Origin of the sequence: Streptomyces tritici, from assembly GCF_048500665.1 — a bacterium.
In the GTDB taxonomy this organism is placed as follows: domain Bacteria; phylum Actinomycetota; class Actinomycetes; order Streptomycetales; family Streptomycetaceae; genus Streptomyces; species Streptomyces tritici.
This window is the reverse complement of sequence record NZ_CP183183.1, coordinates 3128052-3181203: the sequence shown is the minus strand read 5'-3', so window position 1 is coordinate 3181203 and position 53152 is coordinate 3128052. Positions and strand designations below refer to the sequence as shown.

At 72.1% G+C, this 53152-nt stretch carries 61 protein-coding genes and 1 tRNA gene (2 of these 62 only partly in view); 35 read left to right on the top strand and 27 right to left on the bottom strand.

The features are described from left to right. The 5 genes from ACNJ93_RS14595 to ACNJ93_RS14575 form a co-directional block, all read right to left on the bottom strand. Positions 1-722 carry the 5' portion of a sensor histidine kinase gene (locus ACNJ93_RS14595; RefSeq protein WP_418957850.1) on the bottom strand. It extends 721 nt beyond the left edge of the window, so only the first 722 of its 1443 coding nucleotides appear in the window; it begins with the start codon at positions 720-722; the stop codon falls past the left edge of the window. After that, positions 719-1444, bottom strand: a complete 726-nt coding sequence (locus tag ACNJ93_RS14590; RefSeq protein WP_418957849.1) for a response regulator transcription factor — start codon at positions 1442-1444, stop codon at positions 719-721. Before ACNJ93_RS14590 ends, ACNJ93_RS14595 begins: the two co-directional genes overlap by 4 nt. A 56-nt stretch (positions 1445-1500) precedes the next feature. Continuing rightward, the gene (locus tag ACNJ93_RS14585; protein ID WP_418957848.1) at positions 1501-2457 is read right to left on the bottom strand and encodes a S1C family serine protease; all 957 of its coding nucleotides are present in this window, start codon (positions 2455-2457) and stop codon (positions 1501-1503) included. Positions 2458-2563: 106 nt separating this feature from the next. Then, positions 2564-3586, bottom strand: a complete 1023-nt coding sequence (locus ACNJ93_RS14580; RefSeq protein ID WP_418957847.1) for a LacI family DNA-binding transcriptional regulator — start codon at positions 3584-3586, stop codon at positions 2564-2566. A 23-nt stretch (positions 3587-3609) separates the two neighbouring features. Beyond that, entirely contained in the window at positions 3610-4428 is an 819-nt protein-coding gene (locus ACNJ93_RS14575; RefSeq protein ID WP_418957846.1) for a response regulator transcription factor, read from the bottom strand. A gap of 256 nt (positions 4429-4684) precedes the next feature. On the opposite strand from ACNJ93_RS14575, the gene ACNJ93_RS14570 reads away from it, so the two are divergent. From ACNJ93_RS14570 to ACNJ93_RS14535, 8 genes are all read left to right on the top strand, one after another. After that, positions 4685-5533 (top strand): alpha/beta hydrolase family protein, encoded by an 849-nt coding sequence (locus ACNJ93_RS14570; RefSeq protein WP_418957845.1) that lies wholly within the window; start codon positions 4685-4687, stop codon positions 5531-5533. 45 nt (positions 5534-5578) lie between these two features. Continuing rightward, complete coding sequence (locus ACNJ93_RS14565) at positions 5579-5833, top strand: MoaD/ThiS family protein (RefSeq protein ID WP_418957844.1); 255 nt, start codon at positions 5579-5581, stop codon at positions 5831-5833. 9 nt (positions 5834-5842) lie between these two features. Continuing rightward, a complete protein-coding gene (locus ACNJ93_RS14560) occupies positions 5843-6976 on the top strand; it encodes a hypothetical protein (protein ID WP_418957843.1) in 1134 nt (377 codons plus the stop codon). Positions 6977-7091: 115 nt separating this feature from the next. Next, entirely contained in the window at positions 7092-7787 is a 696-nt protein-coding gene (locus ACNJ93_RS14555) for a DUF2993 domain-containing protein (protein WP_418957842.1), read from the top strand. A 185-nt stretch (positions 7788-7972) separates the two neighbouring features. Next, positions 7973-8053: an Ms5788A family Cys-rich leader peptide gene (locus ACNJ93_RS14550; RefSeq protein ID WP_352021666.1), complete on the top strand. Its 81-nt coding sequence runs from the start codon at positions 7973-7975 to the stop codon at positions 8051-8053. A gap of 141 nt (positions 8054-8194) precedes the next feature. Continuing rightward, positions 8195-9034: a sulfurtransferase gene (locus tag ACNJ93_RS14545; protein WP_418957841.1), complete on the top strand. Its 840-nt coding sequence runs from the start codon at positions 8195-8197 to the stop codon at positions 9032-9034. 45 nt (positions 9035-9079) lie between these two features. After that, positions 9080-9370, top strand: coding sequence for a DUF1416 domain-containing protein (locus ACNJ93_RS14540; protein ID WP_418957840.1), 291 nt, complete (start codon positions 9080-9082; stop codon positions 9368-9370). A gap of 1092 nt (positions 9371-10462) precedes the next feature. After that, the gene (locus ACNJ93_RS14535; RefSeq protein ID WP_418957839.1) at positions 10463-10723 is read left to right on the top strand and encodes a DUF3099 domain-containing protein; all 261 of its coding nucleotides are present in this window, start codon (positions 10463-10465) and stop codon (positions 10721-10723) included. A gap of 17 nt (positions 10724-10740) precedes the next feature. Here ACNJ93_RS14535 and ACNJ93_RS14530 read toward each other — a convergent pair whose 3' ends face one another. Continuing rightward, positions 10741-11103: a DsrE family protein gene (locus ACNJ93_RS14530; RefSeq protein WP_418957838.1), complete on the bottom strand. Its 363-nt coding sequence runs from the start codon at positions 11101-11103 to the stop codon at positions 10741-10743. Positions 11104-11208: 105 nt separating this feature from the next. Between ACNJ93_RS14530 and ACNJ93_RS14525 the strand changes: the two genes are divergently transcribed. The 6 genes from ACNJ93_RS14525 to ACNJ93_RS14500 all read left to right on the top strand — a co-directional run bounded on the left by ACNJ93_RS14525 (position 11209) and on the right by ACNJ93_RS14500 (position 16279). Next, entirely contained in the window at positions 11209-11940 is a 732-nt protein-coding gene (locus ACNJ93_RS14525; protein ID WP_418957837.1) for a hypothetical protein, read from the top strand. A gap of 17 nt (positions 11941-11957) precedes the next feature. Beyond that, on the top strand, positions 11958-12884 hold the full coding sequence (locus ACNJ93_RS14520; protein WP_418957836.1) for a hypothetical protein: 927 nt from the start codon (positions 11958-11960) through the stop codon (positions 12882-12884). Beyond that, positions 12881-13951 (top strand): hypothetical protein, encoded by a 1071-nt coding sequence (locus ACNJ93_RS14515; protein WP_418957835.1) that lies wholly within the window; start codon positions 12881-12883, stop codon positions 13949-13951. The genes ACNJ93_RS14520 and ACNJ93_RS14515 overlap by 4 nt, the downstream gene beginning before the upstream one ends. A gap of 265 nt (positions 13952-14216) precedes the next feature. Then, positions 14217-14789: an FABP family protein gene (locus tag ACNJ93_RS14510; RefSeq protein WP_418957834.1), complete on the top strand. Its 573-nt coding sequence runs from the start codon at positions 14217-14219 to the stop codon at positions 14787-14789. Between the two features lie 43 nt (positions 14790-14832). Continuing rightward, entirely contained in the window at positions 14833-15300 is a 468-nt protein-coding gene (locus tag ACNJ93_RS14505; RefSeq protein WP_418957833.1) for a Fur family transcriptional regulator, read from the top strand. A 10-nt stretch (positions 15301-15310) separates the two neighbouring features. Further along, a complete protein-coding gene (locus tag ACNJ93_RS14500; RefSeq protein WP_418957832.1) occupies positions 15311-16279 on the top strand; it encodes a YgfZ/GcvT domain-containing protein in 969 nt (322 codons plus the stop codon). A 107-nt stretch (positions 16280-16386) separates the two neighbouring features. Here ACNJ93_RS14500 and dtd read toward each other — a convergent pair whose 3' ends face one another. Further along, positions 16387-16812 carry a D-aminoacyl-tRNA deacylase gene (gene dtd / locus ACNJ93_RS14495; protein WP_418957831.1) on the bottom strand — a complete coding sequence of 142 codons (426 nt, stop codon included), beginning with the start codon at positions 16810-16812 and terminating at the stop codon, positions 16387-16389. A gap of 117 nt (positions 16813-16929) precedes the next feature. Here dtd and ACNJ93_RS14490 point away from each other — a divergent pair, with 117 nt between their 5' ends. Beyond that, entirely contained in the window at positions 16930-17526 is a 597-nt protein-coding gene (locus ACNJ93_RS14490; protein ID WP_418957830.1) for an ABC transporter substrate-binding protein, read from the top strand. A gap of 61 nt (positions 17527-17587) precedes the next feature. Here ACNJ93_RS14490 and ACNJ93_RS14485 read toward each other — a convergent pair whose 3' ends face one another. Both ACNJ93_RS14485 and ACNJ93_RS14480 read right to left on the bottom strand, forming a co-directional pair. Then, on the bottom strand, positions 17588-18331 hold the full coding sequence (locus ACNJ93_RS14485; RefSeq protein WP_418957829.1) for an ABC transporter permease: 744 nt from the start codon (positions 18329-18331) through the stop codon (positions 17588-17590). Then, positions 18324-19262 (bottom strand): ATP-binding cassette domain-containing protein, encoded by a 939-nt coding sequence (locus tag ACNJ93_RS14480; RefSeq protein ID WP_418957828.1) that lies wholly within the window; start codon positions 19260-19262, stop codon positions 18324-18326. The genes ACNJ93_RS14485 and ACNJ93_RS14480 overlap by 8 nt, the downstream gene beginning before the upstream one ends. Positions 19263-19379: 117 nt before the next feature. Here ACNJ93_RS14480 and ACNJ93_RS14475 point away from each other — a divergent pair, with 117 nt between their 5' ends. Then, positions 19380-20276: a TetR/AcrR family transcriptional regulator gene (locus ACNJ93_RS14475; protein ID WP_418957827.1), complete on the top strand. Its 897-nt coding sequence runs from the start codon at positions 19380-19382 to the stop codon at positions 20274-20276. Between the two features lie 60 nt (positions 20277-20336). Here the strand turns inward: ACNJ93_RS14475 and ACNJ93_RS14470 are convergent, their stop codons facing one another. From ACNJ93_RS14470 to ACNJ93_RS14460, 3 genes are all read right to left on the bottom strand, one after another. Continuing rightward, on the bottom strand, positions 20337-21833 hold the full coding sequence (locus tag ACNJ93_RS14470) for an MFS transporter (protein ID WP_418957826.1): 1497 nt from the start codon (positions 21831-21833) through the stop codon (positions 20337-20339). An 80-nt stretch (positions 21834-21913) separates the two neighbouring features. Beyond that, complete coding sequence (locus tag ACNJ93_RS14465; protein ID WP_418957825.1) at positions 21914-22399, bottom strand: MarR family winged helix-turn-helix transcriptional regulator; 486 nt, start codon at positions 22397-22399, stop codon at positions 21914-21916. A 36-nt stretch (positions 22400-22435) separates the two neighbouring features. Further along, positions 22436-22921 carry a DUF6228 family protein gene (locus ACNJ93_RS14460; RefSeq protein ID WP_418957824.1) on the bottom strand — a complete coding sequence of 162 codons (486 nt, stop codon included), beginning with the start codon at positions 22919-22921 and terminating at the stop codon, positions 22436-22438. Positions 22922-23038: 117 nt separating this feature from the next. Here ACNJ93_RS14460 and ACNJ93_RS14455 point away from each other — a divergent pair, with 117 nt between their 5' ends. The 3 genes from ACNJ93_RS14455 to ACNJ93_RS14445 all read left to right on the top strand — a co-directional run bounded on the left by ACNJ93_RS14455 (position 23039) and on the right by ACNJ93_RS14445 (position 24527). Next, positions 23039-23446, top strand: a complete 408-nt coding sequence (locus ACNJ93_RS14455; protein WP_418957823.1) for a helix-turn-helix domain-containing protein — start codon at positions 23039-23041, stop codon at positions 23444-23446. 32 nt (positions 23447-23478) lie between these two features. Then, positions 23479-24054 (top strand): hypothetical protein, encoded by a 576-nt coding sequence (locus ACNJ93_RS14450; protein WP_418957822.1) that lies wholly within the window; start codon positions 23479-23481, stop codon positions 24052-24054. Between the two features lie 119 nt (positions 24055-24173). Beyond that, the gene (locus tag ACNJ93_RS14445; RefSeq protein ID WP_418957821.1) at positions 24174-24527 is read left to right on the top strand and encodes a DUF2516 family protein; all 354 of its coding nucleotides are present in this window, start codon (positions 24174-24176) and stop codon (positions 24525-24527) included. Between the two features lie 69 nt (positions 24528-24596). Here the strand turns inward: ACNJ93_RS14445 and ACNJ93_RS14440 are convergent, their stop codons facing one another. From ACNJ93_RS14440 to ACNJ93_RS14430, 3 genes are all read right to left on the bottom strand, one after another. Then, complete coding sequence (locus ACNJ93_RS14440; protein ID WP_418957820.1) at positions 24597-25829, bottom strand: PP2C family protein-serine/threonine phosphatase; 1233 nt, start codon at positions 25827-25829, stop codon at positions 24597-24599. A 293-nt stretch (positions 25830-26122) separates the two neighbouring features. Next, a complete protein-coding gene (locus tag ACNJ93_RS14435) occupies positions 26123-27181 on the bottom strand; it encodes an NlpC/P60 family protein (protein WP_418957819.1) in 1059 nt (352 codons plus the stop codon). Positions 27182-27387: 206 nt separating this feature from the next. Beyond that, positions 27388-28188: a class I SAM-dependent methyltransferase gene (locus ACNJ93_RS14430; protein ID WP_418957818.1), complete on the bottom strand. Its 801-nt coding sequence runs from the start codon at positions 28186-28188 to the stop codon at positions 27388-27390. Positions 28189-28464: 276 nt separating this feature from the next. Here ACNJ93_RS14430 and mshA point away from each other — a divergent pair, with 276 nt between their 5' ends. Together mshA and ACNJ93_RS14420 are read left to right on the top strand one after the other, a co-directional pair. After that, positions 28465-29823: a D-inositol-3-phosphate glycosyltransferase gene (gene mshA, locus ACNJ93_RS14425; protein ID WP_418957817.1), complete on the top strand. Its 1359-nt coding sequence runs from the start codon at positions 28465-28467 to the stop codon at positions 29821-29823. Next, positions 29816-30313, top strand: coding sequence for a YbjN domain-containing protein (locus ACNJ93_RS14420; protein WP_418957816.1), 498 nt, complete (start codon positions 29816-29818; stop codon positions 30311-30313). The genes mshA and ACNJ93_RS14420 overlap by 8 nt, the downstream gene beginning before the upstream one ends. 3 nt (positions 30314-30316) lie before the next feature. Here the strand turns inward: ACNJ93_RS14420 and ACNJ93_RS14415 are convergent, their stop codons facing one another. Continuing rightward, positions 30317-31690, bottom strand: a complete 1374-nt coding sequence (locus ACNJ93_RS14415; protein WP_418957815.1) for an MDR family MFS transporter — start codon at positions 31688-31690, stop codon at positions 30317-30319. Positions 31691-31845: 155 nt separating this feature from the next. On the opposite strand from ACNJ93_RS14415, the gene ACNJ93_RS14410 reads away from it, so the two are divergent. Then, positions 31846-32607, top strand: a complete 762-nt coding sequence (locus ACNJ93_RS14410) for a phosphoglyceromutase (protein ID WP_418957814.1) — start codon at positions 31846-31848, stop codon at positions 32605-32607. Between the two features lie 256 nt (positions 32608-32863). Then, the gene (locus ACNJ93_RS14405) at positions 32864-32998 is read left to right on the top strand and encodes a hypothetical protein (protein ID WP_418957813.1); all 135 of its coding nucleotides are present in this window, start codon (positions 32864-32866) and stop codon (positions 32996-32998) included. A gap of 101 nt (positions 32999-33099) precedes the next feature. Here ACNJ93_RS14405 and ACNJ93_RS14400 read toward each other — a convergent pair whose 3' ends face one another. After that, a complete protein-coding gene (locus ACNJ93_RS14400) occupies positions 33100-33282 on the bottom strand; it encodes a hypothetical protein (RefSeq protein ID WP_418957812.1) in 183 nt (60 codons plus the stop codon). Between the two features lie 54 nt (positions 33283-33336). On the opposite strand from ACNJ93_RS14400, the gene ACNJ93_RS14395 reads away from it, so the two are divergent. Further along, positions 33337-33792 (top strand): GNAT family N-acetyltransferase, encoded by a 456-nt coding sequence (locus tag ACNJ93_RS14395; RefSeq protein WP_418957811.1) that lies wholly within the window; start codon positions 33337-33339, stop codon positions 33790-33792. Between the two features lie 109 nt (positions 33793-33901). Here ACNJ93_RS14395 and ACNJ93_RS14390 read toward each other — a convergent pair whose 3' ends face one another. From ACNJ93_RS14390 to phoU, 3 genes are all read right to left on the bottom strand, one after another. Then, positions 33902-34132, bottom strand: a complete 231-nt coding sequence (locus tag ACNJ93_RS14390) for a hypothetical protein (protein ID WP_418957810.1) — start codon at positions 34130-34132, stop codon at positions 33902-33904. A gap of 199 nt (positions 34133-34331) precedes the next feature. Then, the gene (locus ACNJ93_RS14385; RefSeq protein WP_418957809.1) at positions 34332-34487 is read right to left on the bottom strand and encodes a hypothetical protein; all 156 of its coding nucleotides are present in this window, start codon (positions 34485-34487) and stop codon (positions 34332-34334) included. Positions 34488-34609: 122 nt separating this feature from the next. Next, on the bottom strand, positions 34610-35290 hold the full coding sequence (gene phoU, locus ACNJ93_RS14380; protein WP_418957808.1) for a phosphate signaling complex protein PhoU: 681 nt from the start codon (positions 35288-35290) through the stop codon (positions 34610-34612). 264 nt (positions 35291-35554) lie between these two features. Between phoU and ACNJ93_RS14375 the strand changes: the two genes are divergently transcribed. Beyond that, the gene (locus ACNJ93_RS14375) at positions 35555-36802 is read left to right on the top strand and encodes a sensor histidine kinase (RefSeq protein ID WP_418957807.1); all 1248 of its coding nucleotides are present in this window, start codon (positions 35555-35557) and stop codon (positions 36800-36802) included. Continuing rightward, positions 36799-37479, top strand: a complete 681-nt coding sequence (locus tag ACNJ93_RS14370; RefSeq protein WP_344960977.1) for a response regulator transcription factor — start codon at positions 36799-36801, stop codon at positions 37477-37479. Before ACNJ93_RS14375 ends, ACNJ93_RS14370 begins: the two co-directional genes overlap by 4 nt. A 281-nt stretch (positions 37480-37760) precedes the next feature. On the opposite strand, the gene ACNJ93_RS14365 is transcribed toward ACNJ93_RS14370, so the two are convergent. Beyond that, positions 37761-38396, bottom strand: a complete 636-nt coding sequence (locus tag ACNJ93_RS14365; RefSeq protein WP_418957806.1) for a DUF461 domain-containing protein — start codon at positions 38394-38396, stop codon at positions 37761-37763. A 573-nt stretch (positions 38397-38969) separates the two neighbouring features. Here ACNJ93_RS14365 and ACNJ93_RS14360 point away from each other — a divergent pair. The 6 genes from ACNJ93_RS14360 to ACNJ93_RS14335 all read left to right on the top strand — a co-directional run bounded on the left by ACNJ93_RS14360 (position 38970) and on the right by ACNJ93_RS14335 (position 45155). Beyond that, entirely contained in the window at positions 38970-39452 is a 483-nt protein-coding gene (locus tag ACNJ93_RS14360; protein WP_003953493.1) for a CarD family transcriptional regulator, read from the top strand. Positions 39453-39742: 290 nt separating this feature from the next. Further along, positions 39743-40492: a 2-C-methyl-D-erythritol 4-phosphate cytidylyltransferase gene (gene ispD / locus ACNJ93_RS14355; RefSeq protein ID WP_418957805.1), complete on the top strand. Its 750-nt coding sequence runs from the start codon at positions 39743-39745 to the stop codon at positions 40490-40492. After that, positions 40482-40991 carry a 2-C-methyl-D-erythritol 2,4-cyclodiphosphate synthase gene (gene ispF, locus ACNJ93_RS14350; RefSeq protein ID WP_418957804.1) on the top strand — a complete coding sequence of 170 codons (510 nt, stop codon included), beginning with the start codon at positions 40482-40484 and terminating at the stop codon, positions 40989-40991. Before ispD ends, ispF begins: the two co-directional genes overlap by 11 nt. A gap of 80 nt (positions 40992-41071) precedes the next feature. Then, the gene (gene cysS, locus ACNJ93_RS14345; protein ID WP_418957803.1) at positions 41072-42469 is read left to right on the top strand and encodes a cysteine--tRNA ligase; all 1398 of its coding nucleotides are present in this window, start codon (positions 41072-41074) and stop codon (positions 42467-42469) included. A gap of 99 nt (positions 42470-42568) precedes the next feature. Further along, positions 42569-43528 (top strand): 23S rRNA (guanosine(2251)-2'-O)-methyltransferase RlmB, encoded by a 960-nt coding sequence (rlmB, locus tag ACNJ93_RS14340; RefSeq protein ID WP_418957802.1) that lies wholly within the window; start codon positions 42569-42571, stop codon positions 43526-43528. Between the two features lie 127 nt (positions 43529-43655). Next, entirely contained in the window at positions 43656-45155 is a 1500-nt protein-coding gene (locus ACNJ93_RS14335; RefSeq protein ID WP_418957801.1) for a DoxX family protein, read from the top strand. Between the two features lie 71 nt (positions 45156-45226). Here ACNJ93_RS14335 and ACNJ93_RS14330 read toward each other — a convergent pair whose 3' ends face one another. From ACNJ93_RS14330 to ACNJ93_RS14315, 4 genes are all read right to left on the bottom strand, one after another. Beyond that, positions 45227-45946: a nucleotidyltransferase family protein gene (locus tag ACNJ93_RS14330; protein WP_418957800.1), complete on the bottom strand. Its 720-nt coding sequence runs from the start codon at positions 45944-45946 to the stop codon at positions 45227-45229. 69 nt (positions 45947-46015) lie between these two features. Further along, positions 46016-46429 (bottom strand): hypothetical protein, encoded by a 414-nt coding sequence (locus ACNJ93_RS14325; RefSeq protein WP_418957799.1) that lies wholly within the window; start codon positions 46427-46429, stop codon positions 46016-46018. A 212-nt stretch (positions 46430-46641) separates the two neighbouring features. Next, a complete protein-coding gene (locus ACNJ93_RS14320; RefSeq protein ID WP_418957798.1) occupies positions 46642-47739 on the bottom strand; it encodes an ABC transporter ATP-binding protein in 1098 nt (365 codons plus the stop codon). Positions 47740-48097: 358 nt separating this feature from the next. Further along, entirely contained in the window at positions 48098-49501 is a 1404-nt protein-coding gene (locus ACNJ93_RS14315) for an RNA-guided endonuclease InsQ/TnpB family protein (protein WP_418957797.1), read from the bottom strand. Positions 49502-49661: 160 nt separating this feature from the next. Between ACNJ93_RS14315 and ACNJ93_RS14310 the strand changes: the two genes are divergently transcribed. Both ACNJ93_RS14310 and ACNJ93_RS14305 read left to right on the top strand, forming a co-directional pair. Continuing rightward, positions 49662-49736: transfer RNA gene (locus ACNJ93_RS14310), tRNA-Thr, on the top strand. A gap of 87 nt (positions 49737-49823) precedes the next feature. Continuing rightward, on the top strand, positions 49824-51923 hold the full coding sequence (locus ACNJ93_RS14305) for a restriction endonuclease (RefSeq protein ID WP_418957796.1): 2100 nt from the start codon (positions 49824-49826) through the stop codon (positions 51921-51923). A gap of 49 nt (positions 51924-51972) precedes the next feature. Here ACNJ93_RS14305 and ACNJ93_RS14300 read toward each other — a convergent pair whose 3' ends face one another. Beyond that, on the bottom strand, positions 51973-52110 hold the full coding sequence (locus ACNJ93_RS14300) for a hypothetical protein (protein WP_418957795.1): 138 nt from the start codon (positions 52108-52110) through the stop codon (positions 51973-51975). Between ACNJ93_RS14300 and ACNJ93_RS14295 the strand changes: the two genes are divergently transcribed. Next, positions 52109-52429, top strand: a complete 321-nt coding sequence (locus ACNJ93_RS14295; protein WP_418957794.1) for a hypothetical protein — start codon at positions 52109-52111, stop codon at positions 52427-52429. The genes ACNJ93_RS14300 and ACNJ93_RS14295 overlap by 2 nt on opposite strands. Positions 52430-52433: 4 nt before the next feature. Here ACNJ93_RS14295 and ACNJ93_RS14290 read toward each other — a convergent pair whose 3' ends face one another. Then, positions 52434-53152, bottom strand: the 3' portion of a protein-coding gene (locus tag ACNJ93_RS14290; protein WP_418957793.1) for an NAD(P)/FAD-dependent oxidoreductase. It continues 679 nt past the right edge of the window; only the last 719 of its 1398 coding nucleotides appear in the window; the start codon falls outside the window, past its right edge — the gene reads right to left on this strand; its stop codon occupies positions 52434-52436.

The window sequence follows — 53152 nt, the reverse complement described above, 5'->3', positions numbered from 1 at the left end:
GCCAGCGCGGCCGTCATCGCGTTGAACGAACGCGACAGCCGGGCCACCTCGTCCTCGCCCTCGGCCGGGATCCGCACCGTCAGGTCCTCCGTCGCGGCCACGTGCTCCACCGCCTCGGTCAGCCGGTCCACCGGCGTCAGACCCGCCCGCGCCACCCACAGCCCGACGGCCCCGGCGCCGATCACGCCCAGGCCGGAGACGAGGAGCAGCACCCACGCGAGACCCGCCATGGCGTTGTCGATCTCGGAGGCCGGACGCGCGATCATCACGCCGACCTGGCCCTGCCCGACCGGCGCCTGGTACGTGAAGACCCGCATCTCCCGGCCGTCCTCGGCGTGCTCCGTGTGCAGCACGTCCACCAGCGTGCCGCGCGCCACCGCCAGGTCCACCGCCCGCACCGGGACCGGCGAAGCCCCGTACGAGCACGTCCTGCCGGAGGTCAGCACGATCTGCACCGTGTCCCTGCCGGTCGCCGGCAGCGGGATGTCGGCCCTGCCGTTCACGCAGCTCAGCACGTACACGTCGATCTGGCTGGAGTCCAGCCGGGAGTTCCGCAGCGACTGGTCCCGCTCCGACTCCAGCTGCGCCCGCGTCACGAACCAGCAGGCCGCCGAGGCCGCCGCGACCGCCAGCGCCACCGCCGTCGCCGTCAGCAGCGCCAGCCGGGAGCGCAGCGGCAGCGCCCGCAGCCGGCGGCGGACCCCGCCGCCGCGCGTGCTCACGCCTCGCCGCCGGACCGCAGCACGTACCCGACGCCGCGGACCGTGTGCACCAGGCGCGGCTCCCCGCCGGCCTCGGTCTTGCGCCGCAGGTACATCACGTACACGTCCAGGGAGTTCGAGCTCGGCTCGAAGTCGAAGCCCCAGACGGCCTTCAGGATCTGCTCGCGCGTCAGCACCTGCCTCGGATGCGCCAGGAACATCTCCAGGAGGGTGAACTCGGTCCGGGTCAGTTCGACCGCCCGCTCGCCCCGGGTGACCTCGCGGGTCGCCAGGTTCATCCGCAGGTCGGCGAAGGAGAGCACGTCGCCCTCGGGCTGCGGTCCGGCGGCCCGGACGTACGAGCTGCGCCGCAGCAGCGCCCGGATCCGGGCGAACAGCTCGTCCAGCTCGAACGGCTTGACCAGGTAGTCGTCCGCGCCCGCGTCGAGGCCGGTGACCCGGTCGCCGACGGTGTCGCGGGCGGTCAGCATCAGGATCGGCAGGGTCGCGCCCGAGGCGCGGATGCGCCGGGCCGCCGTCAGGCCGTCCATCCGGGGCATCTGCACGTCGAGGACGACGAGTTCGGGGTCGTACGAGGCGATCTTCGCGAGCGCGTCGACGCCGTCGACGGCCTCCTCGGTGGTGTAGCCCTCGAAGGCGAGCGAGCGGCGCAGCGCCTCGCGGACCGCGGGCTCGTCGTCGACGATCAGGATGCGTTCGCCTTCAGTCACCGGACCAGTCATGGGCCAAGACTCGCACGCCGGTTCCTCGGGCGGCCCGGCCTCGGGCCCGGGCGCGCTCAGTTGTCGCCGCCGGAGCGCAGGGCGTCCAGATCGGCCTTGACCGTGTCGACCGGGATCGCGAAGCCGAGGCCGACGCTGCCGGCCGCCGTGGAGCCGGCGGTGGAACTCGGCGCGTACATCGCCGAATTGATGCCGATGATCTCGCCGTTCATATTGATCAGCGCGCCGCCGGAATTCCCCGGATTGAGGGAGGCGTCGGTCTGGATCGCCTTGTAGGTGGTGGTGGAATCGCCGGTGTCGCCGTTGAATTCCTGCCCGCCGAACTCGAACGGCCAGCCCTGCCGCTGCTGTCCCCGGTCCGGGTCCTGCTCCTTCGCGACGGTCACGTCGCGGTCGAGGGCGGAGACGATGCCGGAGGTGACCGTGCCGGTCAGGCCCTCGGGGGAGCCGATCGCGACGACCTCCTCGCCGACCTTCACCTTCGACGAGTCGCCGAGCGTGGCGGCCTTCAGTCCCGAGGCGCCCTTGAGCTTGACGAGCGCCAGGTCCTTGCCGGGGTCGGTGCCGACGACCTCGGCGGCGAACTTCCGGCCGTCGCTCAGCCGGACGCTCAGCTCCGAGGCGCCGGAGATCACGTGGTTGTTGGTGACGATCTCGCCGTCGGCGGTGAGGATCACGCCCGAGCCGGTGGACCGGCCGGACGTGCCGCTCGCCGAGATCTCCACGATGGACGGGGAGACCGCCTCGGCCACGCCCGCCACGGTGCCCTTGCTGCCCGCGGAGACGTTGGTGCCGCTGACGGCGCCGGATCCGGCCGCGGCCGGGCCGGCGGCGTACTGCTGGACGAGGGTGGCCGTGCCGCCGCCGACGGCCGCCGCGGCGAGGGCGACGGCGGTGAGCAGGCCCACGCCGCGCTTCGCCCGGCGGCGCGGAACCGGGGCGGCGTGCGAGACCGGCGCGTACGGGGGCCGCGGCGGGTAGTACGGGTACGGGGGCTGCTGGTGATCCGTCATGGTCACGACTCTCGGAGCCGCGTATGAGAAATGGATGAGGACGGACTGAGAAGCCCGGCAGAAGCGTGTATGCCCCATATAAAGACGGGGCGCTCCCGGGGGTCCGTCAGTGGCAGCCGCAGGACCGGCGGACGACCAGCGCGGACGGGAACTGCCGCACCCGCTCGCGCCGCGAGCCGGACACCCGCAGCGAGTCGTCCAGGACCAGGTCCACCGCCGCCCGGGCCATCGCCGGCCGGTCGGAGGAGATCGTGGTCAGCGGCGGATCGGTGAGCGCCGCCTCCTTGACGTCGTCGAAGCCCGCCACGGCCAGCTGGGTCGGCACGTCGATGCGCAGCTCGCGGGCCGCCCGCAGCACGCCGATGGCCTGGTCGTCCGTGGAGCAGAAGATCGCCGACGGCCGGTAGGGGCCGGAGAGGATCTTCAGGCCCACCTGGTACGCGTCGTAGCGGTTGTACGGCGCCTCGAAGAGCAGCCCGTCCGTCGGCCGGCCGGCCTCCTGCATCGCGCGCCGCCAGCCCTCGACGTGGTCGGCGACCGGGTCGCCCACCGACGGGGTGTCCGGCACGCCGCCCAGACAGGCCACGGCCGCGTGCCCGTGCTCCAGGAGGTGGCGGGTGGCGAGCTGAGCGCCGCCGATGTCGTCGGTGACCACGGCCACGTCGTCGATGGCCTCGGGCCGCTCGTGCAGGAGCACCACCCGGGCGTCCCAGGCCTCGATCTCCTGCGCGGCGCGCTCGCTCGGGCCCTGGCTGACCAGGATCAGCCCGGCGACCCGCATGCCGAGGAAGGCCCGCAGGTAGTGCACCTCGCGGTCGTCGCGGTAGTCGGAGTTCCCGACCAGGACCATCTTGCCGCGGTCGGCGGCGGCCCTCTCGACCGCGTGCGCCATCTCCGCGAAGAACGGCTGCCGGGCGTCCGGCACGATCATGCCTATGAGGTCGGTGCGCCGGGACGCCATCGCCTGGGCCACCCGGTCGGGCCGGTAGCCGAGCTCCTTGATGGCGGCGAGGACACGCTCGCGCGTGGCCGGGGCGACCGGCCGGGGTCCGTTGTTGATGACGTAGCTCACGACCGCGGTCGAAGTACCCGCCAGTCGCGCCACATCGTCCCGCGTCACCTTGGCCACGCGCGAAGTCTACGCGGGGGGACTCACCCCTTGGCAGGTCGGGCTGTGGCGTCCACCACGTCCCTGTCCCCCGCAGGGGTGGCGTCGTGCGTGGCGTCCTTGACGCCGGTGTCCCGCTTCGCCCGGGTTCCGTCCGCCTTCGCCCGGGCCTCCTCGGCGGCCCGCTCCACCTTCTCGGGCGTGACGAAGCGGTAGCCGACGTTGCGCACGGTGCCGATCAGGGACTCGTGCTCGGGCCCGAGCTTGGCGCGCAGCCGCCGTACGTGGACGTCGACCGTGCGGGTGCCGCCGAAGTAGTCGTAGCCCCAGACCTCCTGGAGCAGCTGGGCCCGGGTGAAGACCCGGCCGGGGTGCTGCGCGAGGTACTTGAGCAGCTCGAACTCCTTGAAGGTGAGGTCCAGGACCCGGCCCTTCAGTTTCGCGCTGTACGTGGCCTCGTCCACCGACAGGTCGCCGTTGCGGATCTCCATGGGGGAGTCGTCGGCGGTGATCTGCTGCCGGCCCATGGCGAGCCGCAGCCGCGCCTCGACCTCCGCCGGTCCGGCGGTGTCGAGCAGGACGTCGTCGATGCCCCAGTCGGCGGTGACGGCCGCGAGGCCGCCCTCGGTGACGACCAGGATCAGCGGACAGCCGGGGCCGGTGGAGCGCAGCAGCTGGCAGAGCGAGCGGACCTGCGGAAGGTCGCGCCGTCCGTCGACGAGGATCACGTCCGCGCCGGGGGTGTCCACCAGCGCGGGGCCTTCCGCGGGGGCCACCCGTACGTTGTGCAGAAGCAGGCCGAGGGCGGGAAGCACCTCCGTCGACGGCTGGAGTGCGTTGGTGAGGAGCAGCAGTGAACTCATCGCGCCCCTCCTGCCAGGGTCGTCGTCGGTCGGTCGTGCACGGTTCGCTCGCCCATCACGTCGGTTCCTCCTCGGTACCTGCGAGGCGTTGGCGGCACTGCTTCGTACTCACTTGCTGCTCTCGCGCCCTGAGAGCATTCGTTCACCTGCTCGTAACAACGGAGGCAAAACACAAAAGGACCCGGTGGCTGCGTCGCCCGGATCCTCTGCAAGCAGAATAGCGGAGAGGAGTTCCGAGGCAGAGGGCTGATTTCACATGGTGGATGTTTCCTCGATCACGTACGGCCCCCGCCGCGCAACCTTGACGACGGACGACGGTGTCCGGATCGAGGCCCGGTACGAGCCGTATGCGCCGCTCGTCGCCGATGACGCACATGGACCCGATGGGGCAAGTGTCCCCGATTCCGCGCCGACCGCCATCGTGGTCGCCCACGGCTTCACCGGCTCGGCCGACCGGCCGGCCGTGCGTCGTGTCGCCGCCGCCCTCGCGCGGCGCGCGGCCGTCGTCACCTTCTCCTTCCGCGGCCACGGCCGTTCCACGGGCCGCTCCACGGTCGGCGACCGGGAGGTGCTCGACCTCGCGGCCGCGGTCCGCTGGGCGCGCCGGATCGGACACGAACGGGTGGTCACGGTCGGCTTCTCCATGGGCGGCTCCGTCGTCCTGCGCCACGCCGCGCTGTACCCCGAGGGCGCGCAGGGGCGCACGGAAGCACACACCGACGCGGTGGCCGCCGTGAGCGCCCCTGCGCGCTGGTACTACCGGGGGACGCCGTCGATGCGCCGCGTCCACTGGGTGATCACCCGCCCGGTCGGCCGCCTCGTCGGCCGGTACGGGCTGCGCACCCGCATCCACCACGAGGACTGGGACCCCGTGCCGCTCTCCCCGGTCGAGGCGGTGCCGCTGATCGCGCCGACGCCGCTGCTGATCGTGCACGGCGACCGCGACCCGTACTTCCCCGTCGACCACCCCCGGATGCTCGTCGCCGCGGCCGAGGCCGCCGGCGCGCCCGCCGAGCTGTGGCTGGAGCGGGGGATGGGCCACGCGGAGAACGCGGTCGGCGGGGAACTCCTCGACCGGCTCGGCGACTGGCTGCTGCGCGCATAGACCATGATGGAGGGCGGCGCGCACACGAACGAAGGGAGCGCCGCTATGGCAGCGGGAACCATCCGCTACTGGGCCGCGGCCAAGTCCGCCGCGGGCGTCGCCGAGGAGCCGTACGCCGCCGAGACGCTGGCCGAGGCGCTGGCCGCGGCCCGCGACCGGCACCCGGGCGAACTGGTCCGCGTGCTGCAGCGCTGCTCGTTCCTCGTCGACGGGAATCCCGTCGGGACCCGCGCGCATGAGACCGTACGGCTGGCCGAGGGCGGCACGGTCGAGGTGCTCCCGCCGTTCGCAGGAGGGTGAACACCGGACATGAGCAGTGACCAGCAGTACGCGTACGGCGAGCAGCCGCAGCCGTACGACCCGTACGGGCAGCCGCCGGCGGGGCAGCCGTACCCGCAGCCGCAGCACCAGGACCCGGGGGCGACCCAGACCTGGGAGGGCCAGACCTGGGACACCCAGTACCAGCCCACCGTCGCCCCGGCCTCCGCCGCCGAGACCGCCTACCTCCCGCAGCAGCCCGCCGGGCCGCTCCCGCCGGAGGCCCCGACGGCGTACCAGGAGCCGGTCCCGCCGGCGCCGGTCACGCCCTACCAGGAGCTGGTCGCCCCGTACCAGGACCCGGCGCCCGCGGACGCCGAGGCCGGGCCCGCCTACTCCGCGCCCACCACCTCCGGCAACACCCGGATCACCGACGCCCAGCGCGCCCGCGCCGAGGGCCGCTCGCCGATCATCGCCCCCGGCATCCAGCCCGCCGCGCTGACCGCCGCCCTCGGCGTCCTGCTCGCCGGCGGCGCGGCCCTCGGGCCGTACGCGCTGCTCGTCCCGCTGGTGCTGCTCCAGGCCGTCACCGCCGCCGGCTGGTTCCGGCTCAACGGCATGTGGCCGGCCCGGCAGGGCATCGCGCTCGGCTTCGCCGGCGGCGTGACCGCCGACGGGGCGCTGCTCGCGGCCGGCCCGGACCACGTGCCCGCCGCGATCCTCGGCACCCTCGGCGTGTGGGTGCTGCTCTCGCTCGTCCTGCAGCTGCGCAGCCACGCCGACCCGGACGAGCGGATGTACGGCCTGACCGCCACCGTCGCCTCGGCCGCCCTGGCGATCCTCGCGGCCGGCCACCTCGGCGCGGACCCGGACGCGGTCGTCGTCGGCGGGCTCGCCGTGGCCGCCGCCACCGTGGCGCGGGCGCTGCCGCTGCCCGGCGTGGCCTCCGTGGCCGTCGCGCTGCTCGCGGCGGCCGGGGCGGGCATCGCGGCGGGCGGGTTCACCGGCTTCGACGCGGCCGGCGCGGCGGGTCTGGGACTGGGCGCGGGGGTGTGCGCGCTGATCGGCCTGCGGGTCGCCAGCTACGACTACCCGTCACGCTTCGTCCACATGACCGCCGGTGTCGCGCTGCCCCTGACGCTCGCCGCCCCCGCTGTCTACCTGCTGGGACGCGCCCTGGGCTGAGCCCGCCGGCACGGACGTGCCGGGCGTCGCCCGGAACCATCCGGCCCCCTGACACGTCGATGGACATGTCAGGGGGCCGGACCCTTTTCGGGCAGGGAGCGGGGGACTGCGGGGCATGCGAGCACTGCGGGTGGTGTTGATCGTCGCCGTACTGCTGGGCGGGATCCTGGTCGGCGTCGACCGCCTCGCGGTCGGGTACGCGGAGTCCGAGGCGGCCGACCGGATCATGCTCGGCGAAGCCCGCGCGGGCTCGACCGAGGTGGACATCAAGGGCTTCCCCTTCCTCACCCAGGTCGCCGCGGGCCGCTTCGACGAGGTCGACGTGGTCGTCGGCGGGGCCGAGACGCAGGCCGGCAAGAAGCGAGTCCGGCTGAGCGAGCTGTCCGTGACGCTCAAGGACGTCACCGTGGACGGCGACTGGAAGGGCGCCCGGGCGGGCGGGGTCGGCGGTACCGCGCTGGTCTCGTACGAGGACCTCACCGCGGCGGCGGCGAGCAACGTGCGGGTGGGCTACGGCGGGAACGGCAAGGTGAAGGTCACCGGCACGTTCACCCTGCCGCTGATCGGGCGGTCGATGACGCGCAGCGTCGTGTCCAGCGTGACCCTGGTCGACGGCAAGACGGTGCGGGTGCGGGCCGACGAGGTGCCCGGCGAGGGCATCCCGGGCCTGGAGGAGCTGGTCCGCTCGCGGACCGACTTCGAGCGGAGTGTGGGCTCGCTGCCGCCGGGCATGAAGCTGGAGCGGATCGAGGCGCGCGAGGACGGCGTGGCGATCGCGGTCTCGGGGACGAATGTGGTCCTGACGGGCTGAATCGGCCGCGATGGCCGAATGCTGAGACGAGCCCGTCCGACCTGTAGATACACGAGCGGGGCGGCGGGGCGGATCCCGCCGGGAGGCCGCCCCGACGCAGCTGGGGTCTCGCATCCCGGACGATCGCGTCTCAAAATACGACACACCGGTGACATGGCCGCCTGTCCGTCCCTACGATCGGACGCATGAAGCGACAGGCGGAACTCACGAAGCGGCGGGCAGTAGACCTGTGCCGCGTCGCCGCCATGCTCTGTCGCTCCGTCTGAGCGGGACGCCCGTCTCCCGTATTCCCCCAGGCCCCGGACCGCACGAGTCGGGGCCGCCCCGTGTAGCCGTACGCACGCGACGACGCGTACCCGCACCACCCTGCACGCACCCGCCGCACACTGCCCCGGAGGAGAATCAGCATGGCTCGCACCGACGTCCTGGTCGACGCCGACTGGGTCGAGGCCAACCTCGACAACCCGCAGGTCGCCGTCGTCGAGGTGGACGAGGACACCTCGGCCTACGACAAGAACCACATCCGCAACGCCATCCGGATCGACTGGACCAAGGACCTGCAGGACCCGGTCCGCCGCGACTTCATCGACCAGGAGGGCTTCGAGAAGCTCCTCTCGGCCAAGGGCATCGCGAACGACACCACGGTCGTCCTCTACGGCGGCAACAACAACTGGTTCGCCTCCTACGCGTACTGGTACTTCAAGCTCTACGGCCACCAGGACGTGAAGCTCCTCGACGGCGGCCGCAAGAAGTGGGAGCTCGACTCCCGCGACCTGGTCTCCGAGGTCCCGAACCGCCCGGCCACCGAGTACAAGGCCAAGCCGCAGGACACCTCGATCCGCGCGTTCCGCGAGGACGTCGTGGCCGCGATCGGCGCCCAGAACCTCGTCGACGTCCGCTCGCCCGACGAGTTCTCCGGCAAGCTGCTCGCCCCGGCGCACCTCCCGCAGGAGCAGTCGCAGCGCCCCGGCCACGTGCCGAGCGCCCGCAACATCCCGTGGTCCAAGAACGCCAACGACGACGGCACCTTCAAGTCGGACGAGGAGCTCAAGGCCCTCTACGAGGAGGAGCAGGTCGACCTGGCGAAGGACACCATCGCCTACTGCCGCATCGGCGAGCGTTCGGCCCTGACCTGGTTCGTGCTGCACGAGCTGCTGGGCGTCGAGAACGTCAAGAACTACGACGGCTCGTGGACCGAGTACGGCTCCCTCGTCGGCGTGCCGATCGAGCTCGGCGCCAACAAGTAAGCGCGGGCGCGCGACCCGTACCTCTCCAGGACAGGACTGAAGAACATGTGTGGAGCACCGATCGGCGGCCCCGACGTCAGCACGCTGAAGCCCGGTGAGACGGCCATCCAGGGCCAGGTCACCAAGAACGGCGAGCCCGTCTCCGGCTACGTCCGCCTCCTCGACAGCACCGGCGAGTTCACCGCCGAGGTCCCGACCTCGGCCACCGGCCAGTTCCGCTTCTACGCGGCCACCGGCGAGTGGACCCTCCGCGCCCTGGTCCCCGGCGCCCAGGCCGACCGCAAGGTCGTCGTCACGGAGACCGGCAGCCTGACGGACGTGGCGATCGCCGTCTGATTCGACAGGCTTGGCGCGCGACGCCGGCTCCGTGACTCGGAGCCGGCGCGGCGCGAAGCCTCCATCTACCGGCCGAAGGGCCGCACCTCTCGGGGGGTTGGACGCCTACCGACGGCAAGGTGCGGTCCTTCGTGCCGTTTCTGGACGGTTGATTCGGCCGACGATGTGACCTTCGCCCACCCGGCTCGTTGAAGTGTTCGACGGGCAGGCGATCGGAGGTGGGTATGGTCGAGCGTTCCGCATCCGGTCTACGGGTGCTGACTCCTCCTCGGCTGGCCTCCCCGACGGGCGCCCTCACGGTCAGGACCAGGCTGCGGTTGTCGGATCGGGATGCCGTGGTCCTTCGTGAGCTGGCCGAGTACCTGTCCCGGCTCGCGGCCCGTGATCTGGCCGAGCGAGTGGCTTTGGGAACCCGCCACACCGCAGCCGACTTCGCACGGCGCAAGAGAGAGTTGACGGCCGTCACGTCTTCCCGGTGGGCAGGCACGATCACCCGCGGTTCCAACGATCAGTGGCAGGTCGCCCGGAGGGCGCAGGCAGCCCACCTGACGAGCCTCGCGGCCGAGATCGGGATGATCGAGCGGAGGCTTGTCGTTCCGGTCGGCGGGCGCGACGAGGCCACGGGCACCAGGGGATATCCGACGCGGCGCGTTCGCGCGACCAAGCAGCAGCGACTGCAGTCCCTGCGCGACGTCCCGGCACGAGGCTTCGGCCGTCGTGATCGGGAGGCGCGGCCAGGGGCTGGGCGCGCGGCGCAGGGCAGAGAAGTCCGTATCCCGCAGGCAGATGGAAGAAGTCGGGCGCGTGGGAGCACGACGCCCGGCCGGTACGGAGACCCATCGCCCGCCCGCGCAGCACATGGGGTCCGGTTCCGCCCGCGCACCGAGGACCGCCGATCGTCCGGAGGACGGCGTACGGGATGCGCCCCGCCGACGGACGCCGACAGCGGTCCAGGCTGCCCAGGACCGTTCGGGTCAGCCCGCCGACAAGCTTCCGCGCTCGGCGCACAGGGACGGTTGGACGCCATTCCAGGACCTGAGGCACGGCCCTTCGGTCTGCCCGGGGGCGGGGGGCCGGGCCTAGGCTGGAGGTATGTACGCACGGCGGCGGCGTGTCTACCTGTGGATGATGGGCGTCTGCCTGGTCCTGTTCGTGGGCGCCTGGGCCGTCGTGCGGCTGTGGTCGGTGCCGGCCGCGGTCGCGATGTGCGTGGTGGCCATGCTGATCCCGCCGGTCGCGGCCGTGGTGGCGAACCGGCGGGGCCCCGACGACCGCTGGTGGGACGACCCTTCGGGCGACCCGCAGTCGGACGAGTGGTGGGACGAGCTCGACGGCAGGAAACGCCGCGAGTAGGACGCCCCGGCGGAGGCTCAGTAGACGAGGGCCTGGGTGTCCTCGGCCATCGCCTCCTGCACGAACACCTGCGCGCCGGCGATGCGGACGCCCTTCAGGACGTCCTGCTCCGTGATCTCCCGGCGGGCCGCGCACTGCGTGCACAGCGTGATCCGGCCACCCGCGAGGAGCGAGTCGATCAGGTCCGGGAGCGGTGCCGCGTGCGGGAGTTCGAACTCGGCGGCCCGCCCCGGCAGCGCGAACCACGCCGACTCGCCGGTCAGCCAGAGCGAGACGTCGACCCCGCTCGCCACGGCCACGGCGGCCACGGTGAAGGCCTGGGAGCAGCGTTCGGGGGCGTCGGCCCCCGCGGTCACCTTGATCACGAGCTTCTTCGCCATATGCCGAACTGTAATACTCGGCGGGGCAACCCCCGGCGCCCCTAGGGTGTCGGACTTGTGCGCGGGTTACGGAACCTGCCATTCAGGTCCTGTGGGGGGACTCTTTTGGACAGCACTGAACGGAGACGCGGCAGAACCGCGCTCATCGTCGCCCTCGCCGCCGTCCTCGGCGTCGCCGGCGGCACGGCCGTCGGGTACGGCATCCAGGCGCAGCGCGAACCGACGGCGCTGCCCGCCCTGAACCAGGTCGACTTCCGGCTGCCCGCGCGGCTCCCGCGGACGCAGAAGGTCACGCCCCTGAGCGCCTCCGAGGACCGCAGGGTCCGCACCGACGGCGACCTGCGCAAGCTGCTGCTGCCGAAGCCGGCCGGCGCGAAGAGCGCGGGGTTCGGGTTCGGGGACGGGTGGATGTCGGTCCGCGAGTACGCCTCGAACTTCGACCAGCCGGACAGCGCGCTCTCGTACCAGCTGGAGCTCGGCGTCCGGCGCGTGGCCGCCACGTCGTGGCGGGTGGGCAAGTACCGCACCACCGAGATCCGCCTGGTGCAGTACCGGTCCACCACGGTCAACGGCGCGCGCGAGCACATCGACGACCAGCAGGGCTACATGCCCGGCGAGGACATGGCCCGCAGCGAGGGCGAACCGCTCTCCGGCTCCGCCGACGGGCGCTACTACCTCTTCCCCGTCGAGAAGGAGCCCGGATACCTGGACCTCTACGAGGCCCGGGCCTACGCCCACCGCGGCGACATCGCGATCGAGATCTTCGTCCACGACACCAAGAAGATCTCCGCGAAGGACATCAAGTCGTTGGCCGAGCGGCAGTTGGGGCGTCTGTGAACGAGGACCGGAACACCATGACCGACACCCCGTGGGACGCTCCGCAGCCGGCCGCCGGGACCGAGGACCCGAGCGCGCAGTCCGCCGGGGCCGAAGCGATGTCCGCACAGCCCGCTGGCGCCGACGACCTGTCCGCGCGAGGCTCCGGGCCTGAGGAGCCGTCCGCGCAGTCCGCCGGACGCGGGCGACGGCGGCTGCTGACCGTCGTGCTGCCCGCCGCCGTCGTGGTCCTCGCGCTCGCCGGCGCGGCCGTGTTCACGGGCGTCACCGTCTCGCGCGCCGACCGCTCCGCGCCCACCGACGTGTGGGCGGAGACCGCGGCGGACGGCACCGCCGAGGACCCGGCCGCCGACCGGGCGCGCCGGGGCCGCGCCGACACCCCGCTCAGCAAGCTGCTGCTGCCCGTGCCGGACGGCTACACCCTCGGCCCGGACGAGGAGCTGTACGGCAACGACGGCGAGCTCGGCCCGAAGGAGGCCGTGGCGCTGCTGAAGCGGGAGGGCAAGGGCCTGGCCGGCAAGAAGCGCCGCGACTACGAGAAGCGGGTCGAGCGCCTGGGCGTCCAGGGCTTCGCCGTCCGCTCCTTCGCGCGGATGCCCGCGGGCGACCTGCTGGTGAGCGTGCAGGTCGTCCGCATGAAGGACAAGCGCCAGATCCGTGGCGTCTACGAGCTGAAGAACGAGCTGGCCTCGCTGCTGAAGTTCCCCAAGGGCCCGAAGATCGGCGGCCACAAGAACTCCGCCTGCTTCCTGATGCCGGAGGTCGAGGGTCTCGAGGCGGAGGAGAAGAAGCACGCGCTCGGCGGCATGATCTGCTCCGCGTACGACTCCGACGTCCTCGTCTCGGTCAGCGCCACGGGCGCGAAGCCGTTCGACAAGAGCGAGGTGGCCGAGCTGGTGAAGAAGCAGCTCGACCACATCAAGTCCCCGGGGGAGTACGTATGACCGAGCAGCAGACGGACACGGCGACGCCGGAGGCGCCGCAGGCGCCGGAGGCCGCGGAGACCACGGATGCCCAGGCGGCGCCGGAGGCGCCGGAGGCAGCTGAGGCCCTTGTGGCGGCAAGGGTCCCGGAGGCCGCGGCGGCAGCTGAGGCTCCGGGGGCGGTAGAGGTCCCGGAGGCCGCGGAGGCCCCGGCGGCGGCAGAGGTCCCGGAGGCCGCGGCAGCAACCGAGACCGCGGCGGTCCCCGACGCCCCCCAGCCCACCGACCTCCCCACCGCGCCGCTCACCGACCTCCCCACCGCACCTCCCACCCCACCCCGTCGCACCCTCCGGGCCGTCCTGCGCTGGACCGCGGCCGTGGTGGTCTTCGCCGGGCTCGGTACGGGGACGGCGCTGGGCATCACGGCCATGGAGCGGACCGACGTCCCGGGGCTCGCCACCGAGAACGACGGGCGCTGGGCGTACCCGAAGCTCAGCCCACCGGCCCTGCCGGCCGGCGCCCCGCGCCCGTTCACGGAGGGCAACGACGGCGAGGTCCACCACGCCGACCTGCGCAAGCTGCTGCTCCCCGCGCCCGCCGGCGCGAAGCAGGACCCGAAGCTGAACGGCGGCTGGGCCGAGACGGAGCAGTACCTGGCGATGTACCCGAAGGAGTCGGCCACGAAGCTGCGGCAGGCGATCGCCGAGTCCGCCCTGCGGCACGTCGCCTCCCGTGGCTGGACCGCGCCGGACGGCACCGTCGCCCGGATCCACCTGCTGCGCTTCAACTCGGTGGCCTTCGCGGAGGAGTACAAGGACGACGCGCTCCAGGTGGGCAGCCCGGAGGAGATCCTGCCCGTCGGGGTCGAGGAGGGGCACAAGGCCGACGCGGACACGGGCGAGATCAGCGTGCCGTTCCTCTCGGTCTACGCCTACGACGAGACCGAGCCGTTCGGCGCCGAGCAGACCCGCTGGGCGTACGTCCAGGCCGGCGACACGCTCGGCGTGATCACGCTGTCCCGGAAGGGCGGCGTGCCGGTGGTGCCGTTCCAGCAGACGGTGGCGCTGCAGACGCAGCTGCTCGGGTAGCGGGGTGGCCCGGCAGGCCGGGGCACGGTGGCCGGATAGCCCGGTAGACCCACCTCACAGAACGGGCCGGGGCCCAGCCCACTAAGCTGGGGTCCGGCCCGTTCCGCCTTCACCGCTCACAAGGAGCACTCAGTGATCATCTTCTTCGAGACCCTGCTCGTGGTGGTCTGCGTCGCCACGCTCGCGTTCGCCGGCCTCGCCGTGAAGAAGCTGTACCAGGGCCAGCGCTGAGACCGCACCACCAGAGAACCGCGAGAGCAGCCTCATGATCGAGATCCCGTCCGACCTGAACCCGGAACTCGTCCCCCTGGCGTTCCTCCTCGGCACGTGGGAGGGCGCGGGCGTGTCCGACTTCCCGGGTGCGGAGAAGTGCAACTTCGGCCAGTCGGTGACGTTCAGCCACGACGGCCGGGACTTCATCGAGTACCGGTCGCACTCCTGGGTCCTCGACGGCGAGGGCAACAAGGTCCGCCCGCTGGAGAGCGAGAGCGGCTACTGGCGCGTCGACAAGGACCGCAAGGTCGAGGTCGTGATGGTCCGCGACCAGGGCGTCGTCGAGATCTGGTACGGCGAGCTCGCCGACAAGAAGCCCCAGATCGACCTGGCCACCGACGCGGTCGCGCGCATCCAGGGCTCGGCCGCGTACAGCGGCGGCAAGCGGCTCTACGGCTACGTCAAGGGCGACCTGATGTGGGTCGGCGAGAAGGCCACCCCCGAGGTGGAACTGCGCCCCTACATGTCGGCGCACCTGAAGAAGGTCGTCACCCCCGAGGAGGTCGCCGAGATGGCCCGCAACCTCCCCGACATGCCCGACGACGGCATCGCCTTCTTCCGCTAGGAACGCCCGCGGTGCTTCCGCCACGCCCTCCTACACTGGGGGCGTGGTGAGCACCGACTGGAAGAGCGATCTGCGGCAGCGCGGCTACCGGCTCACGCCCCAGCGCCAGCTGGTGCTGGAGGCCGTGGACGCGCTCGAGCACGCGACGCCCGACGACATTCTCGTCGAGGTGCGCAAGACGGCCTCGGGCGTGAACATCTCGACCGTGTACCGGACCCTGGAGCTCCTGGAGGAGCTGGGCCTGGTGAGTCACGCGCATCTGGGCCACGGCGCGCCGACGTACCACCTCGCCGACCGGCATCACCATCTGCACCTGGTCTGCCGGGACTGTTCCGGGGTGATCGAGGCGGACGTGGAGGTGGCCGCCGAGTTCACCGGGAAGCTGAAGGAGACCTTCGGCTTCGAGACGGACATGAAGCACTTCGCGATCTTCGGCCGCTGCGAGGACTGCGCGGCGAAGATCGCCGAGAAGGCGGGGAGCGCCGGGGAGGACGCGGCCGCCGGGTCGTAGGCTTTTTCCCATGAAGAGCCCTCTGCTGTCCCTGCCCGGTGCCGTCCCGGCCGAAGGACGTGACGAAGGCGTCGCCGCGCACTACGGCGAACTGTTCCGCGAGCAGCGCGCCCTCGCCGACGGCCACGGTTTCGTCGACCTGTCGCACCGCGGCGTGATCACCGTCTCCGGCGACGACCGGCTGAGCTGGCTGCACCTGCTGCTCACCCAGCACGTCAGCGACCTGCCCGCCGGCCAGGCGACCGAGGCCCTGATCCTGTCCGCGAACGGGCACATCGAGCACGCGCTCTCCCTCGTCGACGACGGCGAGACGGTGTGGGCGCACGTCGAGCCGGGCACGCAGGGCGAGCTGCTCGCGTACCTGGAGTCGATGAAGTTCTTCTACCGGGTCGAGGTCGCCGACCGCAGCGACGACTACGCCGTGGTCCACCTGCCGGCCGGTTCGATCGCCCCGGTGCCCGAGGGCGCGGTGGTACGGGAGACCGCGTACGGCCGCGACCTGTTCCTGCCCCGTGCCGAGCTGGAGTCCTTCGCGGCCTCGCACGGCCCGGCCGCTGGCATCCTCGCGTACGAGGCGCTGCGCATCGAGGCGCACCGGCCGCGGCTCGGCGCGGAGACCGACCACCGGACGATCCCGCACGAGGTCGGCCTCATCGGCACCGCCGTCCACCTGCAGAAGGGCTGCTACCGCGGTCAGGAGACGGTCGCCCGGGTGCAGAACCTGGGCAAGCCGCCGCGCCGGCTGGTCTTCCTGCACCTGGACGGCAGCGAGGTCTCGCTGCCGGGCCACGGCGCGCCGGTGCGGCTGGCCTCGGACGGGCCGGAGGGCCGTCAGCTCGGCTTCGTGACCAGTTCGGGGCGGCACCACGAACTGGGCCCGATCGCGCTCGCGCTCGTGAAGCGGAACGTGCCGGTGGACGTGCCGCTGCTGGTCGGCGAGAAGACGGCCGCGACGCAGGAGGTCGTGGTCGAGCCGTAGGCCCGGGCCCGTCCGGCGGCTCGGGGGCCGGGTCCGGGTCGGGGCCGGGTCCGGGTCGTACCCCGGCCCCAGGCGTGGGCCCCGGCCTCCACGCGCGTTACCCGGCCTCAGATCTCCAGGAGCACCGTGAACGGGCCCTGGTTCGTGAGCGAGACCCGCATGCTCGCCCCGAACCGGCCCGTCTCCACGCGCGCCCCGAGGGCCCGCAGCTGGGCGACGACCTCGTCGACGAGGGGCTCGGCGACGGGGCCGGGGGCGGCCGCGTTCCAGGTGGGGCGGCGGCCCTTGCGGGCGTCCCCGTAGAGGGTGAACTGCGAAATCACCAGCAAGGGCGCATTCACGTCCGAACAGGACTTCTCCCCTTCGAGCATCCGTACGCTCCACAGCTTTCTGGCCAGCTGCGCGGCCTTCTCCGGCGTGTCGTCGTGGGTGACTCCCACCAGGACGCACAGCCCCTCGCCGACGATCTCTCCGACGGTCTCTCCTGCGACGACGACGCTCGCGCCGTCCACCCTCTGCACCACTGCACGCATACAGACCAACCTATCTGGGGCCGAACGGGTGCAGAGCGCCTGCACGTGCACATGCAGGAGTGGCACCATGCCTCTCAGGCGGTGCGCTGCGCACCGGACGAGGGATGGGGTCTTGACATGAGTGCACCTGGCGCCGGGCAGACGCCGGCGGGCATCCGTCCGGCGGGCGGCGGCACGGCGGTGCGGCCGCCGATGCAGCGGTCCGGCGAGCCGGGCCCGGCCGCCGCCCGGCCCGACCTGGCGACCCTGCGGCTGCCGGAGCTGCGCGCGCTGCGCCGCGACGCGCAGGGCGACGAGGCGGACCTGAGCTACGTACGCCGGATGCTGCAGGGCCGGATCGACATCCTGCGGGCCGAGCTGGCGCGCCGGGCCGATCCCGGGGCCCCGGCGGTAGACCGGTTGTCGGAGCTCTCGGAGATCCTCGCGGACGCCCCCTCGCAGCTGCGCACCTCGGCGCGGCACGTGACGCTGTCGACGCCGCGGGGCGAGGAGTACCGGCGGCTGGCGGCCGAGATGCTGTCCGAGGTGGAGCTGTCGGACCTGAGCGCCCGGACGGACGACGAGCTGCACACGGCGATGGGCCGGCTCGCCGGGTACGAGCAGCAGGTCTCGCGGCGGCGGCAGCAGCTGCAGCGGACGGCGGACGACTGCAGCGCGGAGATCGCCCGCCGGTACCGCGAGGGCGAGGCGCAGGTCGACGACCTGCTGGCCTGACTCCCGCCCGTACCTGCGGGCCGGACCGCCGGCTCGGCCGTACGAGACGCCCCGTACGGGTTCAGCGCGTCCGGCGGGCGAACAGCGTGCCGGACGCGGCGACGGACACCGCCAGGATGCCCGCGCACCAGGCCAGCGCGATCCACGGCGTGGAGCCCACCGGCCGGCCGAGCAGCAGCCCGCGCAGCGCCTCGATGAGCGTGGTGACCGGCTGGTGCTCGGCGAAGCCGTGCAGCCAGGACGGCATGGTCCCGATCGGCACGAACGCGCTGCTCGGGTACGGCAGGAACATCATGAAGAAGGTGAAGCCGCCGGCCGCCTCGGGTGTCCGGGCGAGCAGTCCGGCCGCGGCCGAGAGCCAGGAGATCGCCGCGATGTAGGCGACGAGCAGGCCCACCGCGGCGAGCCACCCGGCCGGTCCGGCCTGCGGCCGGAAGCCGATGAGGAACGCGACGCCGAGGACGAGCGTCGTGGCGACGAGGTTGCGGACGAGGCTCGCGCCCACGTGGCCGGCGAGCATCGACGCGCCGCCGAGGTCGAGGGACCGGAACCGGTCGACCAGGCCGCCCTTCATGTCGTCGCTGACGGTGACGGCGGTGCCGGCCGCGCCGAAGCCGGCGCACAGGACGAGGACGCCGGGGACGACGTACGTCACGTACTGCGTGCCGGTCTCGATGGCGCCGCCGAAGAAGTAGACGAAGATCAGCATCAGCATGACCGGCAGCAGCAGCGACGTGATGATCGCGTCGGGGTTGCGGCGGCTGATCCGCAGGCTGCGGGCGGTCAGGACGAGCGCGTCAGACATGGAGGGGCTCCTTCTGTGTGAGCGCCAGGAAGACGTCGTCGAGGGTCGCGGTGTGCAGGGCGAAGCGGGCGATGCCGGTGCGGTCCGGGTCGAGGGCGTCGAGCCGGGCGCGGACGTCGGCGGCGGTGCCGTCGGTGGGCACGCCGAGGGTGAGGGTCTCGGGGGAGCGGTGGACGGCCCGGCCGGCGAGGCGGCGGAGGGTGCGCTCGTAGGCGGCGGCGTCGGTGAGGACGAGGTCGAGGCGGTGGCCGGCGACGCGTTCCTTGAGCTGCGGGGCGGTGCCCTCGGCGACGAGGCGGCCGGCGTCCAGGACGGCGATGCGGTCGGCGAGCTGGTCGGCCTCCTCAAGGTACTGGGTGGTGAGGAAGACGGTGGTGCCGTCGTCGGCGAGGTCCCGGACGACCTGCCAGAGCTCCTGGCGGCTGCGCGGGTCGAGGCCGGTGGTGGGCTCGTCCAGGAAGACCACCTCGGCGGGGCGGACCAGGCCCGCGGCGAGGTCCAGGCGGCGGCGCATGCCGCCGGACCAGCCGCGTACGGGGCGGCGGGCGGCGGCGGTGAGCGCGAAGCGCTCCAGGAGTTCGGCGGCGCGGCGGTGGGCGGCGGCGCGGGGCAGGCCGGAGAGCCGGCCCATCATGCGGAGGTTCTCCTCGCCGGTCTGGAGTTCGTCGACGGCGGCGAACTGTCCGGTGAGGCTGATGGCGTGGCGGACGGCGCGGCGCTCGGTGCGCACGTCGTGGCCGGCGACGCGGGCTCGGCCGGCGTCGGCGTCGGTGAGGGTGGCGAGGATCCGGACGGTGGTGGTCTTTCCGGCGCCGTTGGGCCCGAGCAGGGAGAAGACGGTTCCCCGGGCGACGGTGAGATCGAGCGAGTCGAGGACCTGGACCTCGCGGTAGGCCTTGCGCAGGCCGGTGGCCTCGATGGCGGGTGGCATGGGCGTCCCTCCCAGGGGCGGTCGCGGAGTACTGCGTAGGGCATACGCACTACTGCGTAAGGGTTACGCATTACTAGGATGGACGTCAAGGAGCAGGGGCGAGGAGGCGGGCGCGGCATGACGGACGGCGGCGGCAAGGGCGACGGCGGCCGTACGGGCGAGGGCGGCCGTACGGGGAAGAGTGGCCGTCCGGGCGGGAGTGGCCGTACGGGCGAGAGTGGCCGTACGGCGGAGAGCGGCGGTACGGGCGAGGGTGCCGGTGCGGGCGACGGCGGAGCGTTTCTGCCGGCGAGCATCGAGGCGGCCTGGGGACTGCGGGAGCGGCCCTCGAAGGGGCCGAAGCCCGGGCTGACCCTGCACCGCATCGTCGACGCGGCGATGGCACTGGCCTCGGCGGAGGGCCTGGACGCGGTCTCGATGGGCCGGCTCGCGAAGGAGCTCGGCGTCGCGCCGATGTCGCTGTACCGGTACATCGGCGCGAAGAGCGAGCTGTACGTCCTGATGCAGGACGCGGCCACCGGCGAGCCGCCCGAGCTGTTCCCGCCCGGCACGCCCTGGCGCACGGCGCTGGAGCGCTGGGCGTGGGGGATGCGCGAGGTCTACCACCGCAACCTGTGGGTGCTCCGCATCCCCGTCTCGGGCCCGCCCGCGACGCCGAACGCGGTGGCCTGGTGGGAACAGGGCATGCGGGCCCTGGAGGACACCGGCCTCGACGAGGGCACGAAGGTCTCGGTGATCATGCTGCTCGGCGGCTTCGTCCGGAACGAGGCCCAGATCATGGCCGACCTCGCGGCCGTGGTCGCGGCCGGCGGCGACGCCCCGGAGACCACCCTCGCCCGCTACGGCCGGACCCTGCGCCGCCTCGCCGACCCGGCCCGCTTCCCCGCGGTGGCGCGCATGCTCGACGCGGGCGTCCTGGACGGCCCCGACGAGCCCGACTACGAATTCCGCTTCGGCCTGGCCCGCGTCCTCGACGGCATCGCCGTCCTCATCGACGCCCCCGCCCCCCGCTGACACGCCACCGGCCGCTCCCCGTTACGAACAGGGGCGCGGCCGGAGGGGTGTGACGGGGGTTCAGACGCCCGCAGGGGCCGTGGCAGGGGCCTTGGCAGGGGCCTCGGCAGGGGTCTCGGCGGGGGTCTTGGCCGGGGGCTTCAGGATGGTGGCGGTGGCTGCGAGGGCGGTCAGGAGGAGGGCGGCGCCGACGGTGAAGGCGAGGTGGTAGCCGCCGGTGAGGGCCTCCGCGAGCGGCCGGCCGGCCTCGGTGAGGGTCTCGGTGCGGGTGGCGGCGAGGGTGGAGAGGACGGCGATGCCGAGGGCCATGCCGATCTGCTGGGTGGTGTTGAACAGGCCCGAGGCCAGGCCCGCGTCCGCCTCCCGGGCTCCGGACATGCCCAGCGACGTCACGGCCGGCAGGGCGAGGCCGCCGCCCGCGACGAGCAGCATCACGGGCAGGAGGTCCGTGGCGTACGAGGCGTGGACCGGGACGCGGATCAGCAGGGCGAGCGCGCCGAGCAGCAGGACGAGGCCGGCCAGCAGGACGTTGCGCTCGCCGAAGCGGGACATGAGGCGGGCGGAGACGCCCAGGGACACCGCGCCGATCATCACCGCGGCCGGCAGCATCGCGAGGCCGGTCTGCGCGGCGCTGTAGCCGAGGACCTTCTGCAGGTAGAGCGCGACGAGGATCTGGAACGAGAACATCGCGGCGACCATCAGCACCTGGACCAGGTTCGCGCCGGCGACGCTGCGCGAGCGCAGGATCCGCAGCGGCATCAGCGGGTTCGCGGCCTTGGCCTGGCGGACCAGGAAGCCGGCGAGGAGGGCGAGCGCGAGGGCGCCGAGGCCGAGCGTGCGGGCGGAGCCCGCGCCGTACTCCTCGATCTTGACGACCGCGTAGATGCCCGTCATCAGGCCGGAGGTGGCCAGCAGCGCGCCGAGGGCGTCGGCGCCGGCGCGCAGGCCGAGGCCGCGGTCGGAGGGCAGGGCGGGGAGGGCGGCCAGGACGGCGGCGATGCCGATGGGGAGGTTGATGAAGAAGATCCAGTTCCAGGCGAGCGCGTCGGTCAGGAGGCCGCCGAGCACCTGGCCGATCGACGCGCCCGCCGCGCCGGTGAAGCTGAACACCGCGATGGCGCGGGCCCGTTCGCGGGGGTCGGTGAAGAGGGTGATCAGGATGCCGAGGCTCACGGCGGACGCCATCGCGCTGCCCACGCCCTGCAGGAAGCGGGCGGCGATCAGGAGACCGGGGGTCGTGGCGGCGCCCGCGAGCAGCGAGGCGACGGTGAACACGCCCGTGCCGGCGAGGAACATCCGCTTCCTGCCGATCAGGTCGCCGAGCCGTCCCGACAGCAGGAGCAGCGAACCGAAGGCGATCAGGTACGCGTTGACCACCCAGCTCAGCCCGACCGGCGTGAAGCCCAGGTCGCTCTGGATGGCGGGCATCGCGACGGTGACGATGCTGCCGTCGAGGATCGTCATCAGCATGCTCGTGGCGAGCACGCCGAGGGCGAGCCAGCGGGAGGGCGCGGCCGCGGCGGGGGCCGGTGCGGGCGCGAGGGAGGTGGTGGTCATGGCGGTCTCTCCTGTCGTCGGGAGCCAACAGGAGAGACCGTAGCAGATGGTTTTGTTGCAGACTATCTTTTCCGGATCGTTCAGTTCTTCTGGCGTGCCCGCCGGGCCGGCCGCGCGCTCTCGACCGGGGTCTCCAGGTGCCCGCTGACCAGCTGGTTCAGTGCCCGTACGAGCGTCGTCCGCTCCTCCTCGGGCAGGGAGTGGAGGGCGCTCCGGTGCACCTCGTCGACGATGCGCTGGCTCTGCTCGGCCACCTTCGCCCCGGCCTCCGTGACCGCGATGATGCGGGCCCGGCGGTCCGTGCTGGACGGCCGCCGCTCGGCGAGTCCGGCCTGTTCCAGGGTGTCGACGGTGACGACCATCGTCGTCTTGTCCATGTCCCCGATCTCGGCGAGCTGCGCCTGCGTCCGCTCCTCCTCCAGGGCGTGCACGAGCACGCAGTGCATCCGCGGCGTCAGCCCGATCTCCCCCAGCCGCGCCGTCATCTGCGTCCGCAGCACATGGCTGGTGTGATCGAGGAGGAACGACAGGTCGTGTTCGGTACGAGTGGGTGCCATCGCTGTCATGTCCGCCAGGGTAACGACCGATCGATCCGTCGCGGATTATCGAGCAACAGATTTGTTTGCCCCGCTCGCCAGAAAGTGCCGTACGTCCGCCGCCAGGCCCGCCATCTGCTCCCCGGCCTCCACCCAGGTCGTCACGGACGCGCTCCAGCCGCCCGCCGCCCGCCGCCAGGGGCGCAGAGTCCAGGTCAGCCCGACCAGCCCGCCGGACCGGAACACCGAGACGGCCAGATCCCCGTCGTCCGTCTCCCAGCTCCGCTCGCCGTCCCATCCGCGGTACTCCGCGGCCAGCCGCTCCAGGAACGCCGCGAGCCCGTCGCCGCCCCAGGTCCAGGCCACCACCTCGTCCAGGCGCGCCGCCAGCCCGGGCGCCCGTGCCTCGACGGCGTGGTGCACGGCGTCCCTGCCGGCGTCGCGGGCGTCGCAGAGGCGCACGCCGACGGCCGGGTTGTCGCGGCAGGGGATGGTGACGTGCGGCTGCTCATCGGGCGTTTCGGGCGTGTCGGCGTGGTGAGGCGTGGTCATGGCGGAACGCTAGGGGGGCGGCGTCCGTGCCGTCTTCCGGGTTTCCGGGATGAGGTCTGGGTAACTTCTGCAAGCGGGTGCTTGCAAAAGTTAGCGCGGGTGGGCATCATCGGGGGCATGGCATCGCTCAATGTCGGCAATCTCGGGGAGTACCTGCGCGAGCAGCGGCGCACCGCGCAGCTGTCGTTGCGGCAGCTCGCCGAGGCGGCCGGGGTGTCCAATCCGTACCTGAGCCAGATCGAGCGCGGGCTGCGCAAGCCAAGCGCCGAGGTGCTGCAACAGGTCGCGAAGGCGCTGCGGATCTCCGCCGAGACGCTGTACGTCCGGGCGGGGATCCTCGACGAGACGGAGCGGGACGAGCTGGAGACGCGCGCCGCGATCCTGGCCGACCCGTCGATCAACGAGCGGCAGAAGCAGGTGCTGCTCCAGATCTACGACTCGTTCCGCAAGGAGAACGCCGCCGAGAGCGCCGCCGCGTCCACCGCGGACGCCGGGACCGATGCCGCCGAGCGACCTACGACGTGAGTATGTCGACCACATCCGGGAGGACCACCGTCATGGCCATCATCGAAGAGCTGCGCACCCCTCTCTACTTCGCCGCCGGCACCGCCGACCTCGCCGTCCAGCAGGCCCGCAAGGTGCCCGGTCTCATCGAGCAGCTCGCCGCCGAGGCGCCCGCGCGGATCGAGGCCGTGCGCCGGACGGACCCCAAGGCCGTGCAGGAGAAGGTCGCCGCGCAGGCCAAGGAGGCCCAGGCGGTCGTCCAGGCCAAGGTCGCCGAGGTCGTCGGCAGCCTCGACACCGACCTGAAGAAGCTCGGCGAGACCGCCCAGGACCTCGCCCTGCGCGGGGTCGGCGTGGCCGCCGAGTACGCCGTGAAGGCGCGCGAGAAGTACGAGGAGGTCGCCGCGCACGGCGAGGAGGCCGTCCGCGCCTGGCGCGGCGAGGCCGCCGAGGAGCTCACCGAGATCGCCGTCGTCGTCGAGCCGGAGCCGAAGACCGAGCCCAAGGCCGAGGCGAAGGCGGACACGGAGACCGGGGCCGCGGCGGAGACCAACGGCAAGCCCGCTGCCCGCAAGACCACCACCCGCAAGGCCCCGGCCAAGAAGACCGCCTCCGTCACCGAGAAGTAGGCGCCCGCAGGGGTACGGCGGCAGCGCGCCGGGCACCAACCAGGTGCCCCGCGCGTTGAAGCGGGTACCTTGACGGCGAGGGCCACGAGGCGCATTCCCACTCATGAGGCGGTACGCAGATGTTCGGCACGGGCTTCGATTCCTTCTTCTGGAACTTCGACTCGATCCTCTGGCTGGTCATCAACCTGGTGATGCTCGGCTTCGCCGTGGTCTCGTTCGTCGTCGCCGCCATGGCCCGTGAGGACGCCTACCGCGCGGCGGACAAGCAGACGAAGAAGTTCTGGCTGATCCTGCTCGGCGTCAACCTGCTGCTGAACGTGGTCCTGCCGATGCTCTTCCTGCAGGTCGCCGGCCTGATCGCGGCCATCGTCTTCATGGTCGACGTCCGGCCCGCCCTCCGGCAGGTCTCGGGCGGCGGCCGCCGCGGCTCCAGCAGCGACGGCCCGTACGGCCCCTACAACGGCGGCCGCTGACCCCGGCCCCGCACGTACGACGAAGGGCCCGGACATCACGTCCGGGCCCTTCCTCGTGCACGGACGCGACTACCGTCGCCGGTCCAGCAGCAGCACCGCCACGTCGTCCGTCAGCTCGCCGCCGTTCAGCGCGCGGACCTCCGTGACCGCCGCCTCCAGCAGCTCCTCGCCCCGCAGGCCCTCCGCCAGCTGCCGGTTGATCATGGCGACCATCCCGTCCTGGCCCAGCCGCGGCGAATCCGGGCCCGCCGAGCGGCCCTCGATCAGGCCGTCCGTGTACATCATCAGGCTCCACGAGGCGCCCAGCTCCACCTGCCGGCGCGGCCAGCGCGCCCGCGGCAGCAGCCCGAGCGCCGGGCCGCTGTCCTCGTACGGCAGCAGTTGCGCCGCCCGGCCGTGCCGGGCGATCAGCGGCGAGGGGTGGCCCGCCAGGCACAGGCCGGCCCGCCGCCCGTCGGGCGCGATGTCGACCGTGCAGAGCGTCGCGAAGATCTCGTCGTTCTCCCGCTCGTGCTCCAGGACCTGCTGGAGCGTGGAGAGCAGCTCGTCCCCGCACAGACCCGCGAAGGTCAGCGCGCGCCAGGCGATCCGCAGCTCCACGCCGAGCGCCGCCTCGTCCGGGCCGTGCCCGCAGACGTCGCCGATCATGGCGTGAACCGTGCCGTCGGGGGTGCGGACGGTGTCGTAGAAGTCGCCGCCGAGCAGGGCGCGGGAGCGGCCCGGCCGGTAGCGGGCGGCGAACCGCAGGTCCGAGCCCTCCAGGAGCGGCGTCGGCAGCAGCCCGCGCTCCAGGCGGGCGTTCTCCTGGGCGCGCAGCCGGGACTCGGCCAGCTTCACCTGGGCCGAGTCGGCGCGCTTGCGCTCCACGGCGTAGCGGATGGCCCTGCTGAGCAGCCGGCCGTCGAGCTCCTCGCGGAACAGGTGGTCCTGCGCCCCGACCCGTACCGCCTCGGCGGCCAGCTCGGCGTCCGAGGAGGCCGCGAGGGCCAGGACGGCGTGCCGGGGCGCGAGGCGCAGCACGTGGCGCAGCGGGGCGAGCGGGTCGTCGCCGGCGCCGGGCAGGGCGAGGTCGACGAGGACGCAGTGCACGTCGTCGGTGAGGAGCCGCTCCGCCTCGGTGAGGTTGCGGGCGGTACGGATGCGCAGCCGCGGCCCGGCGCCGTCGAGCAGGTCCGGTACGGCGAACGCGCCTGCCGGGTCGTCCTCGATCACCAGCAGCGTCAGCTCGGCGCCAGTGGCTGTGCCGGCCTCCACGACGGGGGCCGCCGAAGTGGTCCTCTGTCGCGGTACGGGTACGGGCATCGTCCTGGTTTCCTTCCCTCCCCCCGAGGGCACGGCGGGACGCGAACCGCGCCCCACCGACGGGGACCATAGCGGTACTGCGCGGTGGAGCGGAATGGCGATCACGCGGTGAACCTCGAAGGGACCTTGGCATATGCCGCGCATGGGGAGGATGCCGACCGCCGGGCCATGACGAACATCACGCCGCCGGGGCGCCGTTCGTGACCCGGGTCACCGTACCCGTGAGCCGGCCCGCCGTGTCCGCGGGGCCCGGCTCCGGCAATCACCGCTCGGACCGGTCACCGCCCGGGCGGTCACCGCTCCGGGCGGACGACCCCGAGGATCTCCATCGAGCCGGCGCCGGCCAGGGTGACGTTCCGCCCGGGGCGCGGCGCGTGGACCATCGCGCCGTTGCCGACGTACATGCCGATGTGGCTGGCGTCCTTGTAGTAGACGATCAGGTCGCCGGGCCGCATGTCCTTGATGTCCACCCGGGGCAGCAGCCGCCACTGCTCCTGCGAGGTGCGCGGGATGTTCTGCCCGGCCACGGACCAGGCCCGCTGGGTCAGCCCGGAGCAGTCGTACGAGCCGGGCCCCTCGGCGCCCCACACGTAGGGCTTGCCGATCTGCGCGGTGGCGAACTCCACCGCCCTGCGGCCCTGCTCCGTGGCCTTGCCGTCCAGCTCCTTGAGGATGCCGGAGCTCAGCCACGTGGTCTGCATGCGGTACTGGGCGTCCTCCTCCAGCTTCATCAGCCGGATCCGCTCCTCGGCGGCGAGCTCGGACTCCAGCTTCTTCGCCGCGGCGATCTTGTCGTTGATCTCCTTCTTCGCCCGGGCCTGCTTGACGCGGTTGGCCTCCAGCTTGGTCCAGTTCTCCCCGGCCTCCTTGGTGTAGGCCGTCAGCTCCTCCTGGGAGCGGGCCAGTTCGCCGAGGAGGTCCTTGGTGGCCTTCTGGCCCTGCTTGAGGCGGCCGGCGTTGTCGAGGAAGAGCTGGGGGTCGTCGGTGAGGACGAGCTGGGCGCTCTCGGGCAGTCCGCCGTTGCGGTACTGGGCGCGGGCCGCGGCGCCGGCGTGGGTCTTCAGCTGCTCGATCCGGGCCTGGCCGGCCACGATCATCCGGGCCAGCTGCACGATCTCGGCGGACTGCTGCTTCGTCTGCTCCTCGGCGAGGTTGTACGCGTCGGTGGCCGCGGCCGCCTTGCGGTACAGCGCGTCGATCTCCTTGCGGACCTCTTCGAGGGTCTTCTTCGGCGCGCCGGCCGGCGGCGGCTCGGGCGCGGCGTGCGCGGGCAGGACGAGCATCGGCGATGCCAGCAACGTCAAGGCGCTGACCACGGTGATCGCGGCGGTGGCGCAACGGCGTCGGTTCACTGGCTCCCCCTGGTTCCCTGTCGGACCGTCAGACCTGATTTACCGTCAGTAACTTCGCGGTGACCTTGGTGATAGTGCCACGCGACACGGCAAAACGACAGAGGAAACCCGGCCCCGGCGGGTCACTTCCCCCCACAGGGGACGAAGGGCGACGCCGATCCGTTCCCCGTTCGACTTCCGTCCCCCGAAAGGGGGGTGAGGGGAACTCAGCGGTCCTCGGCCGGCGCGAGCGCCGACCAGGCGACCGTCACCTCGCCCTGCCGCCAGCGGCGCGGCCCGTCCCGCAGCGGCCAGTCCGCCGCCAGGTCCCGCACCGACCGGATCCAGCGCTGCCGCGCCCCGAGCGAGGCGTACGGGGCGGCCGCCGCCCACGCCCGGTCGAAGTCGCGCAGGAAGGCGTGCACCGGCTCGCCCGGCACATTGCGGTGGATGAGCGCCTTCGGCAGCCGCTCCGCGAGGTCCGACGGGCGCTCCAGCGAGCCGAGCCGCGTGGCGAAGGTCACCGTCCGCGGCCCCTCCGGCCCCAGCGCCACCCACACGTGCCGCCGCCCGATCTCGTCGCAGGTCCCCTCCACCAGCAGCCCCTCCGGGGCCAGCCGCGCGCACAGCCGCCGCCACACCGCGGCGACCTCGCCCTCGTCGTACTGGCGCAGCACGTTCGCCGCCCGGATCAGCGCGACCTCGCCCGGGACCGGCACCTCGAAGCCGCCGTGCACGAAGGCCAGGCCCTCGCGCTCGTACGGCTTCGCCGCCTCCACCCGGGCCGGCTCGATCTCGACGCCGACCACCCGGGCCCGCGGATCGGCGGTGCGCAGCCGGCCGAGGAGCTCCACGGCGGTCCAGGGCGCCGCCCCGTAGCCGAGGTCCACCGCCACCGGGGGCCCGTCGGCGCGGCGCAGCGCGGGGCCGTGCACGGCGGCGATCCAGCGGTCCATGCGGCGCAGGCGATTGGGGTTGGTGGTCCCGCGGGTCGGGGTGCCGACGGGGCGGGTGGTGCGCGGGGCCATGACATGAGCGTACGGCCCGGGCGAGGCACCGGGACCGGGGCCCGGAGCCACGGACTCCCGGGGTCGCCGCGCCGCTGGCCGGGCTCCCGCTACACCGGTGTACCGGGCAATGAATTGGCAAAACGAGGCCCGGAGGGGGCCCGGAGGAAATGAAAGGAGGTGTTCCGGTGTTCTGCCGGTCGGAGGACGACGCACGCCCTCCGGTCGTCATGCCCGTACGCGTACGCACTGCCGTGCGCCACGCCCGACAGCGCCCCGAGCGGAAGGACCGCCGACGTGAGCCAGTACGTGTCCCGGTTCGCCGGCACCCTGGCGGCGCCGCCCAGGCTCCGCTTCCCCGGCCGGCACCGCACCCCGCGCCGGGTCGCCATGCTCAGCGTGCACACCTCGCCCCTGCACCAGCCGGGCACCGGCGACGCGGGCGGCATGAACGTGTACATCGTGGAGCTGGCCAAACGGCTGGCCGCGATCAACATCGAGGTCGAGATCTTCACCCGGGCCACGGCCGGCGGCCTCGCCCCCGTCGTCGAGCTCGCCCCCGGCGTCCTCGTCCGGCACATCGACGCCGGCCCGTACGAGGGCCTGGCGAAGGAGGAGCTGCCGGCGCAGCTCTGCGCCTTCACGCACGGCGTGATGCAGGCGTGGGCGGGGGAGCGGCCCGGCCACTACGACCTCGTCCACTCGCACTACTGGCTCTCCGGCCACGTCGGCTGGCTGGCCGCCGAGCGCTGGGGCGTCCCGCTGGTGCACGCCATGCACACCATGGCCAAGGTCAAGAACGCGGCGCTGGCCGCGGGCGACACCCCCGAGCCCACGGCGCGGGTCATCGGCGAGACGCAGATCGTCTCGGCGGCGGACCGGCTGATCGCCAACACCGCCGAAGAGGCCGACGAGCTCGTCCGGTACTACGACGCCGACCCCGGCAAGGTCGCCGTCGTCCACCCGGGCGTGAACCTCGACCACTTCCGGCCCGCGGACGGCCGGGCCGCGGCCCGCGCCCGCCTCGGCCTGCCGGCGGACGCCTTCATCCCCGTCTTCGCCGGCCGCATCCAGCCGCTGAAGGCCCCCGACATCCTGCTGCGCGCGGCCGCCCTGCTGCTCAACCACGACCCGTCGCTGCGCTCCCGCATGGTCGTCCCGGTGGTCGGCGGCCCCAGCGGCAGCGGCCTGGCCAAGCCGGAGGGGCTGCAGAAGCTCGCCGCGCGGCTGGGCATCGCGGACGTCGTCCGCTTCCACCCGCCGGTGGGGCAGGACCGGCTCGCGGACTGGTTCCGGGCGGCGAGCGTGCTCGTCATGCCCTCGTACAGCGAGTCCTTCGGTCTCGTCGCCATCGAGGCGCAGGCGGCCGGCACGCCGGTCGTGGCGGCCGCGGTGGGCGGACTGCCCGTCGCCGTACGGGACGGGGTGACCGGCTTCCTGGTCCCGGGCCACGACCCGGCGGACTACGCGCGGGCGCTGGGCCGGTTCGCCGAGTCCCCGGAACTCACGGCGCGGATGGGCGAGGCGGCCGCCCGGCACGCCGGCTCGTTCGGCTGGGACACCGCCGCGTCGGGCACGGCGGACGTGTACACGGCGGCGATGCACGACAGGCGGCTGAGCGAGCACCGCCGTCGCGTACGCTCGCACCATGGCTGACGTCGCACGTGCCCGGCAGGTCGTCGAGGAGACCCTGAAAGACGCGGAACTGGAGTGGGAGTCACCCGAACCCGGTTCGTACGTCGTCAAACTCCCCGGTACCCGCAAGCTCTTCACGACCCTGTCGCTGCGGGTGGGCCGGCACTCGCTCTCCCTGAACGCCTTCGTCATCCGCCACCCCGACGAGAACGAGGCCGGCGTCCACCGCTGGCTGCTCGAACGCAACCTGAAGCTGTACGGCGTGGGGTACGCCGTCGACTCCCTCGGCGACGTCTACCTGGCCGGCCGGCTGCCGCTGGCCGCGGTCGTCCCGGAGGAGCTTGACCGCCTCCTGGGCCAGGTCCTGGAGGCGGCGGACGGCGACTTCAACACCCTCCTGGAGCTCGGTTTCGCGTCGGCGATCCGGCGCGAGTACGAGTGGCGGGTGGCGCGCGGCGAGTCGACGCGCAACCTGGACGCGTTCGCGCACCTGACGCGCAAGCAGGACTGACGGTCAGGCCCGGGCGGCGTCCTTGACGCCGGGAGCGCCGGGGACGTCGGAGGTGTCGCCGGCGGCAGGGGCGTCGGAGGCGCCCACGGGGCCGGAGGCGTCCGAGGAGCCGGAGGCGTCCGAGGGGTCCGAGACGTCGCCGGGCGCGGCGGCGGTCTCCTCGTCCTCCGACAGAGCCTTGCGCAGCAGGGTGGTGTACCCGGCCGCGGCGAGGCAGCCGATGGCGCCGCAGGCGAGCCACAGTGCCTCCGAACCGGGCCCCTCGACGATCCAGCCGGCCCCGATCGGGGCGACGAAGCCCGCGACGGACCAGGACATGCCCATGACGCCCTGGTAGCGGCCGCGGGCGTGCTCCGGCGCGAGCCGGGCGGTGGCGGCGGCGTTGGTGGGGACGTGGATCATCTCGCCGATCGTCCAGACGACCACGGTCGCGGCGAAGACGAAGGAGGTGCCGGCCAGGGCGGTGGCGCCGGTGCCGAGCGCGAAGAGCAGCGAGGAGAGGGTCAGCAGCAGGACCGGCGAGCGCTTGTCGGTGAGCTTGTTGACCAGCAGCTGGAAGCCGACGATCACGATGCCGTTGACGGCGATGACCACGCCGTACGCGGAGGGCGACAGGCCCTCCTCGGCCATGGTGAGCGGCAGGCCGACCCAGGGGGCGGTGAAGACCAGGCAGACCAGCAGGTTGAGCAGCACGAGGGTGCGGAAGGGCGCGTCCTTCAGGACGTCCAGGATGCTGACCTTCTCCTCGGCGACGACGTTGCCGGCCTTGTCGACGGCGGCCGCGGGGCGGGTCTCGGGGAGCCGCAGGAAGACGATCAGGGCGCAGAGGGAGGTGGCGATCGCGTCGGCGAGGAAGAGGGTGCGGTAGCCGAGCACGATCGCGGCGCCGCCGCCGATGGCGGCGATGGCGAAGCCGAGGTTGAGGGCCCAGTAGTTGAGCGCGTAGGCGCGGCGGACGTCGTCCGCGGGGACCATGTCGGCGATGGTCGCGTTGATGGACGGCCGGACGGCCTGCATGGCGACGCCCATGAGCAGGACCACGACGGCGACGGCCCAGGCGCTGCGCACGAAGGCGAGCGAGGCGGTGCAGGAGGCGGCCGCCAGGTGCATCGTGATCATGGTGGGCCGCCGGCCCCAGCGGTCCGTGAGCAGCCCGCCGAGGGGCGAGCCGGCGACGCCGCCGAGGCCGTGCAGGGCGACGACCAGGCCGGCGAACCAGGCGGAGTGGCCGAGTTCCTGGGTGAGGAAGAGGGACAGGAAGGTCAGGACGAAGGCGCCGGTGCGGTTGACCAGGGTGGAGAGCCAGAGCCACCAGAAGCCGCCGGGCAGACCGGACACGGTGGCGACGGCGGAGCGTCGTAGTGAGGCGATGGACATCTCTGGGGGTCCCCCTGCGTCTGTAAGCGTCCCGGACGGTATGCGTAACTTACGCGCCGTCAAGGGGAGGCCGCCACCGAATTGGCGCCCGGCGCCCTGTCCGCCACTCGGGCGCGGGGAGCGACGGGGAAGGGCCGTCGACTAACCTCGTACGCATGGCCGACGCACCGTACAAGCTGATCCTCCTCCGCCACGGCGAGAGCGAGTGGAACGCGAAGAACCTGTTCACCGGCTGGGTGGACGTCAACCTCACCGAGAAGGGCGAGAAGGAGGCGGTCCGCGGCGGTGAGCTGCTGAAGGACGCCGGCCTGCTGCCCGACGTGCTGCACACCTCCCTGCAGAAGCGCGCGATCCGCACCGCGCAGCTCGCGCTGGAGGCCGCCGACCGCCACTGGATCCCGGTCCACCGCTCGTGGCGCCTGAACGAGCGCCACTACGGTGCGCTGCAGGGCAAGGACAAGGCGCAGACGCTCGCCGAGTTCGGCGAGGAGCAGTTCATGCTGTGGCGCCGCTCGTACGACACCCCGCCGCCGCCGCTCGCCGACGACAACGAGTACTCCCAGGCGAACGACGCCCGCTACGCGACGATCCCGCCGGAGCTGCGCCCGCGCACGGAGTGCCTGAAGGACGTCGTCCAGCGCATGCTGCCGTACTGGTACGACGGCATCGTCCCGGACCTGCTGGCCGGCCGCACCGTCCTGGTCGCCGCCCACGGCAACAGCCTGCGCGCCCTGGTGAAGCACCTGGACGGCATCTCGGACGCGGACATCGCGGGCCTGAACATCCCCACGGGCATCCCGCTGGTCTACGAGCTGGACGAGAACTTCAAGCCCCTGAACCCCGGCGGCACCTACCTCGACCCGGAGGCCGCCGCGGCCGCCATCGAGGCCGTCAAGAACCAGGGCAAGAAGAAGTAAGTCGCGTGATCATGCCCCCTACCTGCGGTTTCTCGGCAGGTAGGGGGCTGATTCGTTCTCTGGGCCGTCTGTGGGCCGTCATGCGGTGCGCCGGGCCGCGCTGTCGGCGGTCGCGATGCGCCTTTCGGTTGCGTTCTGGGGGTGTCTCCGCTTGCACCGGCATGAGGGAAGGAGAAACGTGGGCAATGACAGTTCATAGTGATGAATCAGGTGATGCACTATGCAGGCCTCTATCCGGAAGCGCACGGCAGTAACCGTGTGTGGCCTCGCACTGTGCGGCGCGCTCGCCGCTCCAGCGGCTATGGAGGCCGCCTCGTACCTGACCGACAGCGGTCAGGTGCAGGTCGACGACTCCCTCAAGAAGCCGAAGAAGCCCAAGAAGCTCCACTGAGCGGGGCAGCAATCCGATTGCAGGAGCCGCTCCACCTATGTGATCGAACCCCCTACCTGCGGTTTCTCCATCGGTAGGGGGTTGATGTGTTCTCTGGGCCGTCAGACGGTGCGCCGGGCCGCGTGCATGCCGTGCTCGCGCGCGGCGGCGTACCGCTCCTCCTTCGTCTCCGGCTCGGGGATGACGCCGGCCGCGACGAGAGCGGGCTTCCAGGCTTCCTCGTTCAACGACGTGCGCCAGACGTGGTTCCCCATCGGCCCGGAGAAGACCAGGTGCTTGGTCACCTTGGCCGGGTTATGGGGAGGCGGGCGGGCTCGGTGATCGTTTAGCGTGCCGGTATGAGTGGGGGAATGCGCCTGGAGGCGGTCACGCCGGAGAACGTCGACGCGGTGCTGGAGCTGAGCGTGCATCCGCATCAGCGGGACAGCGTCGCGTCCGTCGTGCGGTCGCTGGCCGAGGCGTACGCGTACGGGGAGCGCGCCTGGCCGCGGGCGGTGTTCGACGGGGAGGAGCTCGTCGGGTTCCTGATGGCGTTCCTCGACATCGAGTGGGGCGACGGCACCGTGCGCAGCGGCCTGTGGCGGCTCAACATCGGGGCGGCGCACCAGGGCAAGGGCTACGGGCGGTTCGCCGTGGAGGCCGTGCGGGACGAACTGCGGCGGCGGGGGGCCGAGGAGCTGTACGTGTCCTGGCACCAGGGCGAGCACGGGCCCGGCGACTTCTACCGGCGGCTCGGCTTCCGGGAGACCGGCGAGCTCGCCGGGGACCAGGCCGTCGGCGTCCTGGCGATCTGACCGCGGGCTCCGCCTCGGCGGCAGGGCCCGGCAGAACGATGCCCCCGGCCCGACCGTCCGGCGGGCGAGGGGCTAGGGGCGAGGGGCTTCGGGGTCCCTCATCCTGTGGTCAGTTGTGTCCGGGCGGGAAGTGTCCGGCAGGGTTCTTGCCCTTCTGGTCGAGTCCGTTGCCGTTGCAGCTGTCCTGCTGGCCGGCCGGCTCGTTGCCTCCGTTGTTGACGCACACCTGCTGGATCTTGGCGTCGGCGACGCTCGCACCGCCGAGGCTCAGGGCGAACGCGGCTCCTGCCGCGGCCAGCGCTGCGCCGATCCGTTTCGTCGCCGTCCTGGTTCTGGTCATGATCGGACCTCACTCACCGGACTTGCGTCCTCGGCCCACGCTTCTCCCGCAGCCCTGAGCTGTCAAGGAGAACCCGGCAAGTCAGGACAAGTCGACGAACTGGCCGGTAGGCGGTTCGCCGTGGCGGCCGATCGGAAGCTCGCCGCGATCCGACAGCGGGCCCCGCCGCCACGGCAGGGCCCGCGTACCGAGCGCTCTGTCAGCACACGCCGCCGCACTGGCACGGGGCGCCCGACTGGCAGCCGCAGCCGCAGCCCGAGCCGCAGCCGCAGGCGCCGATCACCGGCAGCAGCTTCCGCTCGCGCGCCGCGGGCTCCGGCGCTGAGTCCGTCGTCGTGATGGGGGAATCGGCCATGGGGTCCCTCCTCCAAGGCGTGGGTCGCCTTCCTCCCCATTCCATGCCCATCCCACACGGCGCATCAACGGCGCACCGGAGCGCCGTGGCTCAGCCGGGGGCACCCGAAGGTCACCCGCGAGTCACGCGCCCTCGACCGGCGACTCCGCCGGCTGCAGCTCGTCCGCGTGCTCGCCCGTCACCAGGTACACCACGCGCTTCGCGACCGACACCGCGTGGTCCGCGAACCGCTCGTAGTAGCGGCCGAGCAGCGTCACGTCGACGGCCGTCTCGATGCCGTGCTTCCAGCGATCGTCCATCAGGTGCTGGAACAGCGTCCGGTGCAGCAGGTCCATCTCGTCGTCGTCCTGCTCCAGCTGCAGCGCCAGGTCGACGTCCTTCGTGATGATGACCTCCGCCGCCTTCGCCATCAGGCGCTGCGCCAGCTGACCCATCTCCAGGATCGTCGCGTGCAGGTCCCGCGGCACGGCCGTGTCCGGGAACCGCAGCCGGGCCAGCTTCGCCACGTGCTGCGCCAGGTCGCCGGAGCGCTCCAGGTCCGCGCTCATCCGCAGCGAGGTCACCACGATCCGCAGGTCCGTCGCCACCGGCTGCTGGCGCGCCAGCAGCGCTATGGCCCGCGCCTCCAGGTCGTGCTGCAGGTCGTCGACCTTCTGGTCCGCGGCGATGACGGTCTCCGCCAGCTTCAGGTCCGCGTCGAGCATCGCCGTCGTGGCGCGCCCGATCGCCGACCCCACCAGCCGGGCCATCTCGACCAGGCCCTCGCCGATCGAGTCCAGTTCCTCGTGGTACGCGTCGCGCATCGGTGATCCTCTCTTCACGACAGTCCGGAGTCCGGGGGAGGCTCGGACCCCTACGGTGCCACGGTCGGCCCCGTACGCGTCGGGCTGTCCCACCCGAAGTGAACGAGCACTTTCCTGCCGGTGAACTCTGGGCGACCCCGTCCGGCGAACGGTTCGTCCCAAATGAACCGCCACCGTCTCCACGGTGAACTCTGGGCGACGACTGTTCGAGCAGCCACTCGGACGGCTGGGAGAGTGTCCGCCACCCCGCATAACCTGGATGGCATGGACGTGAACGCGGCGGTCGCCGCATTGGCTGCGATCGCCGGTGTCTGCACCGGCGTGATCGCCATGCTGGCGTTCCGCTGGAGCGAACGCGACCAGGCGCGCCCGACCCGAAGCTCCCTGCACACCGACGCGGTCCTGCCGCCCGGTGTCGACACCGTGCTCTCGGTGCTCCGCTCCTCGGCCGTCGTCCTCGACGAGAGCGACTCCGTCGTCAAGGCCAGCTCCGCGGCGTACGCCCTGGGGCTGGTCCGCGGCGGCAAGCTCGCCGTCGAGCCCATGCTCAACATGGCCCGCGACACCCGCAGGGACGGCGAGATACGGCAGGTCGAGCTCGACCTGCCGAGGCGCGGCACCGGACGCGGCGAGGCGCTCGCCGTCTCCGCCCGCGTCGCACCCCTGGGCTCCCGCCTGGTCCTGCTGCTCGTCGAGGACCTCACCGAGGCCCGCCGGATCGAGGCCGTGCGGCGTGACTTCGTCGCCAACGTGAGCCATGAGCTCAAGACTCCCGTCGGCGCGCTCTCCCTGCTCTCCGAGGCGGTCATGGACGCCTCGGACGACCCCGAGGCGGTCACCCGCTTCGCCGGCCGCATGCAGATCGAGGCGACGCGGCTGACCAACCTGGTCCAGGAGCTCATCGACCTCTCGCGGGTGCAGAACGACGACCCGCTGGAGGACGCCGAGCCGGTCCGGGTGGACGAACTCGTCGCCGAGGCGATCGACCGCTCCCGGCACACCGCGTCCACGAAGCAGATCACCATGGCGTCCGGGGGCAGCGCCGGGCTGCACGTCTGGGGGCACCGCGGCCAGCTGGCCGCGGCCCTCGGCAACCTCGTCGAGAACGCCGTCAACTACTCACCCGCCCGGACCCGGGTCGGCATCGCGGCCCGCCGCGTGACCGCGCCCGGCGGCGACCTGATCGAGATAGCCGTGACCGACCAGGGCATCGGCATCTCGGAGAAGGACCGCGAGCGGATCTTCGAACGCTTCTACCGGGTCGACCCGGCCCGCTCCCGTGCCACCGGCGGTACGGGTCTGGGCCTGGCCATCGTCAAGCACGTGGCCGCCTCGCACGGCGGGGAGGTCACGGTCTGGAGCACCGAGGGTCAGGGCTCCACCTTCACTCTGCGACTGCCCGAGGCGGGTTCCGTACGGAACCGCGGCGGCTCCGGCGCGGACGGCGCCGACGAGCAGCCCGCCTCCGACTCCACCACCGAACCACTCCCTGCCCCGGAGGTCCTTCCGTGACCCGAGTGCTCGTCGTCGAGGATGAGGAATCCTTCAGCGACGCCCTGTCGTACATGCTCCGCAAAGAGGGCTTCGAGGTCGCCGTCGCGGCCACCGGGCCCGACGGACTCGACGAGTTCGAGCGCAACGGGGCCGACCTCGTCCTCCTCGACCTGATGCTGCCGGGTCTGCCCGGTACGGAGGTCTGCCGCCAGCTGCGCGGGCGCTCCAACGTCCCGGTCATCATGGTGACCGCCAAGGACAGCGAGATCGACAAGGTCGTCGGCCTGGAGATAGGAGCCGACGACTACGTGACCAAGCCCTTCTCCTCGCGGGAGCTGGTCGCCCGCATCCGCGCGGTGCTGCGCCGCCGCGGGGAGCCGGAGGAGGTCGCCCCCGCCGCCCTGGAGGCCGGCCCGGTCCGCATGGACGTCGACCGGCACGTGGTGACGGTCGCGGGCGGCAAGGTCGACCTGCCGCTGAAGGAGTTCGACCTCCTGGAGATGCTGCTGCGCAACGCGGGCCGCGTGCTCACCCGCATGCAGTTGATCGACCGCGTCTGGGGCGCCGACTACGTCGGCGACACCAAGACCCTCGACGTCCACGTCAAGCGCCTCCGCGCCAAGATCGAGCCGGACCCGGGCGCGCCGCGGTACCTGGTGACGGTACGCGGCCTGGGGTACAAGTTCGAGCCGTAGAGGCTCGCGCCGCCCCGGCCGGCGGACGGAGTCCGGCGCAGCGTCCCGATGCCTGGGAGGCCCCTCGGGGCCGAGCAGTGCGAGGGGTGCACGCGGGCTGGTGTTCGAGCCGGACCCGGGCGCGCCGCGGTACCTGGTGACGGTGCGCGGCCTGGGGTACGAGTTCGAGCCGTAGGCCGTAGGGCTGCGCTCGACCGCGCCGGCCGTACGGCCGTGGCACCCGACGCGCATACGAAAGGGCGCCCCAACCGGACCTCCGGTGGGGCGCCCTTTCGTGCGGGTCAGTGGGCCGCGGGGGCCTCGCCGGTGGCCGCGTCCGTCGGCTCGCCGGTGGCGGGGGCGCTGGCCTCGCCGGTCGGCTTCTCCGCGGGCTTCTCCGGCTTGGTGGCCGGCGGGGCGGGGACCTCCGTCGGGCCGTAGCCCTCGAAGTAGCTCTTCGCCGGGACGATGAACGCCTGCAGGCCCACGTCGCCGGTCTCGCTGAGCTTGAAGACGACCTCCTGGACGTCGCCGTCCTTCTTGCCCTCGACGCCGTTCTCGATCACGGCGGTCGCGTTGCCCTTGCCGCCGATGACGACCGAGCCGCCGGCCGGCACGACGAGCGGGCCCGCGCCCTTAGCCGGGGTCAGCTTCACCGTGGCCGAGGTGCCCGGCAGGCTGATGGACTCGAGCGTCTGGGGAGCCTGCCCGTTGTTGAAGATGGTCGCCGAGACGACGGCGGGGCCCTTCTTGCCGGCCTGGGGCTGGGTGATCACCAGCGCGTTCTGGATCTGGACGTCCTCGACCGTGACGGCCGCGTTGTCCGGCTTGACGCCGAGGGTCTGCGCGTCGTTGCCCGCCCCACAGGCGGTCAGCGAGGCGATCGAGATCACGAGTGCGGTGGCGGCGAGGGCGCCGCGTCGAAGGCTGCGGCTCACGGCGGCGGCAACTCCTAGGACGTACGGACGGGATATGGGACAACCAGCGCGCTTAGGTTACCGACCCTCACTCTCGGTCCCGCACCCGACCCGCCCCTGCGGCCCCGGGCGTCCCACGGGGACGTGCGCGCACCGGAGGGCCGGGCCCGTCGCGCGACTCCCGGCCGCCCGGCACTCCGTTCCGGATTCGCCCGCCGTTCACATATCCGCCTTGATCAATTCGCCATTTCCGCAGGAAATCCGGGAAGCCGCGGTGATCAATTCAGGAAAGTGCCGCCGCACAGCTCCGTACGAGTGAGCGATCCCCGAACGGAGCATGCGGAGACGGTATACTGAACCGGACAAATCGGGGCATCTTCCCCTTCCTTGTGGCTCTCGGGCAGCTGTGACGCGCGCGTTTCTCTGCGTTCACACAGCCGCTCCGACCTGCGAATACCGCCCTCCGGAAGGCCGCCGCAGCACGTCCGCGTCGTTGTTGTCAAGCCCCGAGATATGCCCTGACCTGCGAAAACGCCATTCAGAAGAAGCCGTATCCGTGTTACCCTGGATAGCCACGGAAGGGGTACCTGTCACATGACGTTCAAGGTTGGCGACACCGTGGTCTATCCCCATCACGGGGCCGCGCTGATCGAGGCCATCGAAACTCGCCAGATCAAAGGCGTGGACAAGACCTACTTGGTGCTCAAGGTCGCTCAGGGCGACCTGACGGTTCGTGTGCCGGCGGACAATGCGGAGTTCGTCGGTGTGCGTGACGTGGTCGGTCAGGATGGACTGGACCGGGTCTTCGAGGTGCTGCGTGCACCGTACGCCGAGGAGCCGACCAACTGGTCCCGTCGCTACAAGGCAAATCTCGAGAAGCTCGCCTCCGGCGATGTCATCAAGGTCGCCGAAGTAGTGCGCGACCTGTGGCGCCGGGAGCGCGAGCGCGGACTTTCCGCAGGTGAGAAGCGCATGCTCGCCAAGGCTCGGCAGATCCTGGTGAGCGAGCTCGCTCTCGCGGAGAACACGAACGAGGACAAGGCAGAGGCGCTCCTCGACGAGGTCCTCGCGTCCTGACGCGATTGATGCCGCGGTGCCCGCTGACGCTCTGTGAGCTGTGACTCACAGTGCCGTCGCCGGGCACTGCGGCATGTTCGTCTCCCGATACACCCCCACTCGGCCCCCTTCGGCCCACCCGTACCGCGCGTGCGTACGCGCCACACGGAGCCCGCAGAGCCGCACACGGCGCCGGCGCGACCGATCCTGACCAAGTCGTCACGGAAAGGGCCCGGTCAAGGCGTCGCGCCCGGCACGATGGAGGCCATACCCACAAGGGCCGAGGAAACAAACCTGCCGGAGTGCAACCGATGTCAGACGAAACGCGTCCTCTCCGCACCGCCGCCGTCATCCCCGCGGCCGGCCGGGGGGTGAGGCTGGGCCCGGGCGCCCCCAAGGCGCTCCGCGCGCTGAACGGCACCCCGATGCTCGTCCACGCCGTCCGCGCCATGGCCGCCTCCCGCGCCGTCTCGCTGGTCGTCGTGGTCGCCCCCGCCGACGGCGTCGGCGAGGTCAAGCGCCTCCTCGACGAACACGCGCTGCCGACCCGCACCGACTACCTGGTCGTCCCCGGCGGCGACACCCGCCAGGAGTCCGTACGGCTCGGGCTGGATGCCCTGCCCGAGGGGATCGACATCGTCCTGGTGCACGACGCGGCCCGCCCGCTCGTGCCGGTCGACACCGTCGACACCGTCGTCGAGGCGGTCCGCGACGGCGCCGTCGCCGTGGTCCCCGCCCTGCCGGCCGCCGACACGGTCAAGGAGGTCGAGCCGGCCGCCCGGCCCGGCGAGCCCGAGCCCGTCGTCGCCACCCCCGACCGCTCCCGGCTGCGCGCCGTCCAGACCCCGCAGGGCTTCGACCGGGAGACCCTCGTCAACGCCCACGCCACCGTCGCCTTCGGCGGCGACGGCGCCACCGACGACGCCGGCATGGTCGAGCGCCTCGGCGCCCCCGTCGTCGTCGTGCCCGGCCACGAAGAGGCCTTCAAGGTGACCCGCCCCCTCGACCTCGTCCTCGCCGAGGCCGTACTCGCCCGCAGGAGGGCCAACGATGGCTTCTGAGCCGCAGCCGACCCCGGTACTGCCCCGCACCGGCATCGGCACCGACGTCCACGCCTTCGAGCGCGGCCGCGAGCTGTGGTGCGCCGGCCTGCTCTGGGAGGGCGAGGAGTACGGGCTCGCCGGGCACTCCGACGGCGACGTCGCCGCCCACGCCGCCTGCGACGCCCTGTTCTCCGCGGCCGGCGTCGGCGACCTCGGCGCCCACTTCGGCACCTCCCGGCCCGAGTGGTCCGGCGCCTCCGGCGTCACCCTGCTCGCCGAGGCCGCCCGGATCGTCCGCGCCGAGGGCTACGAGATCGGCAACATCGCCGTCCAGGTCGTCGGCGTCCGCCCCAAGATCGGCAAGCGCCGGGACGAGGCCCAGAAGGTCCTGAGCGAGGCCGCCGGCGCGCCCGTCTCCGTCTCCGGCACCACCACCGACGGCCTCGGCCTCACCGGCCGCGCCGAGGGCCTGGCCGCCCTCGCGACCGCGCTGGTGTTCCCCGTCACGCCGGCATAGCGGGCACGGGCCCCGAAAAAGTCGCCCCGCGACCGGGAATCGGTCGCGGGGCACCACCGGGGGCCCACTACTCTGGAGTGGTGACCATTCGCCTGTACGACACCAGCGCCCGGCAGATCCGCGACTTCACCCCGCTCACGCCGGGCTGTGTCTCGATCTACCTGTGCGGCGCCACCGTGCAGAGCGCCCCGCACATCGGCCACATCCGCTCGGGCCTCAACTTCGACATCATGCGCCGCTGGTTCGAGTACCGCGGCTACGACGTCACCTTCGTCCGCAACGTGACGGACATCGACGACAAGATCATCGCCAAGTCCGCCGACCAGGGCCGCCCCTGGTGGTCCATCGGCTACGAGAACGAGCGGGCCTTCAACTCCGGCTACGACGCCCTCGGTTGCCTGCCGCCCACGTACGAGCCGCGGGCCACCGGCCACGTCACCGAGATGGTCGAGATGATGCGCGGCCTCATCGAGCGCGGACACGCCTACGAGGCCGACGGCAGCGTCTACTTCGACGTCCGCTCCTACCCGGAGTACCTCAAGCTCTCCAACCAGGACATCGACGACCTGCGCCAGCCCGCCGAGGAAGGCATCACCGGCAAGCGCGACCCCCGCGACTTCGCCATGTGGAAGGCCACCAAGCCCGGCGAGCCCGACTGGGAGACCCCGTGGGGCCGCGGCCGCCCCGGCTGGCACCTCGAGTGCTCCGCCATGGCGCACAAGTACCTCGGCTCCGCCTTCGACATCCACGGCGGCGGCCTCGACCTGATCTTCCCCCACCACGAGAACGAGATCGCCCAGGCCAAGGCCTTCGGCGACGACTTCGCGCAGTACTGGGTGCACAACGCCTGGGTCACCATGAGCGGCGAGAAGATGTCGAAGTCGCTCGGCAACTCCGTGCTCGTCACCGAGATGGTCAAGAAGTGGCGCCCCATCGTCCTGCGCTACTACCTCGGCACCCCGCACTACCGCTCCATGATCGAGTACAGCGAGGAGGCGCTGCGCGAGGCCGAGGCGGCGTTCGCCCGCATCGAGGGCTTCATCCAGCGCGTCGTGGAGAAGGCCGGCGAGGTCGCGCCCACCGACGAGGTGCCCCCCGCCTTCGCCGAGGCCATGGACGACGACCTCGGCGTCCCGCAGGCCCTCGCCGTGCTCCACACCACCGTCCGCCAGGGCAACAGCGCACTGGCCGCCGACGACAAGGAAGCCGCCGTCGCCCGGCTCGCCGAGGTCCGCGCCATGCTCGGCGTGCTGGGCCTCGACCCGCTGGACACGCACTGGGCCGACGAGGCCGACAGCGGCGCCGAACTCCACGGCGTCGTCGACAGCCTCGTACGCCTCGTGCTCCAGCAGCGCGAATCCGCCCGCGAGCGCAAGGACTGGGCCACCGCGGACGCGATCCGCGACCAGCTCAAGCAGTCCGGACTGACCATCGAGGACAGCCCCGACGGCCCGCGCTGGTCGGTCGCCAACCGCTGAGGATGTGCCGCCGGGGGAACCGGGCGGCACACTTCAAGTGCAGACTTCGTACGCGCGGCACGCGCCGTACGCCCGCAGCAGTAGAGGAAACAGGTAGTCATGGCCGGGAACAGCCAGCGCAGGAACCGCCGTACGTCCAACAAGAAGGGCGCGACGGTCGGCAGCGGTGGCCAGCGGCGCAGGGGCCTGGAGGGCAAGGGCCCCACGCCGCCCGCCTCCGCCCGCAAGGGCCACGTCAAGAACCGCCTCGCCAACGCCAAGGCCAAGCAGGCCGCCGGCCGCCGGCCCGCGCCGCGCCGCGGCGGCCCCAAGGGCACCAGCGAGATGGTCGTCGGCCGCAACCCCGTCTACGAGGCCCTGCGCGACGGCGTCCCCGCCGTCACCCTGTACGTCCAGCAGTTCATCGACAACGACGAGCGCGTCCGCGACGTCCTCAAGCTCGCCGGCGAGCGCGGCAACATCAACCTGATGGAGGCCCCCCGCCCCGAGCTCGACCGGATGACCAACGGGCTCAACCACCAGGGCCTCGTCCTGCAGGTCCCGCCGTACGAGTACGCCCACCCGGAGGACCTCACCGAGGCCGCGTACGACAACGGCGAGGACCCCCTGATCGTCGCCCTCGACGGCGTCACCGACCCGCGCAACCTCGGCGCGATCGTCCGCTCCACCTCCGCCTTCGGCGGCCACGGCGTGGTCATCCCCGAGCGCCGCGCCGCCGGCATGACCGCCGGCGCGTGGAAGTCCTCCGCCGGCACCGCCGCCCGCACCCCCGTCGCCAAGGTCACCAACCTGACCCGCGCCCTGGAGGGCTACCAGAAGGACGGCCTGACCGTCGTCGGCCTCGCCGCCGACGGCGAGCACACCGTCGAGGACCTGGAGGCCCTCGACGGCCCGGTCGTCATCGTCATCGGCAGCGAGGGCAAGGGCCTCGGCCGCCTCGTCGGCGAGACCTGCGACTACCGCGTCCGCATCAGCATGCCGGGCGGCGCCGAATCGCTGAACGCCGGCGTCGCCGCGGGCATCGTCCTCTACGAGGTCGCGCGCCGCCGCAACCGCTGATCCCGCCCGTACGGCGACAGGGCCCGGCTCGCTGAGCTGGGCCCTTCCCGTCGTCTCGTGATCTTGACGGGTCTCGGACATTCCCGGTGCGTCAAGGCAGTGTCCTAAAGCCACATCACTCGGTTAGATGAGTGTGGACACAAGAACGCCCCGGCCGGGATTCGACGATCAGCCCGCGCTGAGCACGGTCAAAGTGGATTCCGACCCCGCGCAGGTCATCGTGAACCACGCCAGCTTCCGCGTCCGGCTCGGACCGGCCCAGCAGCCCAAGTTCGCCGCGCCCCGCGCCGGTGCGGCGGTGGCCGCGGCCGGAGCCGGGCGACGGCGCGCCCCCGTCGTGTGGACCGGCAAGTCCTCCCCCGGGGCGACCGGACTGCTCCAGGCCGTGCGGGAGTCCTCCGTCTCCACGCTCGAACCACTGGACGCCGGCGCCACCCAGACCATCCCGCGCTTCGACGAGACGATGCCCAACCCCGTCGTCACCGCCCCCCTGCTGCCGCCCATGCGGCGCGCCGAGGGCGCGTACGACGAGGTCTACGAGGCGGAGCCGGTCACCGGCGGCTACGACGACCCCGGCGACGCCGAACACGCCCGCGGCCCCCGCCACTCCGACCCCGTCCGGCACGCCTACTACCCAGGCCGCCGGATGAACCTCGGCGTGGTGCTCCTCCCGCTCCGCGTCTTCCTCGGCTTCATCTCCATCTACGCCGGCATGGGCAAGCTCTGCGACCCCGTCTACTTCGACGGCGGCGAACGCGGCTCCATGGTCAAGTGGCTCAACTCGCTGCACCCCTGGGCGCTCGCCGAGCCCCTGCGCGACTTCGCCCTCGCCCACCCCGTCGGCGCCGGACTGACCGTCGCCTTCCTCCAGGTCGTCGTCGGCGTCCTCACCGTCCTCGGCCTCTGGCAGCGGGTCGCCGCCGTCGTCGGCGCCCTGCTGTCCGCCGCGCTGATCCTCACCGTCAGCTGGAAGACCGTCCCGGTCTACGACGCGCCCGACATCATCTACCTCGCCGCCTGGTCCCCGCTGATCATCGCCGGCGCGCCCGTCTACTCCATCGACGGCCGCCTCGCCGGAGAAGCCTGGCGCACCCTCGGACCGCGCTCCGAACTCTGGGAGCTCCGCCGCCGCGTCCTGCGCCGCGGCGCGCTCATCACCGCCGTCGTCGTCGGCCTGACCCTGCTCGTCGGCTCCATGCTCGGCGGCGCCGTCCGCTCCACCGAGATGGTCACCGTCCCCGGACCCGACGACGACCCCGTCAACCACCTGCCCGGCCAGCCGCTGCCCCCCGAGCCGGGCGAGCGCAGCCCCTCCCGCTCCGCCGAGTCCCGCCCCGAGCCCAGCCGCACCGGCCGCGAGGGCACGGACGAGGAGGAGCCCAAGGGCGAGACCTCCCCGTCGGAGACCGCCGGCGAGACCGGCCCCGCCGAGCAGCGGCCCACCGCCACCCAGGGCTCCGGCGACGACGCGCCCGACCAGTCCGGACCGGCCGCGCCCCCGCCGCCCCCGCCGGGCCCCACGGACAGCGGCTCCGGCGACGGCGGCACGTCCGACGGCGGCGGCGAGGAGGACGGCGGCTCCACCTCCGGCGGCAACCGCAACCCGATCGGCGGCCTGCTGGGCTGAGCCTCCGGCACGCCGGAAGGGGCGGCACACCGAGACCGGTGTGCCGCCCCTTCCGCATGTCCGCGTACGGCTCAGGTCGCCCGGGTGCCGGCCAGCTCCTTCGCGGCCTCCGTGAGGTCCTTGGCGGTGTCGATGGCCCGCCAGTACGCGCCCTGCGGCAACGGGAAGCCCGCCAGGCGGCGCTCCCGCGCCAGCCGGGGGAACGTCGTGCGCTCGTGGTCCCCGCGCTCCGGAAGCTGCTCCGTGAAGTCCGCGGAGAAGACGTACACGCCCGCGTTGATGAGGTACGGGGAGGGCGGCGCCTCGATGAAGTCCGTGATGTGCCCGAACGCGTCCGTCTCGACGGCGCCCCACGGGATCCGCGGACGGGCCAGGGCGAGCGTCGCGGTGGCGTCCCGCTCCGCGTGGAACGCGGCCATCTCGCGCAGGGAGAAGCGGGTCCAGATGTCGCCGTTGGTGGCGTACCAGGGCTGCTCGGGCTCGGGCAGATGCGCGGCGGCGTACTTGAGGCCGCCGCCGCGGCCCAGCGGCTCCGACTCGACGACGGTGGTCACCCGGAGCGGCAGATCGGCGTCACGCAGCCAGTCCTGGAGCACCTCGGCGAGATGGCCGCAGGACACGACGGCGTCCGTGACGCCCTCGGAGGCCAGCCAGGAAAGCTGATGGCCGATGATCGGGGTCCCGGTGCCCGGGATCTCGACCATCGGCTTGGGGCGGTCGTCGGTGTAGGGGCGCAGGCGCGAGCCCTGGCCGCCCGCCAGGACCACCGCCTGCGTCGGAGAGGTCTGCATACGGCGAACGATATGCGGCCCCCGCCGGCAGGGCGGACGCGGCGCTCAGGAGGCGCCGCGGCGGACGGCTCAGGACGCTGCCATGACGCCGGTCGCGAAGGAGGTGTCGCAGACCGGGCGGGAGAAGGACTGGGCGCGCGTGGGGCCGTACTGCTCGACGGCGGCGCGGCCGAGGGCGCGGGCGATCGCCATGCAGTGCTTGGCCAGCGAGGGGCGGGCCTCGACCTCGCGCTGGAGGTGGGTCAGCGCCGTGCCGGGGTCCTTCTGCTGAAGTTCGGCGAGCAGCCGGTCGCGCAGAATATCCTGCGGGGCACGGGACTTGGCGGGCGTCGACACGTCCGCGGAGGACGCGGTCAGCATCTGGGTCCCGTGGCTCTGGCCGGCCCACGGAACGGCGGACACCGCGAGCGTTCCGGAGAGCACCAGGACGACGGGCAGGACGAGTGCGAGAGAGCGGCCGATGCGGCGGGCAGTGTGGGTCACGGAGGCGAGCGTAGCGGCCGGTAGTGATATGGCGACATTTAGTCACTCTCGCGAGGGACGGTTCGAGCCCGTCTTTCGAATCGCGTGTTGACGCGGAGGCCGCGGCGACGCCCGATTTTCCCCGTCCTGCCGGGGAATTGTCGACTTGCGACGTATACGCGAGCAGCCCCGCACCTGCAACAGGTACGGGGCTGCTCGGCGCTACGGGGTGCTCAGCCGCTGAGGCGCTCGCCGGTGGAGGTCGAGAACACGTGGATCTCGCCCGCGCGCGGCACGACGTGCAGCTCGGAGCCCTTCTCCGGGACGTTGCGGCCGCCGACGCGGACCACGAGGTCCTTGTCCGCGCCGCCGACGCGGGCGGAGCCGTACACGTAGCCGTCGGCGCCCAGCTCCTCGACGACGTTCACGGAGACGGCCAGGCCCTGGTCGCTGTCGGCGCCGGAGACGTCGAAGTGCTCGGGGCGGACGCCGACCGTGACGGTCTTGTCGCCCTTGGCGGAGGCCGCGGAGAGCGCCTCGCGGGACACCGGGACGACGCTGTTGCCGAACTTCACGCCGCCGTCGGCGATCGGGACCTCGACCAGGTTCATGGCCGGGGAGCCGATGAAGCCGGCGACGAAGAGGTTGGCGGGCTTGTCGTACATGTTGCGCGGGGTGTCGACCTGCTGGAGCAGGCCGTCCTTCAGCACGGCCACGCGGTCGCCCATCGTCATGGCCTCGACCTGGTCGTGGGTGACGTAGACGGTGGTGATGCCGAGCCGGCGCTGCAGCGAGGCGATCTGCGTACGGGTGGAGACCCGGAGTTTCGCGTCGAGGTTCGACAGCGGCTCGTCCATCAGGAACACCTGGGGCTCGCGCACGATGGCACGGCCCATCGCGACGCGCTGCCGCTGACCGCCGGAGAGCGCCTTCGGCTTGCGGTCGAGGTACTCGGTGAGGTCGAGGATCTTCGCGGCCTCCTCGACCTTCTGCCGGATGGTGCCCTTGTCCACGCCGGCGATCTTCAGCGCGAAGCCCATGTTCTGGGCGACGGTCATGTGCGGGTAGAGCGCGTAGTTCTGGAACACCATGGCGATGTCCCGGTCCTTCGGCGGCAGATGCGTGACGTCGCGGTCCCCGATGCGGATGGATCCGCCGTTGACGTCCTCGAGCCCCGCGAGCATGCGGAGCGAGGTGGACTTGCCGCAGCCGGACGGGCCGACGAGCACGAGGAACTCGCCGTCCGCGATCTCGATGTCGAGCTGGTCGACGGCGGGCTTGGTGGCACCCGGGTACAGCCGGGTGGCCTTGTCAAAGGTGACAGTGGCCATGGTGATGGGTCCCTTCACCGGCAGGAACGTGCCGGACGATCCGAGTAAAGGAAGGATTGAGGTCTAGTCCACCAGGGTGAACTTCCCGTGACGGTACCTGGCCGCGCCCGATCTGTCAGTAGGGGAGTGCGGTGAGATTTGTAGAGGCGGAGGGCTTGGCCCGGCCAGAGCGGTTGACTTTTGATCCTGCAACCGTGTGTGAGGCAGAGCAGCGACTTTGTGGCCCTGCCGCGTACACGGCGCTTCCTGCTTCGCGGCCCATTGCCGCCCCACCCTGACCCTGAGGGCACGATGAGCCGGTCTTACTTGGGCTCCACAGGCGTTTCGGCCGACGGTCCGTCGGTCCGTGGTGCTTTGCCTAGGCGGCGATGACTGCGTCGGACAGTTCTGACGCCCTGATCAGTGAGGGCACAGCTCTGCCCGGCGGCAGCGCCGTCGCCACGAGCCAGTACAGCCGCATTCCCTCGTCCCGCAGATTCACGGCCGCATTGTGATCCCGGGCGTGCACCGCGCCGCACTCCGCGCAGACCCACTCCCGAACCGACACGTCGAGGCGGGGGCCCTTCGTGTGGCAGGCCGAGCAGCGACGGGTCGACGGGAACCACCGGTCCACGATCACCAGGGTCCGCCCGTACCACTCGCACTTGTAGCGAAGCTGACGCAGCAGCTCACCCCAGGCCGCATCCGTGATCGCCTGATTCAGCTTCGCCTTCCGCCGCCGCCCCTTGCTGCGGGCCGGGCGCATGAGATTCGCGATCGGAAGATCCTCCACCACGAGCACTTGGTTCTCGCGCACGAGGCGGGTGGTGAACTGATCCAGCAGATCTCTCCGTACGTCGCCCATGAGCGCGTACAGGCGCGCGATGCGCTCGCGGGCCTTCCCCCGGTTCTTGGACCCCTTCTGCTTGCGATGCAGCTGCCGCTGCCGACGCGCCAGCTCGTCCCCGTACTTCCTCATCAGTCGTGGATGGTCAAGCACAGAACCGTCGTCCAACGTCACCAGAGCCGCCAGGCCGAGATCCAGGCCCACGGCCTTCGGCGCGGACGTACCCGGGAGGCACACCGGCGGCGACGGCTCGACCCGTTCCTCGACCAGCACGGACAGGAAGTACCGCCCTGCCCTGTCCCGCGTGACGTTCATTCGCACCGGGACCTGCCCGGCCGGCAGGGGTCGGGACCAGCGGATGTCGAGTGGGGTGGTCTGCTTCGCCAAGGTCACCAGACCCGTACCTGGTCGCTCAGGATCCTCCACCCACTTGAAGCCGGTCCGGACGTAGATTGCCGAGTCCCGCGACCGACCCTTCTTCTTTCGCTTCGGATACTTCGCGGACTTCTTGAAGAACCGGGAGAAGGCTCCGTCCAGGTGTCGCAGCGCCTGCTGCAGCACCGTGGACGACACCTCGCGCAGCCACTCCCGCCCCTCTTCCCGCTTCCACCCCGTCAGCGCCCGACACGTCTCGGCGAACCCGACCGAGACACGGTGCCGCTCCCAAGCGCCGGAGCGGAGGGCCAGCCCCTCGTTGTAGACCCAGCGGCAGGCGCCGAAGGTCTTCGTCAGCTGCTCGGCCTGGTCGGGGGACGGGTAGAAGCGGTAGCGGTAGGTCCGCTGCTGGGTTTCCGCCTCCTTGCTGCGCCGCTGCATGGGGATGGCTGCTCTGCGCTGGTGCTTCCGTCGATCTGCAATGCCGAGGGCCTCCCGTTTCACCCGCTTCGCCTCGGCACCGATCACGCGTCCTGGTATCGCCTCCGACGGCTCCGACATCGCCCCTCCCCGCCCTACTGTCCGATATCCGGAACGGCACTCCAGTCCGGGCAACGAACGTGTGGGCGGGTGGTTACGGGGGGTCTCGAATTCTTGGCTGGCGGCTCATGGGGCTGTGTACAGTGGGAGGGCTTCCTGCGTGTGAGCGCGGCTGAGGCGTGCCTCCTTAGCTCAGGGGAAGAGCCACGTACTTGTAATACGTAGGTCGTCGGTTCGAATCCGACAGGGGGCTCCATCAAACGTGTGTCCCGGATCACTCTGATCCGGGACACTTGTGCGTTACGGGGGTGTTGGTAGGGGTTCCTGGGGAGGGGTGCGGCCGGTGAGTCGGCGTTCCAGTGGGTTGATCGGTGCGTGGGCCGAGGCGCAGCGGGTGGCGCAGCGCGAGCGGGAGGGGCAGCTGCAGGCCGTGTTGCGGCAGCAGCGGGAGGCGGAGCGGGCGGAGCGGGCGCACGAGCGTGATGTGGCTCGGATGCGGCGGGAGCAGCGGGCTGCGTACCGGCAGCATCGGGATGCCGACGCGTTGCGGCGGACGCGGGAGCTGGACGAGCGGGTGGCGGTTCTGGAGGGCTTGCTGGCGGCGGGTTGTGGGGCGCCGGCGTTCTCCGTGGAGTCGTTGCGGCGGCCCGAGGAGGTGGAGCCGTTCGCGCCGGGGCGGCTGGCGGTGCCCGTTCCGATGCCGGAGCAGCATGCGTATCGGGCGCAGGGGGGATGGACGCCGGCTGGGCGGGCTCAGGCGGAGCAGGAGGCGCGGGCGCGTTTCGAGCGGGATTGGTATGCGGCGCAGGCTGCCGAGGTGCAGCGGCAGGAGCAGCTGGCGGCGTATCGGCGGCAGTACGAGGAGTGGGCGCAGGCTCGGTTGGCGGAGATCCGTGGGCACAACAGCGGCATCGCGGGGATGGTGGAGTCGCTGCGGTCGGGGGACGCGGAGACGGTGGTGGAGTTCTTCTCTGCGGTGCTCTATGCCTCGACGGCGTGGCCTGCCGGGTTTCCGCGGGAGGTTTCCGCTGCGTATGAGCGTTCTGCTCGGCGGTTGGTGCTGAACTGGGAGCTGCCGGCGTTCGACGTGGTGCCTGCGGCGAAGGGTGTGAAGTATCTGCCCAGTACGGATCAGGACAAGGAAGTCGCGCGTCCGGTGACGCAGCGGCGTGCTTTGTACCGGAGCGTGCTGGCGCAGAGTGTGCTTCTGGCGGTGCGTGAGCTGTTTGTGGCCGATGTGTTCGGTGTTCTGGACGCTGTGGCGTTGAACGGTGTTGTGGACGGTGTGGATCCGGCGACGGGACTGGCGTCTCGGGTCTGTGTGGCTTCCGTGCTCGTGGAGCGGGAGGTCTTCGGCGGGCTGAATCTCGAGCTGGTCAGTGCGGTCGATTGTGTGACGGGCGCCTTGTCGGGGCGGTTGTCGGCGAAGCCTGATGAGCGGGTGGCGGTGGTGCCGCTGATGGTGCCGGAGCAGGTGGGGTCGGGGGTGGTGTCGCACGGTGAGGGCGAGGAGCCGGATCTGTTGGCGATGGATCCGATCGCGTTCGAGGGGCTTGTCGCTGAACTGTTCCGGGCGAGGGGCCTGCAGGCGGTGACGACGCGGCGGTCGAATGACGGTGGGGTGGATGTCGAGGCGCTGGATCCGGATCCGATCAGTGGTGGGTCGATCATCGTGCAGGCGAAGCGGTATCGGAACACGGTGCCGCCGAGTGCGGTGCGGGATCTGTACGGGACCGTGCAGGGTGCGGGGGCCAATAAGGGAGTGTTGGTGACGACGTCCGGTTTTGGTCCGGGGTCGTACACCTTTGCCAACGGCAAGCCTCTGACGCTGATATCAGGCGCGGAGTTGGTGGATCTGCTTCATCAGCATGGGCTTCGGGGCCGGCTTGGTGGGGGCACGGAGGACGCGGTGGTTCAGGCCCCGGCGGCGGGGCCTGTGGCGTCTGCGGAGGCCGAGGACGGCTTCAACGTGCTGGGGATGGTGTGGGCCGGGTCTGTGGCTCTGGATGTGTGCGCGTTGGTGTGTGAGGGGAATCGGGTGGTGGCGGACGAGTTCTTCGTCTTCTTCAACAACCCGGGTACACCGGATGGTTCGGTGCGGATGGTGCCGGCGCTGTCGGGGGACAGGGCGGCGGTACGGGTCGGCTTTGACGCGTTGCCGGAGCGGGCGGATCGTCTGGTGCTGGTGGCGGCGGTCGATCCCGAGGTGAATCCCGATGCTGATCTGTCGGGGTTCGTCGATGCGGGGATCACGCTTCGGGACGACTCTGGTGCGGAGCTCGACCGGTTGGTGGTGTCGGACGGGCGTGCTGGGGAGACGGCGTTGGTGTTGGGATCGTTCCGGCGGCGGGCGAGTGGGGACTGGGACTTCGTGCTCGGCGGTAAGGGGTATAGGGGCGGTTTGGCGGAGCTGGTGGGGGATTTTGGGATCGAGGTGGAGTAGGTAGTTCCTGGTGGTGGGCGGGGGCTTCGCGTCGGTGCGGTGCGGGGCGCTAGCGTGCGGTTGTGGGGATGCCAAGGGTGAGGGTGGTCGTCGCGGGGGTGGTGGCCGCGGCGGTGGTGGTCGTGGGGGTGCCGGTCGCCTTGTACGCGGTGGCGTACGGGTGCGGGGGGCGGGAGGAGCGGGTCATGGACGCTCTGGAGGCCGAGCCGGTGCTGAAGGTGCGGCCGGAGGGGGTGGGGGCCGGGAGGCCGTATCGCACCTGTGACGACGAGTTCCGGTACATGGGGGTGGGGCGGCGGTACGCGTACGGGCGGTCCTGGCAGGAGGCGTACCGGGTGATTGAGCCGGTGGCGCTGCGGGACGGGTGGCGGGTGGCGAGCGTGGGGGACGGGTCGTTGTCCCCCAGGCTCGTCAAGGAGGTCGGCGGCGTCACCGCCCATCTGTCGGTGGACAGTCCGGACGGTGAGACGTTGTGGGTGGCGATCGACGCCGACCCCCTGGGGTAGGACGTCAGCAACCGCTGAGGCGGTCGGCGGCGCGGGCGAGGGGGGAGCTCGTGGCGGTGTGGGAGGCGGTTTCCTGCCGGTCGGCGGTGCGGTAGGCCGCGTACATGGCCTGGACGCCGAGCCAGCGGAGGGGTTCGGGTTCCCACTTGCGGACCTTGTGGTTGACCCAGGGGAGCGTCGTCAGGTCGGTGGGGCCGGACTGGCCGGAGTCCTGCTGGATCAGGTCGCGCAGGGTGCGGGCGGCGAGGTTGGCGGTGGCGACGCCGGAGCCGACGTAGCCGCCGGCCCAGCCGAGGCCGGTGGAGCGGTCCAGGGTGACGGTGGCGCACCAGTCGCGGGGGACGCCGAGGACGCCGGACCAGGCGTGGGCGATGCGGGTGCCTGCCAGTTGGGGGAAGAAGCGGGTGAGGATCTCCCTCAGGGCGTCGATCGTCTTTTCCTGGGTGCGGCCGTCGTTGTCGGTCTTGGAGCCGTAGCGGTAGGGGACGCCCCGGCCGCCGAGGGCGATGCGGCCGTCGGCGGTGCGCTGGGCGTACATGTAGGCGTGGGCCATGTCGCCGAGCGTCTCCAGGCCGTTCCAGCCGATCTCGGCCCACTGTGCGTCGGTGAGCGGCTCGGTGGCGATCATGGAGGAGTTCATGGGCAGCCAGGTGCGGCGCTGGCCGGCGAGGGAGGCGGTGAAGCCTTCGGTGCAGCGCAGGACGTAGGGGGCGCGGACGGTGC

Coding starts and splice junctions, on each gene's coding strand:
- ACNJ93_RS14560 (WP_418957843.1), top strand. CDS start 5,843: ATGAGCAGTGACCAGCAGTACGCGTACGGCGAGCAGCCGCAGCCGTAC.
- ACNJ93_RS14300 (WP_418957795.1), bottom strand. CDS start 52,110: ATGACCCGCTCCTCCCGCCCCCCGCACCCGTACGCCACCGCGTACAAG.
- ACNJ93_RS14520 (WP_418957836.1), top strand. CDS start 11,958: ATGACCGACACCCCGTGGGACGCTCCGCAGCCGGCCGCCGGGACCGAG.
- ACNJ93_RS14585 (WP_418957848.1), bottom strand. CDS start 2,457: ATGACGGATCACCAGCAGCCCCCGTACCCGTACTACCCGCCGCGGCCC.
- ACNJ93_RS14565 (WP_418957844.1), top strand. CDS start 5,579: ATGGCAGCGGGAACCATCCGCTACTGGGCCGCGGCCAAGTCCGCCGCG.
- ACNJ93_RS14480 (WP_418957828.1), bottom strand. CDS start 19,262: ATGCCACCCGCCATCGAGGCCACCGGCCTGCGCAAGGCCTACCGCGAG.
- ACNJ93_RS14470 (WP_418957826.1), bottom strand. CDS start 21,833: ATGACCACCACCTCCCTCGCGCCCGCACCGGCCCCCGCCGCGGCCGCG.
- ispD (WP_418957805.1), top strand. CDS start 39,743: ATGTCAGACGAAACGCGTCCTCTCCGCACCGCCGCCGTCATCCCCGCG.
- ACNJ93_RS14530 (WP_418957838.1), bottom strand. CDS start 11,103: ATGGCGAAGAAGCTCGTGATCAAGGTGACCGCGGGGGCCGACGCCCCC.
- ACNJ93_RS14500 (WP_418957832.1), top strand. CDS start 15,311: ATGAAGAGCCCTCTGCTGTCCCTGCCCGGTGCCGTCCCGGCCGAAGGA.
- phoU (WP_418957808.1), bottom strand. CDS start 35,290: ATGCGCGACGCGTACCACGAGGAACTGGACTCGATCGGCGAGGGCCTG.
- ACNJ93_RS14465 (WP_418957825.1), bottom strand. CDS start 22,399: ATGACAGCGATGGCACCCACTCGTACCGAACACGACCTGTCGTTCCTC.
- ACNJ93_RS14445 (WP_418957821.1), top strand. CDS start 24,174: ATGTTCGGCACGGGCTTCGATTCCTTCTTCTGGAACTTCGACTCGATC.
- ACNJ93_RS14390 (WP_418957810.1), bottom strand. CDS start 34,132: ATGACCAGAACCAGGACGGCGACGAAACGGATCGGCGCAGCGCTGGCC.
- ACNJ93_RS14485 (WP_418957829.1), bottom strand. CDS start 18,331: ATGTCTGACGCGCTCGTCCTGACCGCCCGCAGCCTGCGGATCAGCCGC.
- ACNJ93_RS14475 (WP_418957827.1), top strand. CDS start 19,380: ATGACGGACGGCGGCGGCAAGGGCGACGGCGGCCGTACGGGCGAGGGC.
- ACNJ93_RS14295 (WP_418957794.1), top strand. CDS start 52,109: ATGGACGCTCTGGAGGCCGAGCCGGTGCTGAAGGTGCGGCCGGAGGGG.
- ACNJ93_RS14545 (WP_418957841.1), top strand. CDS start 8,195: ATGGCTCGCACCGACGTCCTGGTCGACGCCGACTGGGTCGAGGCCAAC.
- ACNJ93_RS14540 (WP_418957840.1), top strand. CDS start 9,080: ATGTGTGGAGCACCGATCGGCGGCCCCGACGTCAGCACGCTGAAGCCC.
- ACNJ93_RS14455 (WP_418957823.1), top strand. CDS start 23,039: ATGGCATCGCTCAATGTCGGCAATCTCGGGGAGTACCTGCGCGAGCAG.
- ACNJ93_RS14570 (WP_418957845.1), top strand. CDS start 4,685: ATGGTGGATGTTTCCTCGATCACGTACGGCCCCCGCCGCGCAACCTTG.
- ACNJ93_RS14515 (WP_418957835.1), top strand. CDS start 12,881: ATGACCGAGCAGCAGACGGACACGGCGACGCCGGAGGCGCCGCAGGCG.
- ACNJ93_RS14555 (WP_418957842.1), top strand. CDS start 7,092: ATGCGAGCACTGCGGGTGGTGTTGATCGTCGCCGTACTGCTGGGCGGG.
- ACNJ93_RS14315 (WP_418957797.1), bottom strand. CDS start 49,501: ATGTCGGAGCCGTCGGAGGCGATACCAGGACGCGTGATCGGTGCCGAG.
- ACNJ93_RS14460 (WP_418957824.1), bottom strand. CDS start 22,921: ATGACCACGCCTCACCACGCCGACACGCCCGAAACGCCCGATGAGCAG.
- ACNJ93_RS14430 (WP_418957818.1), bottom strand. CDS start 28,188: ATGGCCCCGCGCACCACCCGCCCCGTCGGCACCCCGACCCGCGGGACC.
- ACNJ93_RS14510 (WP_418957834.1), top strand. CDS start 14,217: ATGATCGAGATCCCGTCCGACCTGAACCCGGAACTCGTCCCCCTGGCG.
- ACNJ93_RS14375 (WP_418957807.1), top strand. CDS start 35,555: ATGGACGTGAACGCGGCGGTCGCCGCATTGGCTGCGATCGCCGGTGTC.
- ACNJ93_RS14420 (WP_418957816.1), top strand. CDS start 29,816: ATGGCTGACGTCGCACGTGCCCGGCAGGTCGTCGAGGAGACCCTGAAA.
- ACNJ93_RS14330 (WP_418957800.1), bottom strand. CDS start 45,946: ATGCAGACCTCTCCGACGCAGGCGGTGGTCCTGGCGGGCGGCCAGGGC.
- ACNJ93_RS14415 (WP_418957815.1), bottom strand. CDS start 31,690: ATGTCCATCGCCTCACTACGACGCTCCGCCGTCGCCACCGTGTCCGGT.
- ACNJ93_RS14335 (WP_418957801.1), top strand. CDS start 43,656: ATGAGTGTGGACACAAGAACGCCCCGGCCGGGATTCGACGATCAGCCC.
- dtd (WP_418957831.1), bottom strand. CDS start 16,812: ATGCGTGCAGTGGTGCAGAGGGTGGACGGCGCGAGCGTCGTCGTCGCA.
- ACNJ93_RS14590 (WP_418957849.1), bottom strand. CDS start 1,444: ATGACTGGTCCGGTGACTGAAGGCGAACGCATCCTGATCGTCGACGAC.
- ACNJ93_RS14395 (WP_418957811.1), top strand. CDS start 33,337: ATGAGTGGGGGAATGCGCCTGGAGGCGGTCACGCCGGAGAACGTCGAC.
- ACNJ93_RS14440 (WP_418957820.1), bottom strand. CDS start 25,829: ATGCCCGTACCCGTACCGCGACAGAGGACCACTTCGGCGGCCCCCGTC.
- ispF (WP_418957804.1), top strand. CDS start 40,482: ATGGCTTCTGAGCCGCAGCCGACCCCGGTACTGCCCCGCACCGGCATC.
- ACNJ93_RS14535 (WP_418957839.1), top strand. CDS start 10,463: ATGTACGCACGGCGGCGGCGTGTCTACCTGTGGATGATGGGCGTCTGC.
- ACNJ93_RS14575 (WP_418957846.1), bottom strand. CDS start 4,428: ATGAGTTCACTGCTGCTCCTCACCAACGCACTCCAGCCGTCGACGGAG.
- ACNJ93_RS14320 (WP_418957798.1), bottom strand. CDS start 47,739: ATGGCCACTGTCACCTTTGACAAGGCCACCCGGCTGTACCCGGGTGCC.
- ACNJ93_RS14450 (WP_418957822.1), top strand. CDS start 23,479: ATGGCCATCATCGAAGAGCTGCGCACCCCTCTCTACTTCGCCGCCGGC.
- ACNJ93_RS14360 (WP_003953493.1), top strand. CDS start 38,970: ATGACGTTCAAGGTTGGCGACACCGTGGTCTATCCCCATCACGGGGCC.
- ACNJ93_RS14410 (WP_418957814.1), top strand. CDS start 31,846: ATGGCCGACGCACCGTACAAGCTGATCCTCCTCCGCCACGGCGAGAGC.
- ACNJ93_RS14550 (WP_352021666.1), top strand. CDS start 7,973: ATGAAGCGACAGGCGGAACTCACGAAGCGGCGGGCAGTAGACCTGTGC.
- rlmB (WP_418957802.1), top strand. CDS start 42,569: ATGGCCGGGAACAGCCAGCGCAGGAACCGCCGTACGTCCAACAAGAAG.
- ACNJ93_RS14490 (WP_418957830.1), top strand. CDS start 16,930: ATGAGTGCACCTGGCGCCGGGCAGACGCCGGCGGGCATCCGTCCGGCG.
- ACNJ93_RS14385 (WP_418957809.1), bottom strand. CDS start 34,487: ATGGCCGATTCCCCCATCACGACGACGGACTCAGCGCCGGAGCCCGCG.